This window comes from Nostoc sp. NOS(2021), from assembly GCF_017115025.1.
Classification (GTDB): domain Bacteria; phylum Cyanobacteriota; class Cyanobacteriia; order Cyanobacteriales; family Nostocaceae; genus Nostoc.
Genome location: NZ_JABXKM010000016.1, coordinates 1 through 46,971, shown reverse-complemented (window position 1 = coordinate 46,971; position 46,971 = coordinate 1). Strand labels below are relative to the sequence as shown.

Annotated in this window: 45 protein-coding genes; 30 read left to right on the top strand and 15 right to left on the bottom strand. The window is 39.7% G+C overall.

Going from position 1 to position 46,971, the window contains the following annotated elements:
* Positions 1–603 precede the first annotated feature (603 nt).
* Positions 604–1,410, top strand: coding sequence for a hypothetical protein (locus tag HWQ41_RS00680; RefSeq protein ID WP_292758858.1), 807 nt, complete (start codon positions 604–606; stop codon positions 1,408–1,410).
* Positions 1,374–1,856 (top strand): DUF3598 family protein, encoded by a 483-nt coding sequence (locus HWQ41_RS00675; RefSeq protein ID WP_292758855.1) that lies wholly within the window; start codon positions 1,374–1,376, stop codon positions 1,854–1,856. Before HWQ41_RS00680 ends, HWQ41_RS00675 begins: the two co-directional genes overlap by 37 nt.
* 141 nt (positions 1,857–1,997) lie before the next feature.
* On the opposite strand, the gene HWQ41_RS00670 is transcribed toward HWQ41_RS00675, so the two are convergent.
* Positions 1,998–2,375: a hypothetical protein gene (locus HWQ41_RS00670; RefSeq protein WP_292758852.1), complete on the bottom strand. Its 378-nt coding sequence runs from the start codon at positions 2,373–2,375 to the stop codon at positions 1,998–2,000.
* A 766-nt stretch (positions 2,376–3,141) separates the two neighbouring features.
* On the bottom strand, positions 3,142–3,723 hold the full coding sequence (locus HWQ41_RS00665; protein WP_292758849.1) for a hypothetical protein: 582 nt from the start codon (positions 3,721–3,723) through the stop codon (positions 3,142–3,144).
* Between the two features lie 324 nt (positions 3,724–4,047).
* Here HWQ41_RS00665 and HWQ41_RS00660 point away from each other — a divergent pair, with 324 nt between their 5' ends.
* Both HWQ41_RS00660 and HWQ41_RS00655 read left to right on the top strand, forming a co-directional pair.
* Positions 4,048–4,194 (top strand): hypothetical protein, encoded by a 147-nt coding sequence (locus tag HWQ41_RS00660; protein WP_292758846.1) that lies wholly within the window; start codon positions 4,048–4,050, stop codon positions 4,192–4,194.
* 321 nt (positions 4,195–4,515) lie between these two features.
* Positions 4,516–4,794 (top strand): hypothetical protein, encoded by a 279-nt coding sequence (locus tag HWQ41_RS00655; RefSeq protein WP_292758843.1) that lies wholly within the window; start codon positions 4,516–4,518, stop codon positions 4,792–4,794.
* Positions 4,795–5,176: 382 nt separating this feature from the next.
* On the opposite strand, the gene HWQ41_RS00650 is transcribed toward HWQ41_RS00655, so the two are convergent.
* The 6 genes from HWQ41_RS00650 to HWQ41_RS00625 all read right to left on the bottom strand — a co-directional run bounded on the left by HWQ41_RS00650 (position 5,177) and on the right by HWQ41_RS00625 (position 11,220).
* Positions 5,177–8,854, bottom strand: coding sequence for a plasmid replication protein, CyRepA1 family (locus HWQ41_RS00650; RefSeq protein WP_292758840.1), 3,678 nt, complete (start codon positions 8,852–8,854; stop codon positions 5,177–5,179).
* Positions 8,851–9,114, bottom strand: a complete 264-nt coding sequence (locus HWQ41_RS00645; RefSeq protein ID WP_292758838.1) for a hypothetical protein — start codon at positions 9,112–9,114, stop codon at positions 8,851–8,853. The genes HWQ41_RS00650 and HWQ41_RS00645 overlap by 4 nt, the downstream gene beginning before the upstream one ends.
* On the bottom strand, positions 9,111–9,386 hold the full coding sequence (locus HWQ41_RS00640; protein WP_292758834.1) for a hypothetical protein: 276 nt from the start codon (positions 9,384–9,386) through the stop codon (positions 9,111–9,113). The genes HWQ41_RS00645 and HWQ41_RS00640 overlap by 4 nt, the downstream gene beginning before the upstream one ends.
* Before the next feature lie 415 nt (positions 9,387–9,801).
* Complete coding sequence (locus HWQ41_RS00635; RefSeq protein WP_292758831.1) at positions 9,802–9,954, bottom strand: hypothetical protein; 153 nt, start codon at positions 9,952–9,954, stop codon at positions 9,802–9,804.
* Positions 9,955–10,222: 268 nt separating this feature from the next.
* Positions 10,223–10,846: a Uma2 family endonuclease gene (locus tag HWQ41_RS00630; RefSeq protein WP_292758828.1), complete on the bottom strand. Its 624-nt coding sequence runs from the start codon at positions 10,844–10,846 to the stop codon at positions 10,223–10,225.
* 110 nt (positions 10,847–10,956) lie between these two features.
* On the bottom strand, positions 10,957–11,220 hold the full coding sequence (locus HWQ41_RS00625) for a hypothetical protein (RefSeq protein ID WP_292758826.1): 264 nt from the start codon (positions 11,218–11,220) through the stop codon (positions 10,957–10,959).
* A gap of 283 nt (positions 11,221–11,503) precedes the next feature.
* Here HWQ41_RS00625 and HWQ41_RS00620 point away from each other — a divergent pair, with 283 nt between their 5' ends.
* From HWQ41_RS00620 to HWQ41_RS00560, 13 genes are all read left to right on the top strand, one after another.
* Positions 11,504–12,034 (top strand): HTH domain-containing protein, encoded by a 531-nt coding sequence (locus tag HWQ41_RS00620; protein WP_292758823.1) that lies wholly within the window; start codon positions 11,504–11,506, stop codon positions 12,032–12,034.
* Positions 12,034–12,288 (top strand): hypothetical protein, encoded by a 255-nt coding sequence (locus HWQ41_RS00615; RefSeq protein ID WP_292758820.1) that lies wholly within the window; start codon positions 12,034–12,036, stop codon positions 12,286–12,288. Before HWQ41_RS00620 ends, HWQ41_RS00615 begins: the two co-directional genes overlap by 1 nt.
* 155 nt (positions 12,289–12,443) lie before the next feature.
* Positions 12,444–13,133 (top strand): hypothetical protein, encoded by a 690-nt coding sequence (locus tag HWQ41_RS00610; RefSeq protein ID WP_292758817.1) that lies wholly within the window; start codon positions 12,444–12,446, stop codon positions 13,131–13,133.
* A gap of 199 nt (positions 13,134–13,332) precedes the next feature.
* The gene (locus HWQ41_RS00605; RefSeq protein ID WP_292758813.1) at positions 13,333–14,124 is read left to right on the top strand and encodes a hypothetical protein; all 792 of its coding nucleotides are present in this window, start codon (positions 13,333–13,335) and stop codon (positions 14,122–14,124) included.
* 208 nt (positions 14,125–14,332) lie between these two features.
* The gene (locus HWQ41_RS00600) at positions 14,333–16,360 is read left to right on the top strand and encodes a hypothetical protein (protein WP_292758810.1); all 2,028 of its coding nucleotides are present in this window, start codon (positions 14,333–14,335) and stop codon (positions 16,358–16,360) included.
* Between the two features lie 61 nt (positions 16,361–16,421).
* Positions 16,422–16,958 (top strand): hypothetical protein, encoded by a 537-nt coding sequence (locus tag HWQ41_RS00595; protein WP_292758807.1) that lies wholly within the window; start codon positions 16,422–16,424, stop codon positions 16,956–16,958.
* Positions 16,958–17,269 (top strand): hypothetical protein, encoded by a 312-nt coding sequence (locus HWQ41_RS00590; protein ID WP_292758805.1) that lies wholly within the window; start codon positions 16,958–16,960, stop codon positions 17,267–17,269. Before HWQ41_RS00595 ends, HWQ41_RS00590 begins: the two co-directional genes overlap by 1 nt.
* Before the next feature lie 124 nt (positions 17,270–17,393).
* Positions 17,394–18,230 (top strand): hypothetical protein, encoded by an 837-nt coding sequence (locus HWQ41_RS00585; RefSeq protein WP_292758802.1) that lies wholly within the window; start codon positions 17,394–17,396, stop codon positions 18,228–18,230.
* 151 nt (positions 18,231–18,381) lie between these two features.
* Positions 18,382–18,843, top strand: coding sequence for an EVE domain-containing protein (locus HWQ41_RS00580; protein WP_292758799.1), 462 nt, complete (start codon positions 18,382–18,384; stop codon positions 18,841–18,843).
* A gap of 278 nt (positions 18,844–19,121) precedes the next feature.
* Positions 19,122–23,021, top strand: a complete 3,900-nt coding sequence (locus tag HWQ41_RS00575) for a DUF3883 domain-containing protein (protein ID WP_292758796.1) — start codon at positions 19,122–19,124, stop codon at positions 23,019–23,021.
* 348 nt (positions 23,022–23,369) lie between these two features.
* On the top strand, positions 23,370–24,446 hold the full coding sequence (locus HWQ41_RS00570) for a tyrosine-type recombinase/integrase (protein ID WP_292758793.1): 1,077 nt from the start codon (positions 23,370–23,372) through the stop codon (positions 24,444–24,446).
* Between the two features lie 69 nt (positions 24,447–24,515).
* Complete coding sequence (locus HWQ41_RS00565; RefSeq protein WP_292758790.1) at positions 24,516–27,833, top strand: helicase-related protein; 3,318 nt, start codon at positions 24,516–24,518, stop codon at positions 27,831–27,833.
* A 170-nt stretch (positions 27,834–28,003) separates the two neighbouring features.
* Positions 28,004–29,920 carry a helix-turn-helix domain-containing protein gene (locus HWQ41_RS00560; protein ID WP_292758787.1) on the top strand — a complete coding sequence of 639 codons (1,917 nt, stop codon included), beginning with the start codon at positions 28,004–28,006 and terminating at the stop codon, positions 29,918–29,920.
* 337 nt (positions 29,921–30,257) lie between these two features.
* Here HWQ41_RS00560 and HWQ41_RS00555 read toward each other — a convergent pair whose 3' ends face one another.
* From HWQ41_RS00555 to HWQ41_RS00545, 3 genes are all read right to left on the bottom strand, one after another.
* Positions 30,258–30,491: a hypothetical protein gene (locus tag HWQ41_RS00555; RefSeq protein WP_292758785.1), complete on the bottom strand. Its 234-nt coding sequence runs from the start codon at positions 30,489–30,491 to the stop codon at positions 30,258–30,260.
* A gap of 1 nt (position 30,492) precedes the next feature.
* Entirely contained in the window at positions 30,493–31,134 is a 642-nt protein-coding gene (locus HWQ41_RS00550) for a ParA family protein (RefSeq protein ID WP_292758782.1), read from the bottom strand.
* 281 nt (positions 31,135–31,415) lie between these two features.
* On the bottom strand, positions 31,416–31,559 hold the full coding sequence (locus tag HWQ41_RS00545) for a hypothetical protein (protein ID WP_292758779.1): 144 nt from the start codon (positions 31,557–31,559) through the stop codon (positions 31,416–31,418).
* 103 nt (positions 31,560–31,662) lie between these two features.
* On the opposite strand from HWQ41_RS00545, the gene HWQ41_RS00540 reads away from it, so the two are divergent.
* From HWQ41_RS00540 to HWQ41_RS00525, 4 genes are all read left to right on the top strand, one after another.
* On the top strand, positions 31,663–32,364 hold the full coding sequence (locus HWQ41_RS00540) for a hypothetical protein (protein WP_292758776.1): 702 nt from the start codon (positions 31,663–31,665) through the stop codon (positions 32,362–32,364).
* 553 nt (positions 32,365–32,917) lie between these two features.
* Complete coding sequence (locus tag HWQ41_RS00535; protein ID WP_292758773.1) at positions 32,918–33,301, top strand: hypothetical protein; 384 nt, start codon at positions 32,918–32,920, stop codon at positions 33,299–33,301.
* Between the two features lie 200 nt (positions 33,302–33,501).
* Positions 33,502–35,439 carry a protelomerase family protein gene (locus HWQ41_RS00530; protein WP_292758770.1) on the top strand — a complete coding sequence of 646 codons (1,938 nt, stop codon included), beginning with the start codon at positions 33,502–33,504 and terminating at the stop codon, positions 35,437–35,439.
* A gap of 276 nt (positions 35,440–35,715) precedes the next feature.
* A complete protein-coding gene (locus HWQ41_RS00525; protein ID WP_292758767.1) occupies positions 35,716–36,018 on the top strand; it encodes a DUF3861 domain-containing protein in 303 nt (100 codons plus the stop codon).
* 215 nt (positions 36,019–36,233) lie between these two features.
* Here HWQ41_RS00525 and HWQ41_RS00520 read toward each other — a convergent pair whose 3' ends face one another.
* Positions 36,234–36,413, bottom strand: a complete 180-nt coding sequence (locus HWQ41_RS00520; RefSeq protein ID WP_292758764.1) for a hypothetical protein — start codon at positions 36,411–36,413, stop codon at positions 36,234–36,236.
* A 278-nt stretch (positions 36,414–36,691) separates the two neighbouring features.
* On the opposite strand from HWQ41_RS00520, the gene HWQ41_RS00515 reads away from it, so the two are divergent.
* Both HWQ41_RS00515 and HWQ41_RS00510 read left to right on the top strand, forming a co-directional pair.
* Entirely contained in the window at positions 36,692–37,147 is a 456-nt protein-coding gene (locus HWQ41_RS00515; protein WP_292758762.1) for a hypothetical protein, read from the top strand.
* A gap of 168 nt (positions 37,148–37,315) precedes the next feature.
* Positions 37,316–38,452 carry an ISH3 family transposase gene (locus HWQ41_RS00510; protein WP_292758760.1) on the top strand — a complete coding sequence of 379 codons (1,137 nt, stop codon included), beginning with the start codon at positions 37,316–37,318 and terminating at the stop codon, positions 38,450–38,452.
* Positions 38,453–38,554: 102 nt separating this feature from the next.
* Here the strand turns inward: HWQ41_RS00510 and HWQ41_RS00505 are convergent, their stop codons facing one another.
* The gene (locus HWQ41_RS00505) at positions 38,555–38,821 is read right to left on the bottom strand and encodes a hypothetical protein (RefSeq protein WP_292758757.1); all 267 of its coding nucleotides are present in this window, start codon (positions 38,819–38,821) and stop codon (positions 38,555–38,557) included.
* Positions 38,821–39,438, bottom strand: a complete 618-nt coding sequence (locus HWQ41_RS00500) for a hypothetical protein (RefSeq protein ID WP_292758754.1) — start codon at positions 39,436–39,438, stop codon at positions 38,821–38,823. The genes HWQ41_RS00505 and HWQ41_RS00500 overlap by 1 nt, the downstream gene beginning before the upstream one ends.
* Positions 39,439–39,889: 451 nt before the next feature.
* On the opposite strand from HWQ41_RS00500, the gene HWQ41_RS00495 reads away from it, so the two are divergent.
* The 5 genes from HWQ41_RS00495 to HWQ41_RS00475 all read left to right on the top strand — a co-directional run bounded on the left by HWQ41_RS00495 (position 39,890) and on the right by HWQ41_RS00475 (position 44,377).
* Positions 39,890–41,533, top strand: a complete 1,644-nt coding sequence (locus tag HWQ41_RS00495) for a protelomerase family protein (protein WP_292758751.1) — start codon at positions 39,890–39,892, stop codon at positions 41,531–41,533.
* A 139-nt stretch (positions 41,534–41,672) separates the two neighbouring features.
* Entirely contained in the window at positions 41,673–41,912 is a 240-nt protein-coding gene (locus tag HWQ41_RS00490) for an ASCH/PUA domain-containing protein (protein WP_292758748.1), read from the top strand.
* A gap of 762 nt (positions 41,913–42,674) precedes the next feature.
* Positions 42,675–42,944, top strand: a complete 270-nt coding sequence (locus HWQ41_RS00485) for a hypothetical protein (protein WP_292758745.1) — start codon at positions 42,675–42,677, stop codon at positions 42,942–42,944.
* A 493-nt stretch (positions 42,945–43,437) separates the two neighbouring features.
* Entirely contained in the window at positions 43,438–43,839 is a 402-nt protein-coding gene (locus HWQ41_RS00480) for an aegerolysin family protein (protein WP_292758742.1), read from the top strand.
* A gap of 163 nt (positions 43,840–44,002) precedes the next feature.
* Complete coding sequence (locus HWQ41_RS00475; protein WP_292758739.1) at positions 44,003–44,377, top strand: hypothetical protein; 375 nt, start codon at positions 44,003–44,005, stop codon at positions 44,375–44,377.
* Positions 44,378–44,560: 183 nt separating this feature from the next.
* Here the strand turns inward: HWQ41_RS00475 and HWQ41_RS00470 are convergent, their stop codons facing one another.
* On the bottom strand, positions 44,561–45,214 hold the full coding sequence (locus tag HWQ41_RS00470; RefSeq protein WP_292758736.1) for a tyrosine-type recombinase/integrase: 654 nt from the start codon (positions 45,212–45,214) through the stop codon (positions 44,561–44,563).
* 446 nt (positions 45,215–45,660) lie between these two features.
* Here HWQ41_RS00470 and HWQ41_RS00465 point away from each other — a divergent pair, with 446 nt between their 5' ends.
* Positions 45,661–46,356, top strand: a complete 696-nt coding sequence (locus tag HWQ41_RS00465) for a histidine phosphatase family protein (RefSeq protein ID WP_292758733.1) — start codon at positions 45,661–45,663, stop codon at positions 46,354–46,356.
* Positions 46,357–46,413: 57 nt separating this feature from the next.
* Positions 46,414–46,950, top strand: a complete 537-nt coding sequence (locus HWQ41_RS00460) for a hypothetical protein (RefSeq protein WP_292758731.1) — start codon at positions 46,414–46,416, stop codon at positions 46,948–46,950.
* Positions 46,951–46,971 lie beyond the last annotated feature (21 nt).

Genomic DNA, 46,971 nt, shown 5'->3' with positions numbered 1-46,971 from the left:
GGAACTCACAAAGTATATAGAACAATCTGCGTAATTGACTACGCTGGTGGCTATATAGAAAAATAATTTCAGTCTGGAATTGGGGATAGGAATATACCTGGCTATTTGGCATTGAGCCAAGATGGAGTATTGATTAATTGATAACTGTTCGCAATTACTGTACAGTGGCGCGTCTCTCAACGAAAAAATGGGGATCAGAGCGTAGTAGACTGTCCATAATATGACGCGTACACCGGACACGGCGTCACCGTGCCAAACTGGGTAAATTGTACGCGCTTGGCTGAAACTAAGATGCGCCACTGCCACCACAAGCACTCTAAAACTTTCAAACGCGATAATACGGCGCTTAAAATCTGGCTTTTTTTGCTGTGTTTTTTTATACAGCAAAGCAGCGCTTTAAAGCACTCTTGGTTTTAATATTTTTTCCTGACTGGTTTCTCCGTAGGTCAGGGATTTTTAACGACGCTTTGGCTTATTCAACCGCCTTGATGGTTACTAGACCGTTCGAGGTTTTGCAATCCCCTTTACCGTGGGCAGTTACACGGTCGATCGTTGGCTCACTGTACGCATTGAAGGCATTCAAACGCCGGGCATTAAGCAGCCTTGCTCAGTCGATTCTACCTTAATTTGGTGGAAATATATGCGATCGCTAATAGCTTTTTTGAGAATTGCCAACAATTAAAAGTTGCACCTCTGTCCATCATCGACCAACTACGGGAAAAACTAACAAAGGTGGCTGAAACCCTTACTACGGGCTTAATGTCCCATTGGGACATACAAGTAGTTCCCAATGGGACATACAAGAACTGCCCACCCGGAACTACAAGTAGTTCCCAACCGGACATACAAGTAGTTCCCAATGGGACATTACCCCAGGACTCAATACCAGAGCCAGTAAGCGTCCTAGACCCCTCAGAGAATACGGCAAAAAATACATCAAATACTTCTCATGTGAGTACACAGGCCGGGGCGGAAAACACACACATTGAAGACCAAAGCTTAGATTTTTTTCCCGGAAAAAAAAATAAAGAGGCCGATCAGGGGTTCGTAAAAACAGTAGAGGTAGACGTATTACAAGATACTCAGCAAGAAACGCCGGATCGAGGATCAAATTCTCAAGGCCAGAATTGTATTTTCATGAAGGGAAATATTCCGGGCGGCGCGGGCGGCGAAAATTTTGAAATTGAAAAAACCCCAAATTGGGTACAGGAGCTTGAGGACAAAGTACGCTCAGGTAACACTCTGCCGCGCTCAGAACTGCTGGCATTAGCAGAATATAGGCTAGGAGACTTGGCGAGTGTTTACCGCGAGTCTGGGCGCGTTCTAGACGCAAGTCCGAATGATATCAAGCCGGAGTTTATAAAGTTTTTGCAGTGGTATGCGTTCAATCGACACCCGGACATCAGTTGAGTGATTTTCAGGTTTTCCCTAAACATATTGGCACTTGGTCAGGCTATTGGATCAGAATGGATGCTAATGCTCAAGAAACAGAACGCTTTGAAGCAGAAGTTACACAAAAGATAGTTGATAATCAATGGCTACAAACCAATACTTACCATTATGCTGACGGTAGAATTGTCACTAACAGTTTTGTTGGTAAGGTAATTAGTAATGATGAAATAGAAATAGAAGCTGTAGATGTTCCTGCATGGGAAAATTACACCACTATTGCCCGTGAACATGGAGATAGCATTATTATTTTTAATGTCTGGAATAAAGCAACGGGACAATTATTTGCAACGAAAATGATTAATCTTGTAAATAATGATAATAAATGTCGCACTAGCCAAAGTTTTACAGAAGATGGCAAATTGAAAGGCTTAATGTTGATAGTTGAGAAGCGGATTTCTAGTTGAAAAGTTGATGATGAATTAGACGTGATTTTTAGTATAATTTTATTTCGCCAAATATTTAAACACAAAAGAATACAGCTTGAAACGTATGGCTTGTTAATTTGAGCAAGTACTGAAATACACCAGTACTGAATGCGTAAACGTTCAACAGCCAGTACTTCTTCTGTTTAAATCTTCGCGCTTCCAAGGATCAGTTTCTACCTCCGTTAAGGGTCGCACGGTGATTGGATGAATCCTCAATTGCGATGTAGAGTCACCGTCCACAGAAGTGATGTTAATCAAATCCAGTAATTCTTGTGGACTCATGGCAGGATTAGAGCGGATACAGTCCATCAAAGATCCTGCAAATTTTCGTTGACGTTGCTGCCAATCATGCGGGTATGCTCGGTCTAGAAACCATTCCCAAATTGAAGTGTCGGACAGCATGTGTTCGGCAATCTCTAACTCAGATTCCGCTTCCACGACGATAAAAGATGAGTCATACACACCTTCATCGATTACGCAGGTAATCAAAAATAGCATAGCATCACAGAACCCTAAATTCTATGTGGGATTCAGCCGGGATATCTGCAAAATTGGACACGTTGTAAAATTCTGTAACGGACATCAAGCCAAACCCTTGATATACGGTTGTTTCAATCCCAAGCTTTACTTTATTTCTCCAGTTGAAACATTCCCAAAAATGATTGTTTATGGGCAAGCTTGAGGGGTTATTGGGGTGAAGAGTTGATTTTACCGTGCAAAATTTTGATTGTCCAATATTATTTATGGGCAAGTTAGTAAATCAATAAAATACGCTCTGCAATAAAAATTTACAACGTGTCCCAATTTGCGCGTATCCCGGCTGAACCCCAAAATCAACTCTTCGTGCTATTCAGTCTCTCAAACTTGCCTATTAAGAGCATGTCAGTTGCGAAGTCGAAGTTTTTAAGAACTTTGAGCCACCTATTACACGTAATGGCTCAAAACTGGAACGCGATCGCTAACTTTCATGTGTTGTTCTTTAGCCCCACCAGCGTGACACGTCTTGGATGGCTAAAGCTGTATATTTCACTGCTTGTTGACCATCTAGAGTAAACATAACAGGAGTTAATGCGTTTATATCACGGAGTAAGTTTGGGCGAGTGTGAACAGATAAGATGTGAAGGGTGTCTCGCCAGTGATCAAAAAGTGGAGTTTTTTGTATTTGTGAAAGTTTATCAGCCAGACTAGGGGTTCTGGTAGCAATGGAACAGGAATGTACGTTAAGCCCAAGATACTCAGAAAAGTGACTACATACAAATGAATATTACTTACGCTTCATCCACAACCCAATAGCACCAGCAACTACTATACCACCTAATGAAAGGGGTTCAGGAACAGCAATGGGAATAACATTCACATCATCTAAAAATAAATGTTCAGGATCATTCCGAACACCAAATTTCACTTCTGTAGACGCTGCTGTTGCTATAAAGTTAAACGAGTATTTAGTGTAATCTAAAGGGTTGATGTTAATTTCATTGAAGATGTTATCTCCATTAATAAATATCTGAAACTGATTTGGAAATGCATTCTGACTCTGATTTTTTAGAAACAAATTGAGTTCGTAAGTTTGACCAACTGTTGTAAAGATATTCTGCGACAGAAACCCGATGCTGCCAATAGGGCCTAAGGAGGCATAGTAATTACCACTGTGGGAATTAAGATCAGGACTAGAATAAATGCGAGAATCTACAACTCCACTATAAGTCAAATCAGAAGTAGTCCATCCTGTAAAATCTCCCGTTTCAAATCCCCCATTCTGGATGATAGCTGCTTGTGCTATGGAAGTAGACGCACCAATAACTGTAATTGCAGCAGTAAGAAAAAATGAGGAACCTATCTTCATAGCATTTATTCCTATTTATTTAAGTATTGAGATAAATTTGAGCAGGCAATAATAGCTTGCTCTTATTGTTTATAGAACAAAAAATACATTTATCAAAGGATAATAATGCGTTATTTATTTTTGTAGCTAAAGAAAAATTAGATTTTATCAAATCTTCATTAATTATTTAATGTGTAAAGATTGCATAAATTAATCTTAAAAAATGCCTTCGATTTATTGATTAGGATCGTGGATTAAAGATTACACGTAAGGGTTATTACGTGTAATGGGCGCGTCAAAGGATTGATCCGACGTTAGGCGATAGTCTCCGCAAGCGATGAGATCGTGGTAACAATCCAGACATCCAATCGCTCCAAAGCGTGGACTGTTCCCAGCGACCAAGCTGAGGAGCAAATCACGGTTAAGGGCTTTAACTCCTACTCCCCCGCGCCGAGTTGCGATCGCTTGGCATTGGCAGAGACGACCCAGTAGGGTAGCTGGATGCCTAAGTCAGGGGGGTGACTTCCTGGCTTAGGCATCCAGCTAGCAACATGAATTAGTTATGAGAATCTAGGTTATTAGAAGTGCTGTTCTGATAAGTAATGTCTTACCAGGACAAACATATCCCTCTCAAAGGCGGAATTGTCATAAATGGGTTGACTCCGAGCGATCGCACAGAGCCACGATAACTCCCTTACATTTACTCTGGTGAAAGTGTTGTTAATTTTTCCCAAAATGGGAAAATCCAGTTTTTTGGCTAGTCATGGCAATTACAAAAGTTATGCCTATTGAAAATTTTAGAGCATAACTTTTATGACCGCGCTAGTGGAGTTTGGCTCCCGGCGTAATTGCCCGCTAAGAATGCGATCACTAACCACTGCCACCAAACATTTTTTCGCTTCTCAATTTTTCACAGCGCGATCGCTAACTCCTAACTCTCTATTTTTCCCAGTGGCACGGACGCACCGCCAACTCTTGGAGACGCTCCGCAAACGGCATCGCTGTACTCGTTTGACAATGCTGGCTTTTATACAACTTTTGGTAGTCACCACTGAAAATAACCTCATTTTGTATCAAATTCTGATACCGTAGTCACGCGCTCTATATAAATAGATATTAATCATCGTGACTACCAAACCATGACTACCAAACCCCAAAACCTCCAATTACTAATCAGAAGGTAACGATATATCGGTAGTCACGCGCTCTAATAAATAGATATTAATTATCATGACTACGCACTAACTAACCGTGACTACCAAATCCAGAAACTAAACTCCCATCCTTAAATTGATTTGGTAGTCACGGTGAATCTAGCACTGATAAAATCGGCTATAGACTGCCTCTCTGTACTTCGTGATGATTGGGGCATTGTTACAGTCAAAATCCCCTCCAAGTTGATACTGAAGGGGTGTGGATGCGAAAGAATAGAGAATGCTAATGGTCGGGAATTTCTGGACTAGGTATTTCGAGATTACGCGATTGCTACCCAGTCACAGGCAACGGATTTACACCCACAGGCAAAGTTAACGGCAACGTGCCAGCGATTTGAGTACACATTCCAAAACGGCTCACTATCAGCGACCCCAATGGCCTCGCCAATTTCTGAAACTGTTTCTTTATAAAACCTGCCAGCATCCTGTAATCCCTGCTGCAATTTCAATTTTAACCCAGCCCATACGGGTAATTGCTTATCAGTTTCTTCGCTGACCTCTGACTTGCAATCTTTGAGTTCAGCTAACTTAATTTCTTCCAGAGTAGGTAGTGATGGCTGTTGTGCAACTGCGATTTCCTGTGTTTTCTGTTCTGTGTACTGATCTTCTAATATCGGAAGCTTATTAATTTCAGTTTCTGCAACTGCTGACAATTGGGAAGATGAAATTATTGTTTGTGCTTGTGCTTGTGCTTGTGCTTGTGCTTCCAGTTTGGCGGCGGCTAATTTTTCCCTAGTTAGGATATCGCGCTCTACCCATGCCGTGAAAACTTCCTCGCGGCGATCGCTAATGGGAACAGCGCGACCATCTACTAAAATCAGATGCCCCTCATCATCTTTTTGGAAGTCTGGGGCAGCGACACCGTAAATCCAAACTTGGTTGCCTCGTATTCCTTCCCGCCGTAACCGGGGAAATTTCCTCCCAGTAAGAGACGCTAGTTTTTGACAAACTTGCATTGGGGTCTTCAGTTTCCCAAAAACATTACTTTTAGCACCAAGAATTAAGCTTAAATCGTATTGATGAATTTTTACTTTTTCAAGTGTTGTTTGTGCTAATGGGTGATTGTTGCTCAATCCGTCTGTTTCTAGCAGTTCTTCGTAATTAATCCAGTCTAAAGCATCAATTTTCTTACCAATAAGGGTTTTATTCGTGTCGGGAATGAAGTAATCACCATCGCCATTTTTCAAAGCGGTAGACATGACATTTTTTTCCCTATCCGGTAGAAACTCTCTACCCAAGCCAAGGTAGTAATGTAATCGAATTAAAGAATACCAGCCTTTATCATCTTTCTCTACTAATTCTGAAGTAACGGGAACGCTATAACGCCTTTCGAGTTCACCTTTTCTATGTTGTAGCTGTTCTACTTCAGTTTTACAGTTTTGCTTATCTAGCCTCAAATACTGCTCATCTGTAATGCTTTTAGAGTCGGTTACATTTTCACAGTGTCCAGCATATTCTTTTTCGCAGGTAGCGTAAATTTCTTGCTTGGTAATTTCTACTTCTGCTGGTTCTGGCAATTCATCTTCATTTATCTCACAGATGATATGCCCCTCATCTTTTAAATCAGCAATAATTTGCTTAGAATACTTGTTCATACCATCGTTGATGATTGCTCCCAACTTAGCCCAAGTATATATGCAGATGCTCTCAAAATTTCCTTCTATTGTTTCCTCAAATCCGAATTCAATTAGTTTTTTGATATTAGCTTTATTTTTTCTGTACTCACCTGATAGCAATCCCTTTACACTATTTGAGCCATTGCCTACCCTGTTAATTCCTACCGGAGCAAGCCAGATATAACGAGGAACTGGAGGACGGTAGCGCGATAAGTGCTGTCTGACACCATCGGGAGTTTGTACACCTTGAAAAATCCCAAAAACACAATCAAAATGTTTCTCTTCAATTGATACCCCAGTCTCAATTGTTGAGGTTGTCAAAATTAAATCATAATCTTTAATTACCTTATTTAAATCGCTTGTACATCCAAAAGCTGGATGCTGAGGGTCAGCTATAGTTTTAGAATCAATTCGTAAAATTCTTAGGTGTGGTAGGAGATTTCTATAGTATGCCTCCAAGTTACGAGAACCCCATTTAGAATTAGCCTGTTGTCCAGATAAAGCAACAAAACACTTCTCCCGATTTTTTAGCTTTTGGGTAAGGAGTTTTACTAATTGTGCTGGATTTTTACCTGTGGCTAAATTTATCTGCCAAGGTTCGTTAAATTTAAATGTGTTTTCAACGATAAAAGTGTCAATCTCTTGTCCTAACAATCCTTTGATAAAGTCAATACCAATATCGTTTAAATCAGCATCGGCAATGAATATTTTACCACCATAATTAACAACATTAAGTAGCACCTGCTTGAAGTTTTTTATTATGGCTACTCTATCGCTCTGACAAGTCGAACTGTTCAATAAATGCCAGATTAACTGCATAATTTCATCTAGAATCAACCAGCACCCTTTCCATTCATCAGGGTTAAACTTGGCTTGGCTTTTTGGATGTAAGCTATCAATACACAATCCCATACCGAAGCGTGAGCCTTCCGCAGTTTCTCTAAGCTCAGTAACAAAAGGTAATCCCAATTTATTTACAAGATCGACTCCCAACTGCACCCGATGAACGAGGATCAACACCTCTCTCTCACCACTGCGAATTATAGGGTCAGTTATCCATTGGAAGAAATGAGTTTTACCCGTATTTTTTGGTGATTTGATAGCGATTAGCTGCTTACCTGATGGAATTGCCAACTCACCCAAATAACGCTGATTTAAGCTCAAGTCTGGAATATACGTGAGCCGCCTTGACTGTTTGGTGTGCCACTCATCCAATTTGTAGGCATCGCAGTAAATAGTATCAAATTGCTCACGACCGCAAGCGGCTATGACATCATCAACTCCTTTACCTAATGCTGAATGCCAACCCATTACTTTAATTTCACAGCCACGCAAAGATAAAAGCTTGGCAGTTTTAGCGATCGCACTATTTACGGCTCGAATTGTCGTGCGTTTCACATCGGCATCAAAGCAAAAGTAAATTCGCCGCCCTGGTTCAGCAAATACCGCTAACTGTGGGATAAGGTATGGTTCGCCATTATTCTCGCCGTATTCATCCTTGGGTTGGCGGCGGCCTCCCCATACTCCGGGTAGTCCGATCGCAACGTAACCACAAGATAAAATTGCAGCTGCTTTTTTAGCACCCTCGCAGATAATAACGGGAATTTGGCTATTCTCTCTTACCCATAGCCAAAAATCACTGTAGTGTAAACTTTTGTAATTGTCTGGTAATGCCACATCGTAGCGGCGGCTAATTAATTCCCAAATCCGAGCGGGAATTCTTAAAGCAAAAATTTCTGTGTCAACTTTTGGGGGATGCTCATACTTAATTGTCTTGCTGCTATCCTGACCTGTCCTTGACGTGTTGGGCTTTAAGCATCCCCAGAGGGAATCTGCCCCAGTGAGAATATCAACACCACCGCACCACCAACCACCATCAGCTAAATGGTCATACCGCCTCATATCCCCATCGCGTAACCGTCCATCATTGCGGCGGCTGATTTTATCGGAGTAGAGAAGATATTCAAAGACTTCATTGCCTGAGAGCGATTTGAAGTTAAGCCCCACTATTTCCGGGTCAATTGCACTTTGACACCACTCTTGATAGTGAGTTCTTTGACACCACTCTTGACAGTGAGTTGGTTCAAAATTTTCTCTGACTGGGAAAGTATAAGGTGCGAATGGCAGTACTTGAATTTCGCTATTATCTCCATCGCCTTGCGTCTTGTCATCCTGGCTGGACTTTAGTCTTGAGATTTCGTCCAAAACCCTTGGGGCATTTTTCCGATTACCTCGGCTGTTGACTATTCTAAAAACCTGCCTTAGTTCTTGGCGTAGCGATTTTTTGGGTGAGGCTATTTTGCCGAATCCTTTGTGATTCATGCTGCCACCCCCTTATTTACGGTAATTTTTCCCAAAATTGGGAAAACTTTTGATTTCTCAGATGGCGATGACTCTAACTTTGGCGCAGAATTAATCAATATTAAATGTGCGATTTGGATTGCAACTGCCGAGTAATCGAGCAAAGCTGTATCGCCCTCAATGCCTCTAATCTTCTCTCCTGTCGGATTCCACCAATCGGGTGCATTAGTCCAACTACAGCGATCGCCTATGTTGAACTCTTGGTTGGGTGATGCGCTCATGCTTTCACCTCCCCAGGATTTACAAAAATAATTCCCATTTTGGGAAAATCTTTGTTCTGCGATCGCCTTAATTTATCTAGTTTTTGCAGGGCAAAGAGCAGATTGTAAAACCTCCTCCAAACTACTACCCAGTAAGGATTCTGAGGCTTTGGTGGGTTTAGATAAAGTTCTGAAAGCCTTTGTATTTGGTTCCAGTAAAAGTAATTACGGACTTTTTTCGATAATCTCAGAGTTATCGAAAGCCTGAAATGGCTGTTGGTGCTAGCTTGCATTGTTTTTCAGCTTGGTTTTTGATTCCCGAAATTGATGAAGTGAGGGGAAGCAAATACCAAATCGGCACTAAAAACTATCTTATTTTTGGTTGAAAACCAAGAAAATTAGATTATATTTAGAGATATGGTTTGGTGGTATTTGCCCCCAATGCAGAGCGCCTGGTATCCCTCGGTTGAATTTTTAGATGATTTCTAGCCTGGCAGCATTGAAGGACATCTTGAAAATTCGTGGAACCAGTACGCTCCAAGTTTTGAACGCAACTGAATTAGAGCTAGTTAGCTCAAAATCTGTTGAACCGAAGAATCTTTACTAGTACCTCCTCAGACTAGTACTGATAAACTACAGAAAGCACTTTTAGTATAGTATAGAATCTTCATATCTAAGATCAGTATATGGAGAATTTATTGTGTCAATTTAACAGCTATCTTTTCTGCTTTTAATATCAGTATTATTTTGATTGCCACCTCTTTTTTTTAGAGTGGTAAAATTTATTTTTTCAATCGCAATTTGCTCCATATCTTTTAGTCTTTGTAATAGTACTTTTTGTTTTTCCTCATCAACATCCATTCTCCGGATGTATTTTTCTGTGGTTGTGTAGTTACCAATATATAAGCTAATCCGGCGCGGGGAGCCAGTTTGGTCACGGTAGCTTTCCGCGTGGTAGTAGTAAGATTTCTTTCCTTTGACCAGGCACGTAAAATACATAATCTCACGATTCGCACAGTAAATAAATAAAACGGGAATTAATTATTTAATTAAAAAAGAGATTTAATTAAGTTGATGTACCTCAGTATTCGTAAGGGCTTCAGGTATTTTGTTCGGAAAAAAAAGTCGCTTAAATATTACCAGCATTAAAAATCTGCTCTGCGGTTAAATTAAATTCCGGGAAAGTGGGTGAAATAATGCTATCGCTTCCACGAAACAGATTGAGTTGATATTCCCCGTCAGATAAGGAATAAATCGATATTGTAGGCTGTTTGGGATTGCCGATAAATCGCCTGCCACCCAGTGCTGCGTAATCTACAATCCAATATTCCGGGATGCCAATTTCTTCGTAACGGCCCAGCTTCGTGAAATAATCGTCTCTCCAGTTTGTACTCACAACCTCTACTACCAAGGGGATTGACTCTGCTTGAGTAAGAGTGGATTCTTTTTTCCACAGAGGTTCATTTACTACATTAGGGCGATTTAACAACAGCACGTCTGGCAAATAAGCTGATTCGCTTTCTGTTGGTTTTACCAATCCGGTTTTGGGGCAGCCATAAGGTAGTTTCAGGCGGGTGTATTCTAAAATAAATCTCTCGATTAAAAATAAAATAATTTCCTCATGATCGCCTGTTGGTGGTGGCATCTCGATTACTACTCCATCGTGTAATTCGTAGCGTTTATTTGAGTTGTCAGGGTATTTAGCGATAAATTCTTCAAACGTAACTAGTTTTCTTTGTAGGGCTTGAGTCATTGGTTAATCCTCAAAGTGAAACTGATATAAGCTGAAAATCACTAGAACTACTGAGAAAGTAGATTATGAATTAATTATCAAAAATATTTATTTCTAAATTTTGATTGTAATCACTCGTCGCTTTTGTCGTTATCCCATCGCCTCTCTAGTTCTTCTACACTAATTCCTTCATAAGCAGCGATTTCTTGCATTTGTCGATTAATGCTATCAGTGTTGGACTCCAAGCGACTTGAGATAATTTGTCCTCCGTAAGTAGTGGGTGCCCTGCCATGAATTTTTGCCCAATTCCGCAGCTTTCGGAAGTCATAACGGGAAATAGTTATATTGAGTCGCACGTTATCTTTATCAGCCATAATAACCAGCCAATCCTGCATAATCATCATCTCCTACACTTTGCAGTTAGTCTAGAGTGTATTTCCAGTACTCTATTTGTATATTACACTTGACAGTGCTTATAGAGTAACTGTAGAGTTACTTTATATCAAGATTCCATTAATCTTCCAGTAACTATTCCACCCACTTACCAGTTAAAACCATTGATTTAGAGGGCTTTTTCGGTATTACACCACTGGAAACCAGTGGAAAGAATGCCAGTATCTGGAAATTCCACTTTCCACAATTCCCAAATTGGGAATTCCACTTTTAGGGGTCTAAAAGATGAAAATTAGTATTCGTCAACTTGCAGAAGAAGTCGGAGTTAGTCACACCACACTCCGAAATGCGATCGCGCAATTAGAGTCAGAGTTAGGTCGCCCGATTGGAGAATCACAGGGTAAGGGGAAGCCTACTCTACTTGATTTAGAGTCACAGCGACTGCTACGGGCTAAATTTTGGAATGGTCACAAGTCTATGCCTAGCAAGGAAAAAGTCAAGTCTGTAAATGTTGAAATTGTTCAGTATCAGCCATCTCTTAGTGAAAAGTTGTCAGCCCAAAACTCAATTCCAGCGCTTTCTCTAAAGGTTAAAACTACGGCTGAAATTGTTCGTTCGGTGATTGAGTCCGTGAGTATGGATATGGATACATCGAATAGAAATGCCCAAACTCTAAATGAGGCAGAACTCCGGCAAGCAATGGAGCGCGGCGCTTTGAACGGCGCACGGCTATTCCAGGTTGAGGAGCAAGCCAAGATGATGGCAATTCAGCAGTTGCAATTGAAAAAAATCGAGAAGCAAGAATTAAGCGATTAATGCCTCAAGCACAACCCCAAAAATTCGATGAAATTCTGGCAGATTTAACTGAACATTTAAAATCGCAAGACCACGATGAAGACTCAATTAATTTTGTAGTTGAGATTTTAAAGGCAGCGAATGAAATTGCACCAAAGCAATGCTCAAATACTTCAGCCCAACTACTAAATCTCCGAAAGTCAATCCCTGACTGCTTTAACCTCAACTCTGAAATTGCACCAAAGCAATACTCAAATACTTCAACTCAACTCTGAAATCTCCGAAAGTCAATCCCTGACTGCTTTAACCTCAACTCTGAAATTGCACCAAAGCAATACTTAAATACTTCAACTCAACTCTAAAATCTTTGAAAGCCAATCCCTGACAGGTTTTATCCCAACTCCTAAATCCATACTTTCTAGAAAATATCATGGTTTCCACCGCCGAAAAAACAATTAAACCACGCGCTCGTAAAAATAAAAAAAATTCAGAAGTAACCAAAATTTCAATTGCAGAATCGGCAGAAAAATTAGGTGTGTCCGAGGAATTTATTAACGCGAGTGTGCAAGCCATCTACCCAAAAGGCACTGCTGAAATTACCTTAAATGAATTTCAGGCGATAGCAGAAGCCTTACAGTCAAAGCTTCGAGAGCCACAAGCTGATGAAAATTTGGTGACTAATAGTCCATCTCCAGAGCAAGCTCCTGAAAATTTAAATCAGGAAATTCAACCAGAATTAATTAGTGATAGCCCGGCTGATTTAATTACTGATGAACAGTCTGATTTGATGAGATCGGAGTCAGATGAATTATTAGAGCAGCGAGAGCAAATTAATTTGGGAGTGGCTAATTCTCTTGATTTTATTAAGGACTACGCCATTGCTGTAGATAAGATAACTAGTGCATTGGCTTATGTCAGTGCCAAAAAAGCAGCAAGTGATTTTGTAGAAATTTATTCTGCTGTTTTTCAAAATGAGATTGAAAATTACCTCGATAATTTTGCGGCTGAGGTATCTAGCGCAGCCAAGCATATTAATCAATCGAGTGCTGCTAAGGATTTTTTGGAAAAAAAGGGAATATTCCCAAAGTACAGGCGGCCCGTAAAGGAGATTCTAGACTGATTCCTTGGTTTGTTGTGAGTGTGCTAGCAATGCTTTTCTTTGCAAGCTTTGCTATGACTCTTGCTGTCCGTGGCTATTACACACCAATTCAACCGACTGAGCAATTTCAAAACAGTCCCTAAAAAAAACAACTGTATGGTCGATGAAACCTAGCAGTCGTGTCTCGTTAAAAACATAACCAACATTCTAAACAATGGCAATGGCTACTCAAAAATATTCAATCACAGATCCAGATGGCTCTAAAGCTAGGGCTAGGGCGGCTAGGGGAAGTAAAAAAGCACTAACTGACCCAGGTGGGGAAGAAGCACGGGCTAAAGCTGCTAGAGAGGTCGATGAAAGAGCAAGAGCGCGTCTGCAAGAAAGGTTACAGGCAGTGGGAACGCAAACTACTACAGCATTAGGTTCAGTTGGTGGTTCAGTGTTTAATGGTCAATCCAGCAACACTCGTACTAGAGAGAGAAAAACCCATGATGCCTATGGTGGGTTAACTCTCCCAGTGTTTGACCCTAGCCAACACCTTGCAAATGATTTATTTACAGATAGCAGTGGCTTGTCCAGAACTACCAAAGCAGAAGCGGACTCGCTCATAGAGTCGGTAGAGGAAAAGCGTCAAACTATTCGAGTAGTAGCAGCTAACTTAGACTTAAACACCGACATTCTGAAGGCTGGTACTAAATCTCAAAAAATGAATCAAAGTGCAATTGACTTTGGAATTTCCAATATCAACACTGATACAAAATTAATCGACTTTGATTCTGCCTTAACCAGTAATGAAATTGCTGGAGTCAAGCTAGAGCAGAATCAGGAAAAATTATCTCATGAGCAAGTGACATTAGAAGGACTGCGGAACGAAACAGATCAGCGAAGACGGTTTTGGCAAGAGAAATATGAATTGGGCGAAAGCCGCATTCGGTCGGTGCAATTGGCGCGTTATCAGTTGGATCTGAAAATTGGCAGCATCGACACAGAGGCTACTAATATCGTTGATTAAAGTCATGAGTAGCGAATTTCAGAGATTGAGAAACACTGCAATGATTGGGACAGTCTTTGTCAGTGCGTTAGGAGTGGCTTTATGGCTATCTCCTAACGTTATATCAAAGAGTATTGGCTCATGGCTAATTTTAGGCGCTATGGGTTCGCTGGTGAGCGCTCAATTTATTGTTGATTCTGCTGAAAAAATTAATGATAAAAACCTGAAATTGGCTGATGAAAAAATCAGTAACTTTCAGCAAGAACTGAACGATGAACGCTCTTTATTTTCTGCGAAGCTTAGAGAAAATCAAAAACAAGCTGAGTTCTTATCTCAACTGACTGACGAAAATCAAAAACTCAAAATAAATTCGGAAGCGCTTCAAGCTGGACTACAGATAGCACAAACCAAAATCAAATCTCTTACGACTGTTAATACCAATGAAGCTGTGGAATTTTTGAATGGTACTTTTAGTGAGTTTCAGGATGGGTTAGAAGGATTCTTCCGAATATTTGCGCGGCGATACCAAGATGTAAAAGGCTGGGATGAGGTGGTCGAGAAGTACGCACAAGAGGTTGATTTTTTGAAAAACAAAATAGATGTTATAGCAGCCACAGACAATGTAAAAGACCTGATAGGCAATGCCTTAGCACTGCAATATGAAATTATTCAAATAGGCTCCCGGCTGAAAAATCGTGCCTATAAATCAGTCGTGGTTTATCTCGAAGCTTGTCTCTTGGAGGTTGTTTCGATAGAGTCACACAACGAAATTATCGGTAATTTAAAAACGGAGTATGTTAAAAATATTAATTCTATCCGTCAAGAGTATGGGCAGTTGGTGAATGGTGCTACTGAGAAATTTAGTCAGCATTTGAATGAGATGTATGGACAGGGGATGAGCGATACCGAAGTCATCGAAGCTTTACAGGCTGAAATTTATCATTTAAAGCAAGAGCTTGCAGAAGCAAGTAAACCCCTGCGTTTCCCAACCACTACAGAACAAGCGCGAGTGGGAAATTGCATTATTGATTATTTCTATCGGATGAGCATCTGCTTGGATGCTATTGATTGGGATCTTTTAGAAATAGGATATAAGCTGCTATTTCATGTCGGGCGCAATGGCTCTCGTTTTATTTCTGCTGACCTGCTTAACAACAACGACGCACCACAGAAAATTAAAGAGTTATCAGGAGCTATCAATCTGCCGAGCTTCACTCACAATGTTCGTGGTGGGCACATGGTTCTCGAAATTCAAACCAGATATCCTGAAAAGAAAAAATCATCTTTAGATGAAATCAGTCGATTGTGGGTGTCTGCGGCTAAATTCGAGCAGACTGTTAAGGCTTGGTCGCGGGTGAGAATCACAGGGGGCAGCGAATCAGGGAAGTCTCCTACTGCTGAAAACTTGGCAGTATGTATTCTCAAAAATCGTTCTGGCGTTGCAAAATTGTTTAACCCTCAATTTAATTCGCTCAAGAACTATTGGACTATTCCTGTAACGGGAACTAGCCACCCTGACTCAGAAAAAGGGATTGCTGACTTAGCTAAAAAAGTAGATGCTAGATCAACAGGGGTAGAACCAAAAGAGTCCTTCGAGCTTTACATTTTTGACGAAATTGATTCAACAATGAGTCACACCAAGGGCAAAAAATCAATTATTGGTGGCAATGTTAATTTCATTATTAAGCAGGTATCGCACCAGAATTTAGGCGCAATATTCATCGGTCAAAATGCGAATGTAAGCGAGTATCCAGGCATGGACAGAAGCGATTGGAACAGCGCTGTTAATCTCCATCTTGGAGCAAATTCAAAAGATGCCATTACCAATTCAAATCAATTTACAAGTAGCGAACAGGAGAAGCTCAAATCTATTGCTAATAAACTAACGGAGTTTTGCGAGGCGAAAAATGAAGAATTAGGTTTGCAATATAACGACCCCGGCGCTTATCGTTTTGCACTGGTTGTTGAGCCTAATAAAAAGCCCTATTTTATAGAATTACCTAGCTTTGGTTTATACGCTGACGACGAAAATCATGGACTGATGTACGGGACTGATGAAAAACTCCCCGAAACAGTCCATAGCCTAAAACCTTTGCCAGCTAAGGGACTGCTGGGGACTGAAATCAGTCCAAAATCCGGTATAGGGGGGGTCTGCTGCCCGGACTGTTCAAGCTTTGATTTAAGGAAAAATGGTAAAAAGCTGTCAGCACAGCGATATGTCTGTCGCTCTTGTAGAAGAAATTTTTCTGTAAAATAATCAACCACTTTCTAATTTAATAACTGAAAGTATCTGTGTGCGTTTGCATTCCAATAACAAGATGACTAAAACACCAAGACCTACCTCAATTCTAGGTGAGTTGGCTTATCAAAAAGGCTATTCTCAAGCGCTGGAGGATTATGCGCTCACCAATTTATTAGAAACAGTAAAACAGATATATCCTATCCTTACTGAATCCGAGTCTAGTTTAATTGCTGCCTTACTGATAAAACAGTCACTACAAGCGATTAACTTTGAACTTGTCAGCAATTATCTTCATAGCATTCGTACCGCACATTCAGTTGATGCCTTTACCGCGCCCATCACATTGGAATATCCTCAATCCTTGGAGCTTCCTAATCTATCAGAAACCCCATCACCGTACTATGCTATTGGAGATAGAGTTCGCCTAACTCCCATTGATGGCGCTAGTGAATGGGGGATATTAATTGGCTATTACCTCTGCTACGCTGCTCATCGCTGCCAATGGGTGTACCGCTATATTCTTTTTTTAGATGAAAGCTCAACTAGTGCTGCTTGGGTAAAAGCAACTTTTGCTTGGGAAGATGAAGTCGAATGCCTGTTGGGTAAGGTTTAATGAGTAGTCCTAAATCACCTCGGCCTTTAACTTCCCAACAATTAAAACGATTGAAAGCATATATTTATGCTGAACCAATCTTGGATCTTCAGGAATTTGTTGCTACTTGGGATCTTAATCGACAATTGATCGCTCAAGTTTGCCGGGTTGATCTGAGAACTGTCAACACCTGGTTTTCTCAAGGGCGCACTCATCAAAATCCCCAAACCTACCATTTATGGTATTTGACTACAGCCGATATTATTTTACAGCAGTATGAATACCTCCCAGAGTTCTTGCAGGCACTACTGTGTCCCCTTGATGATTATTAGATGCCGATAATCTATATCGTTGTCAAAAAGTCAATGATAATTCATCATATATTTCCCTAGCCAATTTAATTAGGCTGGTTTTGATTTATCCGTTTTGTCATTGATTTAAAGCACTTTTTGATTTATGAGCCTTAGTGACTTTATTGAATTACCAGATGTTAAGGCAAGATTTAAAGCAGAATTCCCTAAGCCCAAGCTGGATGTAAAGCAAGGAATATTGGCTGCGGCACCGAATGGTAGTGATGTCAGATTGGTAGGTACGGCTTATGATTATTTACTGCGGTTCTATATTAAGTATCAAAATCCTCACGCTCAGGAATTAGAATGGATTGCTGAGTATGCCTTGCGTCATTTTAACCGTAGGGGTCAAAATGATTTGTTTAACCAAGCGAAAAATGTTATAGACCAAGCCCGTAACAATTACCAAGAATTCTTAACCAATGGACAATTCACAAATGAACTGCTCCAATCAGCCCTTTTGCTAGGAAGGCTAGATGCAGTTATGCGGGCGGGCTATATTCATGATGCGTGGTCAGCAATTAATCAGCAAGATATTCAGGATTTGCGAAATTTAGTTTCGTTATTAAAGCCTGATCTTTTTAAGTCTTCGGAGAAGACAATTCTGAATCCTACCTGGCCCAATGCTGCCCGACTAGTTCGTGCCGCCGATGGCGATTTAATCCTTGATGATTTGCTTGTGGATTTTAAGACACTTAAAGAACTTAAGCTGGGACTCAGAGACTTTCATCAGTTGATGGGGTACTATACTTTGTCGGTGATTCAGAGAACGCTGCAAGAAGATGCCATTGAGTTAAAGCGTCTAGCGATATATTATTCACGTTTTGCGGTGCTTTATCAAATTAATGTAAAAGATGTAGTTAATTTTGAGACTTTCCCCAGTTTCCTAGACTGGTTTATAGAAAGAGCGCAACGATATAGTGGCTATACGTTAATTAACTAAATTGTTTGCGGAGTTGAAAGCCCTTCAATATGAAGCAAATGCCCAAGGTGTAATCCGAGGGCTTTTGGCTGTTGGGGATAAACGTATCTAATCACAAAAAATAGAGAGAAGGATGGTAGATTAGAAAGCTTGTATATCTCTAATCTATTCGATGAATTATTGGCTGATGAAGTCAGAACCAGAAGTCTATGGCATCGCTGACCTTCAACGGGAATGTGAGACTATCTGGGACGGTGTTCGCAATTATCAAGCTCGTAATTATTTGCGTCAAATGCAGCTTGGAGACAAGGCTTTTTTCTATCACTCGAACACCAATCCTCCTGGTATTGCTGGGCTAATGCGTGTAGTGAAAACGGGTATTGCTGATCCGACCCAGTTTGAGCCAAATAATAAATATTATGATCCGAAATCAAGTCTTGAATCTCCGCGCTGGCAAACAGTTATAGTGGAATTCGTTGAAACTTTTTCTCACCCCATCTTGCTATCAACGCTCAGGGAGAAGTTTAGCTCTGAGGAATTAATTGTGGTCAGACCAGGAAATCGATTATCGGTAATGCCTGTCCCTGAAGCGGTGGCGAAGATTATTCTAGCGATCGCGGACAATGGCGCGTAGCCCATCACGATAGTCGCAGTCTGGGTATTACAGTGGAATGCTAATTCTGTCGTTGATCAATAAGTAGCACTTAACTTTTCCAGATATACACATACTTGGGTTTGAGAGATTTTTTTATGTGTTACCGTACAAAATTTACGTTTTGGCATGATGACCCCTTTACTTGGACAAGAGATTTTGGGAACCCTAAGAGAAAGAAAGCAAAGATGAAATGCGTCTAAGACTTTTAATACTACAACTTACTATCTAACAGAAAATCAAGACTTACTAGGAAAAATATGGATATCAAACAGAAGGCAGATGACGCGAGGAAGAAGGCGTACCAGAAGGTTATTGCTACAAAACTCCTTGACGGGATTGACCAGTTATCTGGCAGAGCTTCTTCAAAGAGGCGATGGATTTGGGAATTACTGCAAAATGCCAAGGATGTCGCCAATGAGCAAGTCAACGTTGAAGTTGTTCTGACGAAAGACTATGTTGAGTTCAAACACAATGGAAACCCTTTCTCAATTGAAAACATTACTTATCTGATTGAACAGGTTTCCAGCAAGCATCGAAGTACTGAAACAAATGAAGTACCTAAAACAACAGGCAAATTTGGAACAGGTTTCATGACAACTCACCTACTTTCACGAAAAGTTGAAGTTAGTGGGATTTTACAAGATATAGAAGAAGATTCTTTGAGATACAAGCGTTTCAATGTGGTTTTAGACAGAAGCGCAACAGACTTAGACGAAATGATTCAAAACGTGGATGCTGCTTACTCTATCTTTGAAGAAATTGATAACGATAATCTCTACCCCTTGCTAGAAAATTATCAGCAGAATCAAGACCTTGATACATCATTTCGCTACATTTTGGACGATGCAGGCTTACTGACTGCTGAAGTAGGTATTCAAGATTTACATAATGTGGCTGCTTATGCACTTGCTTTCATTCCTACTATTCAGTCTGTTACAGTCACCGACCATATAAAGGACTCAATATACGTTTATCAAAGAGTCAATCGTCATCAGATTGGTAAAATATCAATTGTGACTATCGAGAAAGAGAGTACTGACTCTCTTTTATGTGAGACGCAAATCATTGCCTGCTTATCCAACGACAATCAAACTATCACCATTGCAATTGAAGTTGAAGCATTAGGAGAAGATATCTACTCGTTCAAGGAAATTGCTAACGAAATTCCCACTCTTTTCTGTGAATTTCCGCTCGTTGGCTCAGAGAGTTTCCCCTATCCTGTTGTGATTAACAGTCCTTTATTTAATCCTACTGAACCCAGAAATGGCATCTGGCTGAACCTTGAAAATGAACATAAGACACCGCTAAATAAAACGATTCTTGAAGAAGCGACCTCACTCTATGGGGACTTGCTCAACCAAGTTACATCAGACTGGCAAAATGTCCATTTGTTGGGAAAACTGAAAAGCAAAGCGAAACTACCAGAAAACATCGATACCAACTGGTACATAGAAAATATTTCCAATCAAATTGTGGCAAAACTTACTGCTGCTCAAGTGGTAGACACAGTTTCTGGCAACAGAATATGCCTGAGTGAAGCCCTAATTCCAAACTGCAAGTTAAAGCGTGATGTAGAGCAATTTGCTCAACTGGCTTCTTCACTCCACGCTAATCGTTTACCTAAACCCGATCATGTCCTAGATTGGTATGACATTCTCAAGTCTGATTTTGGAAAGGAGTTTTTACCAGAAAATAGATATGCCTTAGAGGATTTGCTGCAAGATGTTGCCGAGCAGGAAACGATTGGGCAACTGGCTGCACGTCTCTCTAAGAGTGACCCAGATGCTTTAGCCTGGATTAATCAAATTATTGCTTTCACAAGCAAAGAAAGTGAAAAGTTCTTAGATAGCTATACTGTTATTCCGAATCAATATGACCGATTCAAGACAAAGAAAGAACTATACCAAGATTTAGGAATCCCAGAAGCTTTAAAGGACATCCTTAGAATTTTGGATCTAGACTGGAGAGAAAATCTAGTTCACAAGGACATTAATTATCAACTCTCGAACGTTCTTGATATTCACAAAGCTACTGATGAAATCAACAAGCTCATCAGAAAAAAGGAGCATTTATCTCTAAGGGTGGCAGTATATAATCTTGTGAGTTGCTTTCCAATTGACGCTATTTACGCGCAAGATAGCAAACTAGTTTCAATCAGAAATCTCATTTGGAACTTTTCACGAAATCTCGACAATACTGTACCTGAGCAGATTACTTTAGAAGCATGGACATCCATTCTTTGGCAAGAAGCTGATCTATGGCTTATGGAAACTTTGGTTAAGGATATTGAAGAGCTAGGTAATGTTGAAAATTTTACCAGAAAACTCCATGTAACTACTGAAGATTCTATTTCTTGGCTTGATCGCTTTATTAGATTTTTAGGGGAACATAATCAAGCCAAACTTTACAGTAAACGAGCTATTTTCCCAAATCAGGAGGGCATATTCAAAAAAGAGGAAGAGCTTTATATTGACAAAAATATCCCTGATGAATTGAAGGATGTTTTAGAAGATTTTGGTTGTGGCTATAGAGGAAAGCTTTTGAACCGTGGTATTCAAGGCTTCGATAATAATCCGAATAAATTTACTGTAAAAGATGTTTCAGATATGATTGAGAAGGTCATCAAAAAATCAGATGATCAGGAGGGCTATAATTTCAGTGTCCCCATCTACAATCTCATCAGCTATTTCCGAGATTTTGAGCCGAATGACTCAACAAAACTAGCTTTATGGCAATTTGCCAACCGATTATACTCAGGTAAAATCCCATCAATAAAATTGCTACCTAACCTACAAGATTTTTCTTGGGATGCTTGTAATACATGGCTGTTAAAGTCGATGCTTGCAGAAATCACTTCTCTCAAGAAGCTGGAGGAGTTTGTCAAATATTTTAATTCGGATCACAATACAGCAATTGAATGGCTCGATAACTTTAGCTTTTTTGTAGCTAATCAGGATGAACGATTGCTTAATAGGTATGCCTGCCTTCCTAACCAATCTAGTTTGTTCATGCACAAGAAGGATCTGAAAAAGGATGGGGGTATTCCAGAAGAATTAAAAGTAGTTTGTGAGCTTCTTACTTCTAATCACTGGAATGACTTTCTGCTTCATAAAAGTTTGGTAAAGATTGAAAAATTGTTCGAGACGGAAGAGACGAAAACTATCGAAGACATTGCTAGAGAAATTGATCGAGAAATTCAACAATGGGAACGAAATGGTAAAGCAGGAGATTCAAGGTTTATCGAAGTAATTACCCAGATGATTGAATGGTCTAAGAATCAGCGAGACAATAAGGAAGTTGAAAGGCTATTTCTTTACTTCTATACGAATCAAGCGCAACTATTCCTGAAGGCATTGAATAACAACAATGTAAGTCAGGGAGTTTTCGCTATTCTTAGCCATCCAGAGAAACTACCGACTCTAGTTAAATTGGCAGAGAATCCTAATCTATCAGAAAAAGACTTAGCTGACTTTGCTGAGAATCCAGCACAATTCAAAGAGTTTCAGGATCTGAGAGGACAGATATCCTCACAAGACCTGAAGGAATTTATAGATAACCAGCAAGAATTTCAGGCATTTAGGATTTTGACTGAGGAAGTATCCTTTAAAGAAATTAGTGAATTGGTAGAAAATAAAGACAAGTTCGACGCATTGAAACATCTATCGAAACTTCTACAAGACTCTGCTGATTCTGGTGCAACTTCAGAGTTGATTATTGCCTTACAAGAGTTAGGGGTTTATGAGACAGTGGCATCTATCTTTTTGAGTACCAGCACCGGTCAAGTGCGGGATATGCCTGAAATTACTATCGACAAAGAAGATATGGCTGCTATTGGTCGAAAGGGAGAAGAGTTTGTTTACCAGAAGCTGGTTAAGAAATTTGGTGAAGAGCGTGTGCGCTGGCTCAATAAAGATTATGAGGGATTTGGCCCATACGACTTTGTTGTTACAGGCAGCAACGGACAGGAAGATATCTACATCGATGCAAAAGCGACTTCAACTCAAGAGTCCAGCGCCGATAGGATTCCCTTTTATGTAGGTAGCTCAGAGTGGGATTTTTCTGCGAAAAGCGATCGCTATTATCTGGCTAGAGTATTTAGGATTCGGACTGCACCAACAGTTAAGTTTTTGAAATTTGTGCGATTACTCAATGATTGAAGATGTATCACTGATTTGGCTCAATCAGGTTCCAGCATTTATGAAAATTCATCTAGCGCTTTGCTTGCTCCCTTTCTTTCTGAGACTAAGTTGAGAGAGTTGGGTATTGGCTGATTCCTTGTTGAAACAAAGCGATCGCCTTCCTTGTGCCAAAAATGATATCAATGATATCAATGCCCCACCCAGAGGAAGCGTTCGCGCTTACGTGGGGAGTGCTTCACCGCAGGTATCCCAAAGGCAAAAAGGCCGCTCTCTTCCCCCAGGCGCTCCGAAACCTCTCCCAAAATAAGAGCTTACGCCCAAAACAAGTAATTTCGGGTAGAAGCTATTTTTAAATCATCTAGTCCCATGCAGCTGGATAATGTTGTTGGTATTGGAAAAGCCCATTCCCAATACCGCAGCCTGGGTGGGGTCATGAGCAAAGATACAGAACCCGTTGAGTTAGTTATAGTCCAAAAATTAGAAAGTTCTCTCAGTGCGAAAATTGAGACATACTTTGCTGGCTCCATTGACTCTGACCCGGATGTGTTGGAGGAACTACTTAAATCCAAAAACAGTGAGGGAACCCGTCGGGCTTACCGCAAAGATATCACGGATTTTTTTACTCGCATGACTGGGCAACGTCCTAACCGGGATTCTATTTTGGAGTTTTTACACCTGGACGGTCACAAAGCAACGCTGGTAGTGACTAAATATAGATCCACGCTTAATGAAGCTTCCCTAGCACCGAACACGATTAACCGCCGACTGGCTGCAATTAAATCTCTGGTTGCTTTTGGCCGAAAGCTGGGTGTATGCAACTATGCTGTGGATGTGGATAGTATCCCAGTGCAGTCATACCGCGACACTAGCGGTTGTACAGGCGAGGAATTTTTGACAGTCATTAAGGGGTGCGATCGCTCGACTTTAGCGGGAAAACGGGACTATGCTTTGTTGCTGCTACTGTGGGGCAATGCTTTGAGGAGAAATGAGATTAGTACCTTAGATATAAGACATTTTGACACATCTAGAGGGACGCTATCAATTTGGGGTAAGGGCAAGCAAGTACGAGTGACAATCAATCTGCCAAAAGTCACTGTGATAGCGATTACTGATTGGGTGATTGCCCGTGGTGGTGATATGTCTTCGTCCCGCCCATTATTTACCTCGGTGGACTTCCAAAATTCTGGTCACAGGTTAACCGGGGATGGCATTTATAAAATAGTCAAGCGCTTGTTTAAACGGGCTGGTGTTGAAAAACAGATGTCCCCGCACCGTTGTCGCCACAGTGCTATCACTGCTGTACTTGAAAAGACCGATGGCAATGTGCGGAAAGCTCAGAAACTCAGTAGACACGCTAAACTAAATACGCTCCAAATTTACGACGACAACCGCAATCGTGATCAATTAGAGATGTCTGAATTGCTGATGGACGGATTGGATTGATGGTTTAGAACAGTTTGTTGGATTGCCTTACCATTAACCCACTGAAAATTTCCAACAGAGTATGAAATCATGCCACGCATCTTTGACAACATCGACTTACAACTGCTACCGATTTTGCGGGATACCCTCAAAGTATCTTATCGGGCTGATTTTTGCGTGGGTTATTTTAACCTCAGAGGCTGGCGCAAGCTTGATGATTTAATTGAACAGTATGTGGGGGGAGAAACTTCTTGTTGTCGGTTGTTAGTGGGGATGCAAGGTTTACCCAGCGATGAAGTGCATACGGCATTTACGTTGGGTGCTGGGGAGGGTAAGCTCGATAATAGCACTATTATTCGTCTCAAAAAAAAGATAGCGGCGGAGTTTCGCCAACAGCTTACCATAGGTGCGCCAACAGACGATCATGAAGCAGGGTTACGTCGTTTAAGTCGCCAACTAAAAACGAAGAAATTAGTTATTAAATTATTTTTAGCCCATCCCCTCCACGCTAAGTTATACCTCGTTCATCGCCATGACCCCAATAGTCCGATAGTTGGGTTTTTAGGTAGTAGTAATTTGACTTTGGCAGGGTTGAGAAAACAAGGGGAATTAAATGTTGATATTTTAGACCATGATGCAACGAATAAACTGCAAAAGTGGTTTGAAGACCGTTGGAAAGATTACGGCTGTATCGATATTTCTAAAGAGCTTGCAGAAATAATTGATAATAGTTGGGCAAGAGAAGAATTAATTCCCCCGTATCATATTTACTTGAAGATTGCTTATCATTTATCCCATGAAGCAATCGCCGGAATTTCCGAATTCCGAATTCCCCGTGAATTTAATAATTTGTTTGATTTCCAAAAAGCCGCCGTACAGCTAGCAGCGCGTCATGTAACTCGCCGTGGTGGGGTAATTGTCGGCGATGTCGTGGGGCTTGGTAAAACATTAGTTGGAACAGCTTTAGCAAAAATATTACAAGAAGATTGTTTTTTGGAAACCTTAATTATTTGTCCAAAAAACTTAACTTCGATGTGGCAAGAATATGTGGATACTTATCGGCTTTATGCTAAGGTGATGCCCATTAGTAAAGTCCAAAATTTATTACCAGAATTACGTCGTTATCGGGTTGTATTAATAGATGAAAGTCATAATTTACGCAATCGAGAGGGTAAAAGATATCGGGCGATCGCTGAATATATTACAGCCAATGAAAGCAAATGTATTTTACTTTCGGCAACACCATATAATAAAACTTATCTTGACCTTTCTTCTCAATTAAGATTATTTGTTCCTGAAGACCAAGATTTAGGTTTTAGACCAGAAACTTTAATCAATGAATTGGGTGGCGGTTCGTTAGGCGAATTGCAATTTATTAGAAAGTATCAATGTTCTGTTAAGTCTCTTGCTGCTTTTGAAAAAAGCGAACATTCCGACGATTGGCGAGAATTGATGAAACGCTATATGGTGCGGCGGACTCGTTCGTTTATTAAAGATAATTATGCCAAATCAGACCCAAATTCTTCTTCCCTGAGTCAGGATAAACAAAAAGTAACACGTAAATACTTAGAGTTTACCGATGGTAGACGTTCTTATTTTCCTGACCGTTTACCACGCACTATTAAATTCACTTTAGATACTTCTAATGACTCCTATTCTAGTCTTTATTCAGAAGCAGTAATTCAAGTAATTAATCAATTAAATTTACCCCGTTATGGATTGGGTAATTATGTACTTGCAAAACCTAAACAACCACCAACAGATGCAGAACAGCGCCAAATTAGTGGCTTATTTCGCGGGGGACGGAGGTTGATGGGTTTTTCTCGCACTAATTTATTTAAACGCTTAGAAAGTAGTGGTTCTGCTTTTATTCAATCAATTGAACGTCACATTTTACGGAATTTTATTTATTTATATGCTTTAGAAAACGAGCTTGATATCCCTATTGGTACTCAAGATGCAGAATTATTAGATACGAGGAATAATGATGAGGATGCTGATTCGGTTATAGCAAGTTTATTTGATATAGAAATAGAAGAAGATGACCTCACCTCCTTACCCCATTCTCCACAAGCAGAGAAGGGAGAAAAAGTCGGAGAAGAAATTCTCACCTCCCCAGCAGGGATGGGGTCAACAGAAAAAGTTTTTAGACAACAAGCAGAGTCAATTTATCAGGAATATACTACCCGATATCAACGTCGTTTTAAGTGGTTGCGTTCGTCATTATTTGATATTAAAAAACTAAAAAAAGATTTATTAGCCGATGCGAAAGCACTAATTAATATATTACAAAATATTGGTAAATGGAATTCTCAAGCAGATGAAAAATTGATAGCCCTAATAAATCTGCTAACAAAAACTCATCCTAATGAAAAGGTATTAATTTTTACACAATTTGCAGATTCGGTACGCTACATAACAGATAACTTACAGGCAAAAAATATTACCAAGGTAGCAGGAGTAACGGGGCGATCACAATATCCTACGGAACTGACGGGAAAATTTAGTCCTGTGAGTAATAATCAGCGACATAGGGTATCGTCAACAGATGAATTACGTATATTAATCGCTACAGATATTTTAAGTGAAGGTCATAATTTACAAGATTGTGCAATTATCGTCAATTGGGATTTACCTTGGGCGATTATTCGATTAATTCAAAGGGCTGGACGGGTTGATCGAATTGGACAAAATGCTCAAGAAATTCTCTGTTATTCTTTTCTTCCTGCTGAAGGTGTGGAACGGATTATTAATTTGCGGGGAAGACTTAAGCAAAGATTACAAGAAAATGCCGAAGTTGTGGGAACTGATGAGGCATTTTTTGAGGATGATGATGCACAAGTAATTTGGGATTTGTATAATGAAAAATCGGGTATTTTAGATGGAGATGAAGATACAGAAGTTGACTTAACATCGGAAGCATTTCAAATTTGGAAAAAGGCAACTGATAATAATCCTGGGCTAAAAAAAACCATTGAAGAGATGCCCAATGTGGTTTATTCTACTCGTGAACATATACCTCAAATAGTGCAACCAGAGGGAGTATTAATGTATATGAAAACCACTGAAGGGAATGATTCTTTAATTTATGTTGATCGCAATGGCAATAGTGTTACCCAATCTCAAATAGCTGTGTTAAAAATGGCATCTTGTGATGAATATACACTAGCAATAGCTAAAGATAAACAGCATCACAATTTAGTTAAAAAAGGTGCGGAATTACTGGCTGAGGAAGAAAAAAATATGGGTGGTCAATTAGGTAGACCATCGGGTGCGAGATTCCGTAGTTACGAACGATTGAAAAGTTATACACAGGAGATGAAGGGTACTTTATTTGTAACTGACGAACTATTAAAAGCGATTGATGATATTTATCGTTACCCGGTAAACCAAAGAAGCGGGTTTTAAATGTTGATGATATTGCTCCGTTGAAGCCTTTTCACTGGGGTTATCATTTTGATAAGGTTTTAGAAATAGGTGGGTTTGATGCGATTATTACTAATCCCCCTTGGGAAATTTTCAAGCCTCAAGCAAAAGAATTCTTCGCACAGCATAATGAATTGGTGACGAAGAATAAGATGGATATTAAAGTTTTTGAAAAAGAACAGAAAAGACTTTTGGAAAACCCTGAAGTTGCAGAAGCTTGGTTGGACTATCAAAGCCAATATCCTCATGTAAGTGCTTATTTTCGTTCATCTGAACAGTACAAAAATCAGATTTCCGTTGTAAATGGCAAGAAAGCAGGAACCGACATTAATCTCTACAAATTATTTCTCGAACAGTGCTTTAACCTTTTGCGTCCAAATGGTGAGTGTGGAATTGTAATTCCTAGTGGTATTTATACTGACTTAGGTGCTAAACAACTACGAGAAATGTTGTTTAATCAAACAAATATTACAGGTTTATTCTGCTTTGAAAATCGAAAAACAATTTTTGAAGAAGTTGATAGTCGTTTTAAGTTTGTTGTCCTTACATTTTTAAAAGGTGGAAAAACAATAGAATTTCCATCTGCTTTTATGCGTCATGATGTGCAAGAACTTCAAAGATTTCCAAGTAATGATAGTTTGTCAATTACTATTGATATGGTGCGGAAAATATCACCTGATAGTTTAGGAATAGTTGAATTTGCGAATAATTATGATTTATTAATAGCAGAAAAAGTTTCTAAATACCCACTTTTAGGCCAAAAGCTAAATAACTCTTGGAATATTAATTTACAAAGCGAATTTCACATGACCAATGATAGCTATCTCTTTTGCAAAGATGGCCAACCTGGAATGATGCCTTTATATGAAGGCAAAATGATTCACCAATTTAACCATCAGTTTGAAAAACCGCGCTACTGGATTGTTGAAAAAGAAGGAAGAGCAGCTGTACTTGGAAGAAAACAAGATAAAGGACAAAAAGTTGACTACCAGGATTACAGGCTTGGGTTTCGCAAGATAGCAAGTAGTACAAATGAGAGAACAATGATTTCAGCAATCATTCCTCAAAAATTTCACTCAGAAAGTTTTCAATCTGTTCGTACATATGACGATAAAGGGAATCGTCAGATTAACTATGATGTAATGCTTTATCTTGGCGGAGTTTGGAATAGCTTTGTTTTAGATTATTTACTACGTCTGAGAGTAACAGCTAATGTGAATTTTTTTTACGTTTACCAATTACCTATCCTACGTTTAACAGAAGGTGATAAATACTTCAATGAAATCGTCGAACGTGCAGCCAAACTCATTTGCACCACGCCAGAATTTGACGAACTAGCACAAGAAGTTGGACTCGGTTCCCACACTAACGGAATCACCGACGGAAGCGAAAGAGCCAAACTCCGCGCAGAACTCGACGGAATCATAGCTCACCTCTACGGTTTAACCGAAGCAGAATTTGCATACATCCTTACTACATTCCCCATCGTTCCCGAACAAGTTAAACAAGACGCATTAACAGCATATCAAGACTTTGCACCCCTAACAGGTGACGCGGAAATTGTGGAACTCATCACCACCCAAGACGAAAGCTCCACGTTAGAATTTAAATCTACCGCTCGTTGGGATGTGGATAAAAACCAAAGAAATCCTGAAATGGAGCAAGTCATTCTCAAAACAGTTGCATCTTTCCTCAACACCGAAAAAGGTGGAACATTATTAATAGGAGTCACCGACGACAAAGAATTTATCGGACTCGAATTAGACTATCAAACCTTCAGCAAATCAAATAAACGTGACGCATATCAGCTATTTCTCGTCAACGATTTATTACTACCGAAACTAGGAAAAGATTTAGCAACTTTAATCGATATCACCTTCCATGAAGTCGAGCGCAGAGATGTATGTCGCATCACCGTAAAACCTTCACCTCGTCGAGTATTCGTTGAGGTAAAAACCAAGGGTGAGAAAATGCAACGCTGTTTATTCGTGCGGAGTGGAAATTTAACTAGCAAGCTGACAACAGACGAAGAGATTGACAACTATTGCAAATCACGCTGGCTAGAATAATTTGCATTTTAGATTTATTCATCGTGTTCTTACAAGAAGTTGAGCTAGGTCGAGGGGGAGTATTATCTCCATTGGTGTTGTCGGTTAACGGGGTCAAAGGGGTATTGAGCCGAGATACGTATCTCGGCTCAATACCTATTAGCAAACTGCCCCAGAAAGTATTCGTAAACTCTACCCAAAATATATCTCCATTGCCCTGTGAAACCGATTCAGCCGAGTTTCTGACAAAACATGCTTTGTCAGTATATCTTGTGTTGAAAACTATGAAATCAGAAATCGCTAAAAGAAGAAAGCAAGAAATCGTCTTTTCGTCCTTTCGCTAAATGACGAATCTTTACTAGCCATGATTATCTGTCCAGTATTTAAAAATCCGTTGCAATAGCTCGACTTGGGTACAACCGTAAGTAGCAGCCGCAATCTTAAAATCCTTTTTAAACTCGGCAGGTACTTTAAAATTCAGGTTGGAAATTTCACCTGGATCGGGCTTCTCCAAGTTATCTTTTGTTTCCTTAATACTAGGGGGTTCACCTTTGCTTGCTTTTCGTGGTGGTGGAGGTGGTTTAGTTGACATATCATTCCTCTTGCTCACTCAACAGATCAATAATTCCTTGTACTACTTGTTCCGCACGTTGCTTCAAGGTAGGAAACGTAACTTCGGAAAGAGCGCGACCATTATCACTTGCCTGACGGTAAGCAGTTTTTTCAGGGATTGAGCCAGCCACTGTGTCATAACCAGCCTTACGAATATACGATCGGGCTTCTTCAATCTCATTCTCCCGATCGCCAACTCGACATAAAACAAAAATAATTTTATCCGTAGCGATTTTGGCGTTTACCAATTCATGCGCCAACAGCACAGACGGTTTGAGATCATCCAGCGATAAGCCTGTGGGCAGAACTACTAAATCACTTGCACGGGCAATCTCTAGACTGCTTTGCGTCGAATGCGGTGCGCCGTCCAAAATCACGATGTCATAAACATCAGCGTGTTTAAGTGCTTGAGCTACGGTGCGGAATTGTTCAACTGCAATTTGTGGTTGGATATTATTTACTTCCCGACGCTGTTTCCAATCAGTACTCGTGCCTTGAGAAATATCTAGGTCGGCAATCTTTACATCCCAGCCAGCAGCAGCATACTCACGGGCAATTAATCTAGCTAAAGTGCTTTTTGAAACGCCGCCTTTTTGGGAAATGACACCCACTAATACGGTCATCGTGTTTTCGTCCTTTCGCCCAAGAGCGATTTATTTATATCGTTTTTTCGTTCTTTATTCAAGTACGATTTCGTTATAGCAAGAAAAAACGATTTAAACAAAGAACGAAATCGTTATTTCGCTAAAAGCATTTGATATCGGGGGATGATAGGGTTTACCCCATCGAGGCGAATGCCAATCACTTGCCTGGGGGTTAAACTCCCAACCAGCATAGTAAATTAAAAATCTACGAAGTAAGCTTGTCCTTTGAAGCAACCGATAGGGCATTTCGGCTCAATGCTTCAGCCCTCTTCATCAGGCTGTTTGGTATCGTCTTCATCTTCATTGCTAGAATCTCCATTTTGCAAACTCATTGCGCCAAAGGAATACCCTACTGCAACCTTGACCATATCAAAGTAAGCAGGTCGATTTTCCTTATCAATCACGGCTCATTGTAAAATATCCGTAAATCAATCAACCCAGCAGAGCGTCGGAAACTTTAGCTGGGTTGATTTGTAGCTTATAAACTCAAATAAACTTTATCAAATTATGCAGCAAATAGAAAGCATATCACCAGGCACTATCAATCAGGCTGTTTTCATCATTGCTCTTAGATACAGAGTTATTCACAAAAGCCTTCTTTATCCAGAAACTTACATTAATAGTGACCAAAGATATAAATTCATGCCCCGAATAATTGAGATGAATAATTTAACCAAGACAATAGAGGACAGTGGCGGTCGCTCTGCCAACACCAACAAAGAATACTTTAAACTATTGCATGAGTTTGTAGTTGAGTTGGCTAAGGTCAAGCAAATGTCTGCTGATGCAATATATGAGGTAATCTTCACAGAGGTAAATAGCATTCAAAAAAATATAGCTGATAATCTACTGCGAACTAAAAGAGAGGAAAAGCAATTTGAGGAAACAGCAAAGCTTTTTTTAAAAGGTATACCTATAATATTTATAATTATTTTCTTATTTATAGGTATCAGCGCAGGTGTAAACACGCTTCGCCAACGTGTTCTCAATACCGAAGAGGTTGAGCGTTTAAGGATTGAGAATGCACAACTACAAGAAGAAAATAGACAACTAAAGGCTGTTGCAAAAAACTTTGATAATTTCAAAAAAGAACGTTCTCAGTTTGAGAAATTAAAAGCTAGAAATGAAAACCTCACACAAAAAAATAATGAACTGAATGACCGAATAATCCAGTGCAAGAAGCCATTTTGGGAAAGAGTCTGCAATTAATACTAGGTAAAAATCTAATTTTGCAATCTGGGTTGATTTATCTAAATCTTCCCCAGACTCCCCAGCGCTTTTTACGATTTTGGCAGAAGCTGGGACAGATGCCGCGCAGTACGTCAGAAGTGTGGAGCATCAAAAACTGACTGCTGCGATCGCTCCCCCAATTTGATTTTTCCCGATATCGGGAAAGTTTGAGAGCTATTCGTCTGGGACATCGCACACCCCGCACCATTAACGGGCGCGGATATTTAGTATTGTTGGCACAGTGATGCCTTGTTTTAGAAAATAATTAATTCCCAATTTGGGGAAAAAATCAGAGTCAGAGTGCATCCCGCTTTGACAAAGCCGACGCATAAATCTAGGGGTTAGCTTACAAATAATGAAGGTTTAATGGCACTAAGAAAAGCGCAAATCCCTAATCTGACTGACTTTTGATGTTCTTTAAAGCAACCGATAGCGATTTTGATATCATCACACTACAGCTTGCGGTCTGAGTTGAAATCCGAATGGCAGCGATCGCGTGTAACTTAAATAGAATTTAGGGTTCTGTGATGCTATGTTATTTTTGACTACCTGCGTAATCGATGAAGGTGTGTATGACTCATCTTTTATCGTCGTGGAGGCGGAATCTGAGTTAGAGATTGCCGAATATATGCTGTCCGATACATCAAAATGGGAATGGTTTCTAGACCGAGCATACCCCCATGACTGGCAGCAGCGTCAACGAAATTTTGCAGGATCTTTGATGGACTGTATCCGCTCTAATCCTGCGATAAGTCCACAAGAATTACTGGATTTGATTAACATCACTTCTGTGGACGGTGACTCTACATCGCAATTGAGGATTCATCCAATCACCGTGCGATCGCTGCGGGAGGTAGAAACTGATCCTTGGAAACGGCAAGACCTAAATAGAAGAGTACTGGCTGTTGAACGTTAGCAGAGTCTAAAGGTATATATTTTTACAAAATTGTTCTTTTTTAGTTGCTCACTTTGTAGCCCGCTTTTCTTTTGCTTCTGTCTACCTGTTAATAAAACTTCAAAACTCGACATATATTAAACAAGTTATATAACTATCTTGACACTAGATAACAGGTTGCTTATAGTTATAACAACTTGGGAATACAAGGGAGGAGTGAAATGTCAAAGGTAGTTCAGGATCGGGTCGAGCAACTATTTCAAGCCACCAAGGATTTGCAAAGCCTCGAAGAAATCAAGCCATGCTGTGAGCAGTTCAACCAGTGGATAAAGGACAATACCAGCTACAGTGTCGATAGTTTAGGCACTGTGTTGAGTCGGGCCGGCTTCTATAAGAAATTTAAGTCGCTGCCATTAGAACAAGGTAAAAACGCTGAACTAGTACCTAAACATGATGCTGAGGGCAATGTTACCGGGAACCAGCTAAAGCACTATGTCTTATTACTCTGTGGTCTGAATGAGCAAGAGTGGAAAGAAAGAAACGAAACTACGAGGGTAAGCGATCGCCTAACTAATGCCGATGAAGATGGCAACAAAGGCGTTGAGATTGATCCAGATGTGTATTTAGAAGTTACAGAGAAACTCCTAGCAAGCGTTGATATTCACGAGTTAGCTGTGGGTTTGATAGCTGCTACTGGCCGCCGGACTCATGAGATTTTAGCCAGAGGAAAGTTTACCGCAGTAGATGGTGAATCTTATCAAGCATGGTTTGAAGGTCAAGGTAAAAAACGTGCTGAGAAGCCAGTTTTTAAAATTTCTACTCTGTTCGCTGCTTCATACATCATTGAGTGCTTGGCTTACTTACGGAAAGATGCCAGCCTTAAGGAATTAATCAAAGAAGTCTCTAGCCAGTTTCCCGGTGATGTAGCAGCACAAAATAAGGCTATTGAAGACAAACGCGGTAATTCATTGCGTCGGGTGGTTCAAAAGTATTTTGGAAGCAAGGACACTAATGAACCGCTTTTAAACTTCCGTCACGGTCAAGAGCAGAATGACTGTACAGCATTACGTGCTGCTTGTGCAAGTCTTGTCACCGAGAGGGATTGCAGGGGGTCAGTAGGGGCGAAAATGTACTTCGCTGCTTCCTTTCTCGGTCATGTTACCCCAGGCGAAAAAATCAGCGATAGAGATTTAAAACACATTATCACTACGCTTGGTTATTCAGATTATTACACCACCAAACCTGTACCCTTCCCCGGTGATCTGCCAAGGGAAAAACTCGCCAATGTTCGGGTTAATTCTTCGGATTTAGCAGCTATTCGCTACGTGCAAGAGCAATTAGAATTACCTAACCATCAGTCAGTAGTCAGCGAGTTGATTCAGTCGTATAACAACCGTTTAGATACTGCCACGCAATTAGAGTCAGCACAGCAGAAAGTTGTAGAGTTGTCGGCACAAATTAAGCAGTTACAAGAAATAAATAACAATTTAGAAGAAAGTCACAGCCAGCAAGTTGCGGAGTTGTCGGCACAAATTAAGGAGTTGCAGGAAGTAAATAACAAGTTAGAAACAAGCCATAACCAATTGCAAGAGGATAAAAAATTAATGGAGTCCACTGTACAACAACCCCAGCAAATTAGTCTCAACGTTACAGAATTAGAATCTTGGCTAGAAAAGAAAGTTGTTGAAGTGGTGAAAAGGTTAACCCAAGAGGGAGCATTGAGCATACCCGTAGCAAGTGCCACTGCCAATCTAGCCAAAGTCTTACCACCAAAAGAAGAGATTGACTGGGAAGCCAAGACTGATGTTGAGGTGTGGGGAAGTAAAGCACCCTTGGCCGCACAAGAAAAGATTCGCAGGTCTTATCAAGCGATCGCTCTCTACAATGACACTGTGGCGACTGGGGATGGCGATCGCTTGGCTATTACCAACCAAGCACTCAGAGAGTTATCGGGCTGTAACGGTTTGCTGGTAAGGGATTGGATTGAGCAACATAAGGATGAAATAATCAGCCATAATGCTAAGTTTGGCATGGAGAACAAGAAAGATCCCAGTAACCCTGCCAGCTATGCCAATAAGGGCAAGGACACAGATAAAATTCTGTTGCTAATAAATGAAGAGTTTCTTGGTGGTGAAGGCTTTAAGGCAGGGAGAAACTAAAACGGCGTTATTGGGCTGAATGCAATACTCTAGGTGCAATTTGTGTGATGTCGTTTAAGAAATATTTCCCGACATCTCCCACAACTGGAGACAACATCGACAACGCCGCCGCCGATTTCAGGGTTTTTATATTTCCTTGTAAAGGTAAAAATTTCTTTACTTAGCGACCCCGTCGCAAATTGCATCTGGACATTAGGCACCATAAGGGTTTAAATATGAGGGTATCGCTTCTCTAATGAGAAGTGGAATTAATGGAAACCATAATAACGCATAGAAATGAGCACCAAAAAGAATAATTTATATAAGATCCAGCTAGCCGAATTAGCATTAAAAGACGGAAGCCCAGCAAATAAAACCGTTGAATTTGAATTTGAAAACCACGATGATGTCTTTCACATAATTGAATTGGTAAAAACTAAAAAGCTATTTAAAGACGAGGACAAGGCTGTTGAATTTGGGATAGGACTGAAAATGTTCAGCGAAGTACTTATCACTAATCAGGACAAAGATTTTTTTAAAGCCCTGATGCCTGCATTTGGTGCGTTTATGAAGGGATTGAAAGCCTATAACCAGGGTTAGCGCATCTCAAAGCCTATTGACAAGCGGACTTGCGTGATCAGCAATAAGGTTTGAAACAAAGTGGCGCTATCAGAGCTAGGGTAAGATTTAATCCATCTAACCCCCACTCTCCGCCATAAACCGAATAACCCGATGATTCCCTACAGCGATCGCCCCTCCCCTCCTCCCCAATCCCCTTCCCCACTCGTGCTGTAAGTGGGGTTAATTTTGGGATTCTAGGGGTGTGTAGAGTGTTGACTGTGGAATGTTACCCGATGTTTGGTGTAGGGCATTGGGGGAGGAGAAGTGCGATCGCGCTTCTCCTCCCCCAATGCCCAACGTACTACAAAGGTCTGATTTTTTCGGGTGAAGCTATCTAAGTATAAAAAGCCAGTAATGTATACGATTTGCCGCACCTCCCCTCTTGAATTTAAGTATTCAGTATATATTTAGGGGGGGGGTGATTGGCAACTAGCCTAAAAAATTCGCATTAAGCAAAATGCGGCTTTTGTAGTATATTTGTAATACAAAGGTGGGGAATTTTGATAGAAGCCAAAGGATAGGGATGAGGCGACGGGAACACGCCGGATAACCGCGCTGGCAATTGGGAGCGATCGCTTGCTTAGGAGACGCGGCGGCGGGGCATAGAAGTTATGCCTTAAAATTTTGAATAAGCATAACTCTTGTAAGTGCCATGAGCGATACCTTCGGCACGCCTAATGGCGAACGCATTGACCAAATCATAGAGAAGCTTCACCAACTAAAGGAAATCAGACAGCAGCTAGTCAATGCACCAATATCTGAACCTGGGGTATGGATTCATCAATATGAGGTGCGTAAGCAGTATAAAAAAGGTGGTGAAATTTATTGGTATGTGTATGCAAAATGGCAAGCGAATGAGCCAATTTTCAAGAGGAACCCAAAAGCTAGGCTAAAAGGGATTGTGAAGCGCGGTAACAATCCAGAGTACACCTGTCACCAACACATAGGCAGGGTAGGCAGTAGCACAGGGTTAGGAACCGATCCTCTTGTCACGGAGGCTTATCGGGAGTGGGAGAATCGTAAGCAGTTAGACGCGGTTGATAAAGCCTTGGAACAGATAGAATTCGCGCTCATCGGAGTTATGCCAGAACAAACTAATAAGGCATAACCATTAACAGTAAACCAAAAAGTTTTTCTCCAGAGAGCGATCGCTAATCATAGCTAAGTATACTAAAGTGCTATAGACTACTAATTATATAAGCAATGCTTATGCTACTCTGAAAAGCTTCAAAAAATGAAATGATAAAAGTAGTGTGTAGGATATTGGCTAAAAAAATTGTCAGAAGAACTGGCAATAACCGCCTCAGAAACCCTTGAAGAGGTTATTGAGTGTTTACTAGAAAATTTCTCCATTGAAACTCAGGGCGTATGTAACCAGCAAACTTTGTTTGAGATTCTGACTTCTGCTGCCAGCAGTGGAGATAGTATTGAGAATACAGCCAAATTATTAAAGAACGTTCCCACAGCCAATGATATTAGATATCATCTCAATAAAATCAACAATTTTGAGGAATTAGAGGCGCAAATAAATCAAGCGTTGAAAAGTCGAATTCCTCTAGGATTAAAAAAAACTTGTTTAAAAATAGCGATTGATTTAAATTTAATTTGTTATTATGGTAAGCCAACACTCTTAGAATTACCATACATATATAAAAGTGAAGCTAAATCTGGTACTCATTCATTTTATGCCTATGCAACCTTATATGTTATTAACAAAAATAAGCGTGTAACTCTAGCTGTCAGAGGTGTTCGCCGGCTAGATACTAGTGTAGCGATAATTACTTATTTATTGGCAGAACTTGAATCTCTTGAAATAAATGTAAAAAAACTCTATTTAGATAGAGGATTTTTTAATACTCCTGTAATCAGATGGTTGCAAGCATTAGACATTCCATTTATGATGCCTGCTATCAAGACAGGAAAGAAGGGAGGAATTAAACAATTTTTGAAGGGAAGAAAAAGTTATAAAACTACCCATACCATTACAAGAGATAAAGAGGATTTAGTCACATTTGACTTATGGATTGTCTGTAAATATAGAAAGGGGAAGCGGAAAAAATATGGGGTGCAATACTTCGCTTATGTTACTTATAAAATCAAAACAAATTTAGATTATATATATCAAGATTATCGAAAAAGATTTGGCATCGAAAGTAGTTATCGGCTTAAAAATATTTGTCGAGTTAGAACAAATAATAAAAATCCAGCATTAAGATTACTATTCGTTGGTATATCTTTTCTTTTAGTGAATATTTGGGTGAACCTCCTCTGGCTCAGAATAAGTCGGAAAAGGAAAGGTAGCCGATTAATTTATCGCACGCTTTTCACACTTAAACAGATGTTAGCCTTTTTATCTCAATCTCTTGAGCGCAAATATCAAGTAGTTGAAGGCATTCATCTTCCATCAGGTTAGCACCAATAATTTGGGAATCAGCTAGTTATAAGTAATCTTTATCTATGCTATGTCTGCTGATTAAAGTTCGAGTGTCAAAAAGTATCTTAGGCTACAAAGTATTTAGCGATCGCTCTCTGGAGAAAAACTTTTTGGTTTACTGGTTACAGTGGTTTGGCATTTTTTAAGAGTATTATTTGAGAGTTCAAGGTCAGCTTTCAACTTTTCAATCTCAAACTCTTTTTTATTGCTACCGAGCGATAAACTAATCAGGGACATTCCTGTAGCGCCTACACCTACCTTACCCAAATCATTTAACGTCTGATTGGAATTAGCTAGCAAAAATATGCTAACTATTCCCGGCAAACCCAGGAATAGTAATTTATTCATCAAATACCACCTTGCATCGATTTAGATAAATATTTTTGCATTACGTCTTGTGATTGTGAATCAAGTACCCTTATTTGGATTTCTTTTTTACGCTCGGTAGCCTCATAAAACAGTCGTAACTGTTCAGTCTCATTTTTAAAATGAGTTGTAGTAATTTTGGCTTGTACCAACTTCTGATCAGACTGTGCAAGCTTCTCACGGTTGATATCGAGTTCAACATTAGCAATGTCAAAACCGACAATTTCTGATTGTGCTTTGACTCCTAAAGTGGCTGACTTAATTGCAGCTATTTTAGACTTGTGGTATCGTTGAGCAGTTTTACCAATTTCTTCGATGTATCCGAAGCTAGCTTGTAAAAGTTGTTGTGCGCGAACGCCCCCGGCATAGGTTTGTAAGCCTTTAGTTAATTGTTCTTCAGTAGCTTGCAATTCAATCTGAGGGTTCATTAAATCAGATGGAATCATCCCCGAAAAGTCTTGTTCGGGGAAATTTAACCCGTTATAAATATCTGTTTTGTGGCTAAGTGTCGATGATTGAAAACCTTTGCTGTATCCACCTGGGGTAACGATTTGAGTTAAATCATTAACAGTTTTCCCTACAGTCGCCCCAACATCCACAACCTTAGAAGCAGCAGTAGAACTGAGTCAAGTTTTAGAAAATCTTATGAGTGCTTGGATTAAAGAAAATTCTGATAAAAACTCATAAAATTCTCAATAAAATCACTCTATTCTCAATAAAATCTATGAGAATTGTTATCAAAAATGGCTCAAAGCTTTGATATAAGGTAGTTAGAAACTTTCAAGCGCCTAGAAAATAGGGGTTTTGTGTGGGTGCGAGGTGGGTAAATTGTAAATTAGGTGGGTGCGTCTACTGTGCTAACTCTGAAAGCCTTGCTACAGCATGGGTGGGTGGCTAAGGTGGGTGATTTTGAGTCTGAGAAACAATAAAAATAACTAGCTATATATCTAACTTTAACTAAAACTTAAGCTCTATAAACAACTTTGTCTATACCTCTTGACTTTCTATTTTAGACAGGTTAATATAGACAAAGTTAACTACAAGCACAAAATGGTAAAAGTTGATTACACCCAATTCGTAGAAAGTAATATCCGCACAGTTTGGTTGAAAGACTGGACGGTTAAGTTTTTACAGGGATTACGAAATGAATCTGGTAAAGATGCGATTGAAAAGTACTGCCTAGCCAAAAAAGCAGAATTTGAAACTATTTGTCAGGAAAAATCTAGCGCCAGATTCAAAACAGAAACGCGAGTAAATACAGGTGTAGGCTGGCAAAATTCTGCTGCTAGTTATATGTCGCAAATGCGTAAAGCTATTACAGCGTGGTGCGACTATAAATCTAAAAAAGGGCAAATACCAGAAACAGATACCTATCCGCAAGCCACAACACAAGGCAATGTACAACAGCATTACGCTTTGCTTTTTATGAATTACCACCAAGGTTTTCATCAAGAAAGAATGGCTCCCACTAACGCTAAAAAGGAAGCACAGCGCGGGAACTTAGAGCAAATAGCCTCAATTGATAAATACCTTGCGAAAATTGATGAGTTACTACAATCAAGAGATTATAGAGAACTTGCAGCAGGTTTAATCGCTGCTACGGGTAGACGACCTGCTGAAATACTCGTTACAGCAGAATTTAAACAGTTAAATCAATATCAAGTGGAATTCACTGGACAGGTTAAAACCAAAAGTGATCAACCAAAAACCTACCCTACATACACTCTGGTAGAAAGTTATAAGGTGGTTAACGCTCTGGCAAGACTACGAAGAATACCTGAAGTTAAATTGTTAACCACTCATTCTCTACTGGAAGTTGATAGTGCTACAAACAACAAAATAAACTCCAAAGTAAAGGAGTCTTTCTCGGAAATTATCAAACCGCCATCGGGTGAAAGTACTTTATCTGCAAAAAATCTTCGTGCGGTTTACGGCGCTATAGCAATTCATTTTTTCTGTCCTATTAAACAATCCACAAACCAATTTATGACTCAAAATCTAGGACACGTCAGCGAGGCTACAGCAACTAATTATGAAGATTATCAAGTCACTGATGAAGAGGGTCAACCATTGGGTAAAGGTATTTTGATAGAGCGATTGAAGGAAGAAATGATAGAAGCTACAGAAGCCGTTATAGTGCAACCGCGAGTATCAATGACATTAGATTCTCAAAACCATCTAGACGACACAGAATTTTTACCTTTTCCCGACCGCCCTAGCAGAATGGATGAGTTGATACGACTAGCGAAAATTGGTAAGGAATTTGAACAGGGTAAATTAGTCAATCAAGTCATGGTTGTGCAACACAAACCAGATATAGAAGTATCCGAAGAAAATCTAGCAAATATGAAAGCTCAATTAAAAATTAAAAGTCTTTCCCAGTGGAGTAACAAAGACTTATTTAATTCCAAAGTCAGACATGGGGGAGTTGAGAAAATGCGTAGGGCTGTTGATGCGATAAAACTCTACAACGAACAGCAAGCTGAATTCAAATATCATTGGGCTATTAATACAAAAACTCTCAAAGATTTAACGGGTTGCAGCACTGAAATTGTAGAAAGTTATCTCAAGTCAGATGAAGGCAGATTAAACGCGATTGATTACAACCTTGAAAAGGGTTACACCTTTCATCAGAACAGAGGTAAGGGAACAATTAGAGACTTTATCAAGCTGACTGACGCTGAAGAAAACTAACCACAGGTTTTGCAAACCCTTCAAAGCCTCAGAAACTACCTCTGGCAAGAGGTTGAGCAAGGTTTAACCCTGATGTCGGGAAAAGGTATTTCCCGACATTTCACCCCAAAATAACAAATCCCAAACAACTACAAAACCAATGGCCACGCATAATTTAAAAACTTGGATGCCCTTCTACCAAGATGTCATTGATGGTCGTAAGACTTTTGAACTACGCAAAAACGACCGCAATTATCAAGTAGGCGATATCCTGACTTTTATAGAAGTTGACCCTAGCAATAAACTAACACCCACAGGTAGACAAACTAATAAAGAAGTGATTTATTTGCTTACAGGTTGGGGTTTAGAAGATGGTTATGTTGTACTAGCGATTAAATAATTTAACTACCGCGTAGCGTTTCTTATAGCTGTGAGCTTTTGCATCGGTGGCGAGGTGCGATCGCTCTACATCATCTATTTAATTTTTTGTTCATGTGCATAAATTAGAAAATACATCGTAATAAGGGTTAGTAAAACCTTAAATTTGGATATTGCATTTACATTACTTGCATTTTATACTTAATTTCATCTTATTGTTACAGCATTTCTGAATAAGTTTATGTGGAAACCGCCTGTTACTTACCGATTACTAAAGAAGATATTTCCAGTTCTGGCAGTGCTAATCATCTTATTTGCCACGTTTGCCACAGTTTTTCCAACGACCGCGCAGATCCCACCTCTTGCATGTAATATTTCACAACCCTACTGTGTTTCGGGAATGAGTAGGCAGGTATACCAGATCACTTGCCCCACCACAGTCAACTTAATAACAGACGCGAGTGCTGTAATAGAGCCAAGAGTAGGGACTTTTTTTCAGGGTATAGAATTGCTATACCAGAACACCAACATCGTAGCTTGTGTGCCAAACACTTCCAACTGCAATGTGTTTAACACATCTGCGAACCCGAAGCAAACCTGTCTGGTCGTTCCCCCTCCGCCTTTGAAAAATTGCAACAGTTGTGACGCGACAGGACGCAGTTGTGTTACAGTTCCAGGCGGCTATAAATGTGTAGGACTGATTCAATAATTGGTTATGTTCTAATCGGTTGTTTTGCTCTTAGAGAATCTGAAACAAAATAATTGCCTATGAGCAGCTCCCACCTTGGAAGTTTTTTATGGTCGCTTTTTAAAAACTAATCCCCAATTCAACTCATCCAATTTGCGATCGCTCCCACCCGCCACCCCGACCGCTCCCAACCTTCCGACACACTCTAGAACCCGCCCTCGCCACAAACCGAATAACCCCAGGATTCCCTACAGCGATCGCAGTGGGGAATTGTGGTTTTATCCGTACAAAATCGTTAGTTTGTATCAGGTTTGGAATTTTTATCTAAATAAAAAGTTTGTGTCACCCACAACGATTACGGGGTAAGGATTACACCCGATTGAAAGTGAAAAAACGGATTTGTTATTTTGTGTCACTTTTAGAAAATGACACGTTTTGACTATATTAGTGGGGTTGTAACGGGGAACGCGGCAAACGACCTGCAACCCTCGCTACTACGCCACAACGCACGTCAACTGCTACCAAAACTTATAAAAAAATGAAAAATGTGACGTAAATGATTCTATTTTGTCACTCTAACAGGAAAGTTTAGCTTTCAGATCATAAAACCACGAAAACAAAAAAATAAATCGGCTTACTACCAAAGATTTTTCTGATTTAAGCTTATGTTTGCGAACTCAGTACTGCGGGGTCGTTTCCTACTGGTTAGTCTAAACTCCAAAGGCTATTCATATACTAGAAAATATTTCCGACATAAGTAAATTAATTATGTCCTGAAAAGTTCTGAAAAATAATTTATTATCCTTGAAAGACTCTACTATTTCGATAATTATAGTTAGTGATACTTTGAGGTGACTTTATGGCTGCACGTTCTTTTAATATAACAATTGACAATTTAACAGGTCTGACTTGGGAGCGAACAGATTTGGGACTAGAGCATGGTCAATGGTCGAACAATGGGGCATCTGTTCCACCAGAACAGATCCCTGCTGAACAACAGGGCATTTTTCCTATTGCTACGCCCGTTTCATTTGGAAATGAATCAGATGGATTTGCAACGGGTGCTCAAGGATATGTGGATTACCAGGCTATTTCTAACGGACAAACTTATAACTTTCACCTTGACTGGGATAATCCATATATTGGAAGTAACAGCTTCAATGCAAATACAAATTCCAGCCTCCTTCAAACACCAATAATCGGCGGTATTGGAGGGAATAACGCAAATTTAACTGTCGAGATTAAACCAACTCAAATTTAATTTTTTGTTTAAGTGCATAAATCAAAAAATACATCGTAATGAGGGTTAATAACAGACTTTTGTCACAATCATTCGCTCTTATTTATTCTTAATTGAAGAATAAAAACTGGGATGCTCCCTGTGATATACCTACTTATGCTTTCTCTTATCTAAGGAAAAAATCATGGATTTTCGGAAATTTTACATTCCTACTGTTATGGCAGGATTAGCACTACTAACTTGCTCTAATCAAGCACAGGCTCAGACAACATCTGATTTAACTGGTACTTGGTATTGTGGAAGTACTCGCGGTGTTAACTATATACGTCAAGTAGGTAGTGAATTATGGGATCTTAGTGATGGTGGTTATCAATATACCAACACTTTTAATGGCACTGTTTTAAATGGTTTCATTAATGCTACATGGGCTGATCTTCCGAAAGCAGGTTATACAAACTATGGGTATGTATCAGGACACGTAGTTTCGGCCACTCAAATAACTCTGACTTATACTTATGCTAGTACAGGTGATGTAGGCTTAGAAACTTGTACCCGATAGACGCATAGCCACAACCATTCCCTTCCCACCAGCCCTTACAGCCCTTAGATTCCCTGTAGCTCATGCTATGGGGAATTGTGATTTAGTGGTAAACCAAAAAGTTTTTCCCAAGTCTCACCCCGTAGCGCGTCTCTAGCTGTGGGGTTTTGATTTGGTGATTGAATGCGATCGCTGTTGAACGAATTAATCTGAAATTAAATGGTCTACTGTAAACGCTTTTAATCCCATGTCGATTTGTAGTTCTACACTATTACTAGCCACAGGTGACAACATCGACAACGCCGCCGCCGCTCCCAACACCTGATCGTCAGACACTTCTAAATATCTCTGCAACTGTTCTAAATTCCGATGCCCTGAGATTTCCTGAATCACTCTCAGTGGTATGCCAGCGTTACTCATCTGAGTTAAAGCTGTACGCCTGAAGCTATGGCTACTCACTCCAAAAATATCTACTTGCTGACAAGCTTCTCTCAAAATTCTAGCGGCTGAGTCTTCGTTTATATGTCCATGACTGCGACCGGGAAACAGATAATCATCTCCTGCCAGTGGGTAGTATTCGCTCAATAACCGCCGCAAGTCTTCAATCACTGGGATTGACCGTGTAGCCAGCTTCCCCTTAGTGTTTGCTTTTCTGATAATCAGCCTGGGTCTGACATTGCCCTTGGTTGTGTAGATATCTTGAGTTAGCAGGGTACAGCATTCACGGATTCTACAGGCACTAAACAGGCAGACACCGAACAAAGCGCGATCGCGGTTATTGTCTAGTCCGTGGCTGAAAATTAGCTGTATCTCTGACTGTGTGAGAACCTTAGCGCGTCCGTGCCGATTGATTTTCATCGCGTCTGTGTAGACCCTACGATCCACAGACTACGACGTTTTGACCCATCATTGAGTAGATAGGTCAACTTTTAGCTTAAGTCTAAGTAGCATAAGCGTTTTGAGCTACTCAGTTAAATCTTTTTAAGAAATTTAGGTTAAGAGTGTCGCCTGAAGTGACCTTTTGCTGGCATAGTTGTACATGGGCCTTTGTTTGATTTTCATTTTGAGCAAATTTTAAATGTGGAGTAGCTTGTTTAGTTTAATCAACAGAAAATTAAGTTAATTTTGATTTTTCCCATTATTTGGTATATTATAAAACGGGAAATTAATTTTTGAGTATAAATAACTACGTTCTAAATAGTTGTAGAAAGTTGAGACATATTATGAAGTTATAATTATTTTTTGCATAAATTCCTTATTCTTTTCTTAAGAGACATTAATTATAGCGGTAGGAAGTTTTAATCTTGATACAAATAGTTGGTGATTGGAAGGTATTAAACAACTTTAGAACTGACAAAAATCAGGAATGGGAAAAAATACGTGAGCGGCTTAAGAATCCTATTAAGCTGCCTAATTCTGTAGAATTGCATTTAATACGTCATGCTGAAAGTACAATAAATGCGGATAAACGCGTTACTGGTCTTCAAGATATAGAATTAACTTTCTATGGAGAGAAACAAGCTTCCTATTTAGGCACTAAACTTTTAAAACAGTATGATTTGGCTTTTGTATCAGGGTTGCAAAGGGCACAAAAGACGCTACAAATTGCTATTCAAAGTGGCGATATTAAAGTAGAAAAAATTTTTATAGATAGCAGATTAAATGAGCGTAGTTTGGGTGTTTTGGAAGGGCAAAAATATCGCTGGATACCTGAATATGCTTGTGGAGATTTAAAATATGCTCATGAAAATGGGGAGAATTATGAGAGTGTGGCAAGGCGTATTTTTACGTTTCTTATTGAAATTACCGATTATGTGATTGACAATCAAATTAAACATATTTTGATTAGCAGTCATATGGGCCCTCTCAGAATTTTAGTAGGTATTCTTAAAGAAGAAGTAGAACCAGCATCTGTGTTAGGCTTTAAGTTTTCCAATGCTCAAGTAGTAAAAATAGTATGGGATTCTCTAAGCATTCCTGGTTTTCTTAAGGATATTTGAAAAACTGAAGCTACATAAGAAGAAGTTATTTATAAATTTCATTTTTTTAAGGTTTTTATGTATCCATATAATCGTGAGTGGCTGATAGATTCGATTAATATTGAACGATATACTATAGTCAAAAGAAATTGGGATGAATCGAAGAAACTAATTAGTTCTATTAGAGAGCATTTATCCACTATAGATGCAGAAATTGCTTCTAAAATTTACACGATAGCTACTGCTGGTTCTCTAGGCAGAATGGAGGCTTCTCCGGATGTTTCTGATTTAGATTTAATTTTAGTATTATCGGATGATATTGATCCAGATTCGGAAATAGCAAGTGATATATACAAGTCAGTTTGGAAAGCTCTTGAACCTCTTAAACTTCAATTACCGAAGTCTACAGGTGTTTTTGCAGATTCTACAAGCCAAAAACAGCTTATAAGTGATATAGGTAAAGCAAACGAAAGATATGAGGTTTTTGGCAAACGGCTTCTTATTCTTTTAGAATCACAGCCATTGTATCAAGATAGTAATTATACTAATCTGATTCGTGTGATAGTTGAGCGATATGCAGACTCATATCTTGCACCTCACCGTACAAACCCGTAAAAGGCAAATAAAGAGTACAAA

Coding starts and splice junctions, on each gene's coding strand:
- HWQ41_RS00670 (WP_292758852.1), bottom strand. CDS start 2,375: ATGCTATTTTTGATTACCTGCGTAATCGATGAAGGTGTGTATGACTCA.
- HWQ41_RS00665 (WP_292758849.1), bottom strand. CDS start 3,723: ATGAAGATAGGTTCCTCATTTTTTCTTACTGCTGCAATTACAGTTATT.
- HWQ41_RS00655 (WP_292758843.1), top strand. CDS start 4,516: ATGACCGCGCTAGTGGAGTTTGGCTCCCGGCGTAATTGCCCGCTAAGA.
- HWQ41_RS00650 (WP_292758840.1), bottom strand. CDS start 8,854: ATGAATCACAAAGGATTCGGCAAAATAGCCTCACCCAAAAAATCGCTA.
- HWQ41_RS00645 (WP_292758838.1), bottom strand. CDS start 9,114: ATGAGCGCATCACCCAACCAAGAGTTCAACATAGGCGATCGCTGTAGT.
- HWQ41_RS00640 (WP_292758834.1), bottom strand. CDS start 9,386: ATGCAAGCTAGCACCAACAGCCATTTCAGGCTTTCGATAACTCTGAGA.
- HWQ41_RS00635 (WP_292758831.1), bottom strand. CDS start 9,954: ATGGATGTTGATGAGGAAAAACAAAAAGTACTATTACAAAGACTAAAA.
- HWQ41_RS00630 (WP_292758828.1), bottom strand. CDS start 10,846: ATGACTCAAGCCCTACAAAGAAAACTAGTTACGTTTGAAGAATTTATC.
- HWQ41_RS00625 (WP_292758826.1), bottom strand. CDS start 11,220: ATGCAGGATTGGCTGGTTATTATGGCTGATAAAGATAACGTGCGACTC.
- HWQ41_RS00620 (WP_292758823.1), top strand. CDS start 11,504: ATGAAAATTAGTATTCGTCAACTTGCAGAAGAAGTCGGAGTTAGTCAC.
- HWQ41_RS00615 (WP_292758820.1), top strand. CDS start 12,034: ATGCCTCAAGCACAACCCCAAAAATTCGATGAAATTCTGGCAGATTTA.
- HWQ41_RS00610 (WP_292758817.1), top strand. CDS start 12,444: ATGGTTTCCACCGCCGAAAAAACAATTAAACCACGCGCTCGTAAAAAT.
- HWQ41_RS00605 (WP_292758813.1), top strand. CDS start 13,333: ATGGCTACTCAAAAATATTCAATCACAGATCCAGATGGCTCTAAAGCT.
- HWQ41_RS00595 (WP_292758807.1), top strand. CDS start 16,422: ATGACTAAAACACCAAGACCTACCTCAATTCTAGGTGAGTTGGCTTAT.
- HWQ41_RS00590 (WP_292758805.1), top strand. CDS start 16,958: ATGAGTAGTCCTAAATCACCTCGGCCTTTAACTTCCCAACAATTAAAA.
- HWQ41_RS00585 (WP_292758802.1), top strand. CDS start 17,394: ATGAGCCTTAGTGACTTTATTGAATTACCAGATGTTAAGGCAAGATTT.
- HWQ41_RS00580 (WP_292758799.1), top strand. CDS start 18,382: ATGAATTATTGGCTGATGAAGTCAGAACCAGAAGTCTATGGCATCGCT.
- HWQ41_RS00575 (WP_292758796.1), top strand. CDS start 19,122: ATGGATATCAAACAGAAGGCAGATGACGCGAGGAAGAAGGCGTACCAG.
- HWQ41_RS00570 (WP_292758793.1), top strand. CDS start 23,370: ATGCAGCTGGATAATGTTGTTGGTATTGGAAAAGCCCATTCCCAATAC.
- HWQ41_RS00565 (WP_292758790.1), top strand. CDS start 24,516: ATGCCACGCATCTTTGACAACATCGACTTACAACTGCTACCGATTTTG.
- HWQ41_RS00560 (WP_292758787.1), top strand. CDS start 28,004: ATGGATATTAAAGTTTTTGAAAAAGAACAGAAAAGACTTTTGGAAAAC.
- HWQ41_RS00555 (WP_292758785.1), bottom strand. CDS start 30,491: ATGTCAACTAAACCACCTCCACCACCACGAAAAGCAAGCAAAGGTGAA.
- HWQ41_RS00550 (WP_292758782.1), bottom strand. CDS start 31,134: ATGACCGTATTAGTGGGTGTCATTTCCCAAAAAGGCGGCGTTTCAAAA.
- HWQ41_RS00540 (WP_292758776.1), top strand. CDS start 31,663: ATGCAGCAAATAGAAAGCATATCACCAGGCACTATCAATCAGGCTGTT.
- HWQ41_RS00535 (WP_292758773.1), top strand. CDS start 32,918: ATGTTATTTTTGACTACCTGCGTAATCGATGAAGGTGTGTATGACTCA.
- HWQ41_RS00530 (WP_292758770.1), top strand. CDS start 33,502: ATGTCAAAGGTAGTTCAGGATCGGGTCGAGCAACTATTTCAAGCCACC.
- HWQ41_RS00525 (WP_292758767.1), top strand. CDS start 35,716: ATGAGCACCAAAAAGAATAATTTATATAAGATCCAGCTAGCCGAATTA.
- HWQ41_RS00515 (WP_292758762.1), top strand. CDS start 36,692: ATGAGCGATACCTTCGGCACGCCTAATGGCGAACGCATTGACCAAATC.
- HWQ41_RS00505 (WP_292758757.1), bottom strand. CDS start 38,821: ATGAATAAATTACTATTCCTGGGTTTGCCGGGAATAGTTAGCATATTT.
- HWQ41_RS00495 (WP_292758751.1), top strand. CDS start 39,890: ATGGTAAAAGTTGATTACACCCAATTCGTAGAAAGTAATATCCGCACA.
- HWQ41_RS00490 (WP_292758748.1), top strand. CDS start 41,673: ATGGCCACGCATAATTTAAAAACTTGGATGCCCTTCTACCAAGATGTC.
- HWQ41_RS00480 (WP_292758742.1), top strand. CDS start 43,438: ATGGCTGCACGTTCTTTTAATATAACAATTGACAATTTAACAGGTCTG.
- HWQ41_RS00475 (WP_292758739.1), top strand. CDS start 44,003: ATGGATTTTCGGAAATTTTACATTCCTACTGTTATGGCAGGATTAGCA.
- HWQ41_RS00470 (WP_292758736.1), bottom strand. CDS start 45,214: ATGAAAATCAATCGGCACGGACGCGCTAAGGTTCTCACACAGTCAGAG.
- HWQ41_RS00460 (WP_292758731.1), top strand. CDS start 46,414: ATGTATCCATATAATCGTGAGTGGCTGATAGATTCGATTAATATTGAA.